At 41.3% G+C, this 57671-nt stretch carries 50 protein-coding genes (1 of these 50 running past the window's edge); 26 read left to right on the forward strand and 24 right to left on the reverse strand.

All coding sequences use genetic code 11. The annotated features are described in order from the left end of the window. Positions 1–233, forward strand: the 3' portion of a protein-coding gene (locus tag FJ709_RS17410; RefSeq protein WP_226411522.1) for a sensor histidine kinase. The gene continues 391 nt to the left of window position 1, outside the view; 233 of the gene's 624 nt are visible here — the last part of the coding sequence; the start codon falls outside the window, past its left edge; it ends in the stop codon at positions 231–233. A gap of 268 nt (positions 234–501) precedes the next feature. Here the strand turns inward: FJ709_RS17410 and FJ709_RS17415 are convergent, their stop codons facing one another. The 3 genes from FJ709_RS17415 to FJ709_RS17425 form a co-directional block, all read right to left on the reverse strand. Beyond that, a complete protein-coding gene (locus FJ709_RS17415) occupies positions 502–732 on the reverse strand; it encodes a hypothetical protein (protein ID WP_226411524.1) in 231 nt (76 codons plus the stop codon). A gap of 171 nt (positions 733–903) precedes the next feature. After that, the gene (locus tag FJ709_RS17420) at positions 904–1095 is read right to left on the reverse strand and encodes a hypothetical protein (protein WP_226411526.1); all 192 of its coding nucleotides are present in this window, start codon (positions 1093–1095) and stop codon (positions 904–906) included. A gap of 314 nt (positions 1096–1409) precedes the next feature. Next, positions 1410–2507: a lysozyme inhibitor LprI family protein gene (locus FJ709_RS17425; RefSeq protein WP_226411528.1), complete on the reverse strand. Its 1098-nt coding sequence runs from the start codon at positions 2505–2507 to the stop codon at positions 1410–1412. A gap of 506 nt (positions 2508–3013) precedes the next feature. On the opposite strand from FJ709_RS17425, the gene FJ709_RS17430 reads away from it, so the two are divergent. Next, positions 3014–4636, forward strand: a complete 1623-nt coding sequence (locus FJ709_RS17430) for an endonuclease (protein WP_404829977.1) — start codon at positions 3014–3016, stop codon at positions 4634–4636. A 413-nt stretch (positions 4637–5049) separates the two neighbouring features. Here FJ709_RS17430 and hemE read toward each other — a convergent pair whose 3' ends face one another. Beyond that, complete coding sequence (gene hemE / locus FJ709_RS17435) at positions 5050–6114, reverse strand: uroporphyrinogen decarboxylase (protein WP_226411532.1); 1065 nt, start codon at positions 6112–6114, stop codon at positions 5050–5052. A gap of 445 nt (positions 6115–6559) precedes the next feature. Here hemE and rsd point away from each other — a divergent pair, with 445 nt between their 5' ends. Next, positions 6560–7027 carry a sigma D regulator gene (rsd, locus tag FJ709_RS17440; protein WP_226411534.1) on the forward strand — a complete coding sequence of 156 codons (468 nt, stop codon included), beginning with the start codon at positions 6560–6562 and terminating at the stop codon, positions 7025–7027. Positions 7028–7177: 150 nt separating this feature from the next. Here the strand turns inward: rsd and FJ709_RS17445 are convergent, their stop codons facing one another. From FJ709_RS17445 to FJ709_RS17455, 3 genes are all read right to left on the reverse strand, one after another. Next, a complete protein-coding gene (locus FJ709_RS17445; RefSeq protein ID WP_226411536.1) occupies positions 7178–8227 on the reverse strand; it encodes an MJ1255/VC2487 family glycosyltransferase in 1050 nt (349 codons plus the stop codon). 12 nt (positions 8228–8239) lie between these two features. Next, positions 8240–8749: a phosphatase PAP2 family protein gene (locus FJ709_RS17450; RefSeq protein WP_226411538.1), complete on the reverse strand. Its 510-nt coding sequence runs from the start codon at positions 8747–8749 to the stop codon at positions 8240–8242. 349 nt (positions 8750–9098) lie between these two features. Next, the gene (locus FJ709_RS17455; RefSeq protein WP_226411540.1) at positions 9099–9353 is read right to left on the reverse strand and encodes a uroporphyrinogen decarboxylase; all 255 of its coding nucleotides are present in this window, start codon (positions 9351–9353) and stop codon (positions 9099–9101) included. Positions 9354–9750: 397 nt separating this feature from the next. Here FJ709_RS17455 and rraA point away from each other — a divergent pair, with 397 nt between their 5' ends. The 13 genes from rraA (at position 9751) to FJ709_RS17520 (ending at position 21407) form a co-directional block, all read left to right on the forward strand. After that, positions 9751–10236 (forward strand): ribonuclease E activity regulator RraA, encoded by a 486-nt coding sequence (gene rraA / locus FJ709_RS17460; protein ID WP_226411542.1) that lies wholly within the window; start codon positions 9751–9753, stop codon positions 10234–10236. A 117-nt stretch (positions 10237–10353) separates the two neighbouring features. Further along, positions 10354–11394 (forward strand): formimidoylglutamase, encoded by a 1041-nt coding sequence (locus FJ709_RS17465; RefSeq protein ID WP_226411544.1) that lies wholly within the window; start codon positions 10354–10356, stop codon positions 11392–11394. Positions 11395–11695: 301 nt separating this feature from the next. Then, positions 11696–12451 carry a bifunctional demethylmenaquinone methyltransferase/2-methoxy-6-polyprenyl-1,4-benzoquinol methylase UbiE gene (gene ubiE, locus FJ709_RS17470; protein ID WP_226411546.1) on the forward strand — a complete coding sequence of 252 codons (756 nt, stop codon included), beginning with the start codon at positions 11696–11698 and terminating at the stop codon, positions 12449–12451. Further along, positions 12451–13071 (forward strand): ubiquinone biosynthesis accessory factor UbiJ, encoded by a 621-nt coding sequence (locus FJ709_RS17475; protein WP_226411548.1) that lies wholly within the window; start codon positions 12451–12453, stop codon positions 13069–13071. The genes ubiE and FJ709_RS17475 overlap by 1 nt, the downstream gene beginning before the upstream one ends. Continuing rightward, positions 13068–14717: a ubiquinone biosynthesis regulatory protein kinase UbiB gene (ubiB, locus tag FJ709_RS17480; RefSeq protein WP_226411550.1), complete on the forward strand. Its 1650-nt coding sequence runs from the start codon at positions 13068–13070 to the stop codon at positions 14715–14717. Before FJ709_RS17475 ends, ubiB begins: the two co-directional genes overlap by 4 nt. 109 nt (positions 14718–14826) lie before the next feature. After that, positions 14827–15057 (forward strand): Sec-independent protein translocase subunit TatA, encoded by a 231-nt coding sequence (tatA, locus tag FJ709_RS17485; RefSeq protein ID WP_226411552.1) that lies wholly within the window; start codon positions 14827–14829, stop codon positions 15055–15057. A 6-nt stretch (positions 15058–15063) separates the two neighbouring features. Then, the gene (gene tatB / locus FJ709_RS17490; protein ID WP_226411554.1) at positions 15064–15507 is read left to right on the forward strand and encodes a Sec-independent protein translocase protein TatB; all 444 of its coding nucleotides are present in this window, start codon (positions 15064–15066) and stop codon (positions 15505–15507) included. A 3-nt stretch (positions 15508–15510) separates the two neighbouring features. Then, entirely contained in the window at positions 15511–16266 is a 756-nt protein-coding gene (gene tatC, locus FJ709_RS17495; protein ID WP_226411556.1) for a twin-arginine translocase subunit TatC, read from the forward strand. 46 nt (positions 16267–16312) lie between these two features. Continuing rightward, on the forward strand, positions 16313–16864 hold the full coding sequence (locus tag FJ709_RS17500; protein WP_226411558.1) for a hypothetical protein: 552 nt from the start codon (positions 16313–16315) through the stop codon (positions 16862–16864). Between the two features lie 7 nt (positions 16865–16871). Further along, positions 16872–17684: a TatD family hydrolase gene (locus tag FJ709_RS17505; RefSeq protein ID WP_226411560.1), complete on the forward strand. Its 813-nt coding sequence runs from the start codon at positions 16872–16874 to the stop codon at positions 17682–17684. Then, the gene (locus FJ709_RS17510) at positions 17684–19624 is read left to right on the forward strand and encodes a sensor domain-containing diguanylate cyclase (RefSeq protein WP_226411562.1); all 1941 of its coding nucleotides are present in this window, start codon (positions 17684–17686) and stop codon (positions 19622–19624) included. Before FJ709_RS17505 ends, FJ709_RS17510 begins: the two co-directional genes overlap by 1 nt. Before the next feature lie 13 nt (positions 19625–19637). Next, entirely contained in the window at positions 19638–20648 is a 1011-nt protein-coding gene (gene hemB / locus FJ709_RS17515) for a porphobilinogen synthase (RefSeq protein ID WP_226411564.1), read from the forward strand. Between the two features lie 207 nt (positions 20649–20855). After that, entirely contained in the window at positions 20856–21407 is a 552-nt protein-coding gene (locus FJ709_RS17520) for a thioredoxin family protein (RefSeq protein ID WP_226411566.1), read from the forward strand. A gap of 105 nt (positions 21408–21512) precedes the next feature. Here the strand turns inward: FJ709_RS17520 and FJ709_RS17525 are convergent, their stop codons facing one another. Both FJ709_RS17525 and rhlB read right to left on the reverse strand, forming a co-directional pair. Next, positions 21513–22445, reverse strand: a complete 933-nt coding sequence (locus FJ709_RS17525; RefSeq protein WP_226411568.1) for a Ppx/GppA phosphatase family protein — start codon at positions 22443–22445, stop codon at positions 21513–21515. Beyond that, entirely contained in the window at positions 22446–23750 is a 1305-nt protein-coding gene (gene rhlB, locus FJ709_RS17530; protein ID WP_226411570.1) for an ATP-dependent RNA helicase RhlB, read from the reverse strand. Between the two features lie 341 nt (positions 23751–24091). Between rhlB and trxA the strand changes: the two genes are divergently transcribed. After that, positions 24092–24418, forward strand: coding sequence for a thioredoxin TrxA (gene trxA, locus FJ709_RS17535; RefSeq protein ID WP_226411572.1), 327 nt, complete (start codon positions 24092–24094; stop codon positions 24416–24418). Positions 24419–24631: 213 nt separating this feature from the next. Continuing rightward, positions 24632–25897, forward strand: a complete 1266-nt coding sequence (gene rho / locus FJ709_RS17540) for a transcription termination factor Rho (RefSeq protein ID WP_226411573.1) — start codon at positions 24632–24634, stop codon at positions 25895–25897. Between the two features lie 95 nt (positions 25898–25992). On the opposite strand, the gene FJ709_RS17545 is transcribed toward rho, so the two are convergent. Genes FJ709_RS17545 through FJ709_RS17555 form a run of 3 tightly spaced genes read right to left on the reverse strand, consistent with a single transcriptional unit; the run spans position 25993 to position 29497 of the window. Beyond that, positions 25993–26736 (reverse strand): fumarate reductase iron-sulfur subunit, encoded by a 744-nt coding sequence (locus FJ709_RS17545; protein ID WP_226411574.1) that lies wholly within the window; start codon positions 26734–26736, stop codon positions 25993–25995. Position 26737: 1 nt separating this feature from the next. Continuing rightward, complete coding sequence (locus tag FJ709_RS17550; RefSeq protein WP_226411575.1) at positions 26738–28747, reverse strand: fumarate reductase flavoprotein subunit; 2010 nt, start codon at positions 28745–28747, stop codon at positions 26738–26740. A 12-nt stretch (positions 28748–28759) separates the two neighbouring features. Beyond that, complete coding sequence (locus FJ709_RS17555; RefSeq protein ID WP_226411576.1) at positions 28760–29497, reverse strand: fumarate reductase cytochrome b subunit; 738 nt, start codon at positions 29495–29497, stop codon at positions 28760–28762. A gap of 368 nt (positions 29498–29865) precedes the next feature. On the opposite strand from FJ709_RS17555, the gene prmA reads away from it, so the two are divergent. The 3 genes from prmA (at position 29866) to fis (ending at position 32303) form a co-directional block, all read left to right on the forward strand. Beyond that, a complete protein-coding gene (gene prmA, locus FJ709_RS17560; protein ID WP_226411577.1) occupies positions 29866–30747 on the forward strand; it encodes a 50S ribosomal protein L11 methyltransferase in 882 nt (293 codons plus the stop codon). A gap of 264 nt (positions 30748–31011) precedes the next feature. Then, a complete protein-coding gene (gene dusB / locus FJ709_RS17565; protein ID WP_226411578.1) occupies positions 31012–31974 on the forward strand; it encodes a tRNA dihydrouridine synthase DusB in 963 nt (320 codons plus the stop codon). A 23-nt stretch (positions 31975–31997) separates the two neighbouring features. Further along, complete coding sequence (gene fis / locus FJ709_RS17570; protein ID WP_011494902.1) at positions 31998–32303, forward strand: DNA-binding transcriptional regulator Fis; 306 nt, start codon at positions 31998–32000, stop codon at positions 32301–32303. A 223-nt stretch (positions 32304–32526) separates the two neighbouring features. On the opposite strand, the gene FJ709_RS17575 is transcribed toward fis, so the two are convergent. From FJ709_RS17575 to ilvC, 10 genes are all read right to left on the reverse strand, one after another. Continuing rightward, on the reverse strand, positions 32527–33270 hold the full coding sequence (locus tag FJ709_RS17575; RefSeq protein ID WP_226411579.1) for a LytR/AlgR family response regulator transcription factor: 744 nt from the start codon (positions 33268–33270) through the stop codon (positions 32527–32529). Continuing rightward, positions 33267–34289, reverse strand: coding sequence for a sensor histidine kinase (locus FJ709_RS17580; protein ID WP_226411580.1), 1023 nt, complete (start codon positions 34287–34289; stop codon positions 33267–33269). Before FJ709_RS17580 ends, FJ709_RS17575 begins: the two co-directional genes overlap by 4 nt. Before the next feature lie 30 nt (positions 34290–34319). Then, positions 34320–35072 carry a hypothetical protein gene (locus FJ709_RS17585; RefSeq protein WP_226411581.1) on the reverse strand — a complete coding sequence of 251 codons (753 nt, stop codon included), beginning with the start codon at positions 35070–35072 and terminating at the stop codon, positions 34320–34322. Between the two features lie 303 nt (positions 35073–35375). After that, positions 35376–36182, reverse strand: a complete 807-nt coding sequence (locus FJ709_RS17590; RefSeq protein WP_226411582.1) for a substrate-binding periplasmic protein — start codon at positions 36180–36182, stop codon at positions 35376–35378. A 184-nt stretch (positions 36183–36366) separates the two neighbouring features. Further along, positions 36367–37503 carry a pyridoxal-phosphate-dependent aminotransferase family protein gene (locus tag FJ709_RS17595; protein WP_226411583.1) on the reverse strand — a complete coding sequence of 379 codons (1137 nt, stop codon included), beginning with the start codon at positions 37501–37503 and terminating at the stop codon, positions 36367–36369. Between the two features lie 163 nt (positions 37504–37666). Further along, positions 37667–39247: a threonine ammonia-lyase, biosynthetic gene (gene ilvA / locus FJ709_RS17600; RefSeq protein ID WP_226411584.1), complete on the reverse strand. Its 1581-nt coding sequence runs from the start codon at positions 39245–39247 to the stop codon at positions 37667–37669. A 3-nt stretch (positions 39248–39250) separates the two neighbouring features. After that, positions 39251–41110, reverse strand: coding sequence for a dihydroxy-acid dehydratase (ilvD, locus tag FJ709_RS17605; RefSeq protein ID WP_226411585.1), 1860 nt, complete (start codon positions 41108–41110; stop codon positions 39251–39253). Between the two features lie 68 nt (positions 41111–41178). After that, entirely contained in the window at positions 41179–41439 is a 261-nt protein-coding gene (gene ilvM / locus FJ709_RS17610; protein ID WP_226416044.1) for an acetolactate synthase 2 small subunit, read from the reverse strand. Further along, entirely contained in the window at positions 41439–43124 is a 1686-nt protein-coding gene (gene ilvG, locus FJ709_RS17615) for an acetolactate synthase 2 catalytic subunit (RefSeq protein WP_226411586.1), read from the reverse strand. Before ilvG ends, ilvM begins: the two co-directional genes overlap by 1 nt. Positions 43125–43674: 550 nt before the next feature. After that, positions 43675–45156 carry a ketol-acid reductoisomerase gene (gene ilvC, locus FJ709_RS17620; protein WP_226411587.1) on the reverse strand — a complete coding sequence of 494 codons (1482 nt, stop codon included), beginning with the start codon at positions 45154–45156 and terminating at the stop codon, positions 43675–43677. Positions 45157–45355: 199 nt separating this feature from the next. On the opposite strand from ilvC, the gene ilvY reads away from it, so the two are divergent. Continuing rightward, complete coding sequence (ilvY, locus tag FJ709_RS17625) at positions 45356–46228, forward strand: HTH-type transcriptional activator IlvY (protein ID WP_226411588.1); 873 nt, start codon at positions 45356–45358, stop codon at positions 46226–46228. On the opposite strand, the gene FJ709_RS17630 is transcribed toward ilvY, so the two are convergent. Continuing rightward, complete coding sequence (locus FJ709_RS17630) at positions 46225–47517, reverse strand: hemolysin family protein (protein WP_226411589.1); 1293 nt, start codon at positions 47515–47517, stop codon at positions 46225–46227. The genes ilvY and FJ709_RS17630 overlap by 4 nt on opposite strands. Positions 47518–47812: 295 nt before the next feature. Between FJ709_RS17630 and FJ709_RS17635 the strand changes: the two genes are divergently transcribed. The 4 genes from FJ709_RS17635 (at position 47813) to FJ709_RS17650 (ending at position 56001) form a co-directional block, all read left to right on the forward strand. Next, positions 47813–49339, forward strand: coding sequence for a YifB family Mg chelatase-like AAA ATPase (locus tag FJ709_RS17635; protein WP_226416046.1), 1527 nt, complete (start codon positions 47813–47815; stop codon positions 49337–49339). Between the two features lie 71 nt (positions 49340–49410). After that, a complete protein-coding gene (locus FJ709_RS17640; RefSeq protein ID WP_226411591.1) occupies positions 49411–50346 on the forward strand; it encodes an acyltransferase in 936 nt (311 codons plus the stop codon). A 6-nt stretch (positions 50347–50352) separates the two neighbouring features. Further along, the gene (locus FJ709_RS17645; protein WP_226411593.1) at positions 50353–51285 is read left to right on the forward strand and encodes an acyltransferase; all 933 of its coding nucleotides are present in this window, start codon (positions 50353–50355) and stop codon (positions 51283–51285) included. A gap of 198 nt (positions 51286–51483) precedes the next feature. After that, positions 51484–56001 carry an EAL domain-containing protein gene (locus FJ709_RS17650; RefSeq protein WP_226411595.1) on the forward strand — a complete coding sequence of 1506 codons (4518 nt, stop codon included), beginning with the start codon at positions 51484–51486 and terminating at the stop codon, positions 55999–56001. 114 nt (positions 56002–56115) lie between these two features. Here the strand turns inward: FJ709_RS17650 and dgt are convergent, their stop codons facing one another. Then, positions 56116–57600 carry a dGTPase gene (gene dgt, locus FJ709_RS17655; protein ID WP_404829978.1) on the reverse strand — a complete coding sequence of 495 codons (1485 nt, stop codon included), beginning with the start codon at positions 57598–57600 and terminating at the stop codon, positions 56116–56118. Positions 57601–57671: the final 71 nt, after the last annotated feature.

Genomic DNA, 57671 nt, shown 5'->3' on the forward strand with positions numbered 1-57671 from the left:
GCTCAGGCATGCACCAACATGAAGTAGAAGCCCTAAGACAATTATCACTTAGCCAAAGGGATATTCCACAACACCACCAGCTAAGCTTCGATAACAACCAAGCGCTACCTCAGCTTGGCGTAGGACTGGCCATTGTGCGTCAGCTGTTGGGGTTATTGAAGTGTAAAATTGAAGTAGAAAGCCAGCCCGGCGTCGGCAGTGAATTTAAGATAGAGCTGGTAATGCAAAGCTAATGTTACTTAAGAGCCACTGAGCAAGTGTCCCTATAAGGACTGAATCAACACACTCGTGAATTGATTAAAAGACGACTATTAAATCGTATTTTCTTGTTATAACAACATTCTTTTACTGTAGCGATTTTGTACATGCTCACTAAACACTGCACACATTGTTGAAAGAATGATGCACTGATTAGATGTTCTACTTACCATCAACTTCACTTTTACTCTTTTGGTTTAAGTCCATAAAGTCTTTTATTAAGGAGTCGCACATATTGTTTTCTTAGTTGCCAAAATGCCAGACAACTAAAATGATAAAAACAAGATAAAACATAAACACAATAAGGTTTGATGATGTTGAACTGTTATTTAAAACCTCTTGTAAGAAGCCTTCATCCTCTTCTAATTGATCAAAGTCGATAGACGAAATCGTGAGGGGTTTTCCTGTATGCAACTTAACCTCAATTGCGCCAGTCCCAAGTGCAAGTTCTCTAAACGCTCTTTTTTCAATCATTGTCAGCCCTCCTTCTGTTTTCTCCATTGGATGGATGATTACTTTAGGTTGTGGCCGTAAATATTTAATATTGTTAACTTGTTGAAATGCATGTTGTAGCAATTTTTCAGCGACGTAAAAACCCGAAAACAAGACTCTAGGATGTGAAAATGGGTTAACTACTTTTTCGTTTTAATCGATTGATAAAATGGCTTTTTTACCAATCCATGAAATCAACTTTTCACCTTTATCTGATGTCCGAATGACGACTAAAGGTGAATCATCAAAGCTATCATTACTTGATACATTTATAACTTTTATTCTATCTTCCCAAATCTGAACGTATATCACAGGTGCAAAGCGGGATAGAAGCCGTCTAATCATTCGATAATCCTTTGGCAACTAACGCTCTAGTATTTGAGCCTTGCGATGTTTGTATGGCACAAACCACTTATTGGCTTGACCAGCTAACATCTCAGCCCACTGCTTTATAGCTCTATCTCAATAGCGTCATGGCCGTTGCTAGATAACGACTGATACTAAACGATTATATAATCAGATATTACATAATGACCCATGGCATTTAAGAGTATTAAAATCGTATAAATCACTGTGACCAAGACTTCCCTCGGGATAGGGAACATTCTCATTCAAAAAAAATGTGACCCGATTACCGCCAAATAAGCCCGCCGGAATCGTTATTTTTTGAGAATAACATAACCAACACCGATATATTTTGGCTTGTATCTTGATGAAATATCTATTCCAGAAACAGGAGGCAAGTCTTCATTAAGCTGATTCGACTTTAACTTAACCCACTTTTCAATATCTTTATTGTTGTAGCTTCTTATATCGCCCCTTGCCAACAATTCATCTATTCCCGCTTTTCCTGCTAGCGGTAATGACTGATCTACATGGTTGTGTAAAGTATTGGCTGCATTAGTAAAAAATTCGGTTCTTTGATTAAAAGCATCACCAAATCCAAGTTTACCGCTTTTAGCAAAAGTGACTAATGATACTTTCTTATTAAAAAGTTTCATTGAAAGAGGGTTTATTTTATCCAGAGTTTTAGCGCTGATATAAAAACTATCACGGCAATTGGGCCTTTCACGAGAACTACTCATAACAACAGGAGTATCGTTTGGTAATCCCGCAACGACTTGCTTATGGTATCCCATGGCGTAAACCGCTGTTATTTTAGTGTTTTTTGTCCACTTGATATTCCATACCGAAGGTTCATAAGCACCTAAAATTAGCGCAACTGGTACATTGGGAGAGTTTATCGCAACATCAAAAACCGTTGTCATATGACCACTTTCATCAGTCTGATAATTGGTTTTATAGCCGCTGTAAGCGCCACCAGCATAAACCGCTACATTTTCAGGAAAGGTAAGGTTTAAAAAATCGCATTTTTTTTCAACTTCAAAGCTATCAACTTTAGGCAGATGCGTGAATGTGGTATTGGTAGCCTCGATTCTCTCAGGTGTAAAACTTAACTGCTCAATTCTTGCAGAATAAACAACGACTAAACAATCTACATTCGCCTGGCAATTATGATTTCTTTTTCTTATCCATTTTTGTTGATTATTGATCAAGTCAGATTTTTCAGCATTTTGTAATACTGCTAACTGTGCTGAATAATATTGAGATAATTGCTCGTCTAATAAATTTAACGCTTTGCTTGAGCAAATTGCCTGCTCAGTTAAATTTAATTTACCAGCACAATCATAACTGGCTGCGTTAACCTCAAACGATAAAACGAGAATGGATAACAGCTTAAAATAACTCAGTTTCATATGTGCCACGTCCTTGATGTGCAAATATTGCGCCCTCATAAAAGGCAAAAATAGCTCAAAATGTACAATGCGTGATATTAACACCATGCATCTTATCACCACCAACTACCTGATAGAAGACAATATTATTCTCAGTCAAATGACTGAACACATCGGATATGGACTGGATCGGCATAGCTAATTCATAACCACATTCTAAGGATAAGATATGTTTTGAGTGGGTATGAGCAACAAACGATAAAAGGATTTTAAGATCAACCCATAGGAATGACCATGCTTAATGTCCACCGAAAGATCCCATATATCGCCATATTCTTTTTTATAAATAACAATCTGGTCACATATACGTAACTAAGTTTATGTCATACTCCAGCCGCTTTAACAAAACTCAAATGGATTTGAATGGGGTCGGACTTTCGTGGTGTTTTCTAAGGAAATCATTATTGAGAATTTCCATGAAAAACTGCTATGAAAGTCCTCAATAATAATAAATATTAAAGAGAGTTATGTTGATGATTAAATCCACTATAGCACTAAAAACAGCAGTAACACTGGCACTCGCAGGCCTAGCATTCAATGCCAGTGCCAATCTCATGATAAGCGAAGTGCTCTACGATGCACCCAATAATGATAGCCTTGAAGAATTTGTCGAGCTCTACAACGCCAGTTGCAGCAGCATCGACTTAAGCCAATATAGCATCAGCGACAATGGCGCAAGTTTAGCATTAAGCGGCACCTTGGCGTCGGGGCAATACTTTACGATAGCCAAAAACGCTGCGGGTTTTAACAGCCTGTTCTCCCGCCAAGCCGATTTAGCGCCTATGCCTTTATCTTTAGGTAACTCAGGGGATTACGTTAAGTTGCTCAAGGGTACTCAAGACGTTGATGTCGTCGCTTGGGAAGGTGGTTTAAGTGGTTGGACACTTAATGCCACTAACGTGTCTGTGGTGCGCAGCACCAGTACCAACACCAAAAGCCAAGCTGATTGGAGTGTGGGCAGCAATGCAGGCAATCCAGGTGTAGGCAGCTTAACCACTAGCTGTGGCACGCCGCCAGCACCAACGGAAAACTTACTCGAAAATGGCCAAGCCAAGACAAGCCTAAGCGCCAGCACAGGGCAAACATTGAAGTTTGTCGCCGATATTCCAGCTGGGGCAACTGGGCTTAGTTTTAAAATGAGTGGCGGTAGTGGTGATGCGGATCTTTATGTGCGCCAGGGCAGTGAGCCAACGGCAAGCGTATTTGATTGTCGCCCATACTTAACTGGTAATAATGAAGAATGCCCTATTGCTACAGCAGTAGCAGGTCGTTATTTTGTCAACATCACAGCCTATCAAGGCTTTAGCGCTACGAGCTTAGTGGCTAACTATACTTCTGCCACATCGGGCGGCGGTACAGAAAACCCTGGTGATTATGCCTTCGATACCTATTATGCCAACACGAACGGTAAAACAGGCGCCGCGTTAAAGGCGAGTCTAAACCTTATCATTCGCGATCATACCCGCTTTACCTATGATCAAGTGTGGGATGGCCTTAACTATGCAGATGAAGATCCAAGCAACACTAATAATGTGATCTTACTCTATACCAATCGCTCTGAGCCTAAAACAAACCGTGCCGGTATGAGCAGTTCTTTAGATGCGTGGAATCGTGAACATGTATGGGCTAAAAGCCATGGCTTCCCTAGCAGCGGACAACATGCCTATACCGACTTACACCATTTGCGTCCTGCCGATGTGACTGTTAATAGCAGTCGTGGTAATAAAGATTTTGCCTTAGGTGGGTCGCCATTAACTGAAGCGCCAGATAACAAAACAGATGCGGATAGTTTCGAGCCTGCAAACATGGTTAAAGGTGATGTCGCGCGCATGGTGTTTTATATGGATGTGCGTTATGAAGGCGGCGATAACAGTGGTACACCTAACCTTACTGTAGCCAAAGGGGTTACCGGTACTGGTGAGGCACTATTGGGTGATTTATGCACCTTGCTTAGCTGGCACATTCAAGATCCTGTGAGTGATTGGGAGCGTCGTCGTAATAACCGTGTGTATGAATGGCAATTGAACCGTAACCCCTTCATCGATAACCCAATGTGGGCCGAGGATCTTTATAGCAGCTCATGTAATTAATCGAACTCGTCAATAAAACAGACCCAGCCCAGGCTGGGTTTTTTATTGAATCACTTTTTTACACCTAATATTTTTATTACTTCGATTTAGCCTCATTGATGACTCCAAGAAAATATACTCATTATAAAAACAACAAATAGATGTAACAGTCATATTTTAAACAATTCGGACATCATTTACATTGAGGCCATCGAGAACATGCTGTGAGCTTGGCATAGATGTCAAGCTAGCTTTCTTTGGGATAAGGACAGCACATCGAAAGCGTTAGGGATTTTCAGCAATGGCCGTAGCAGGAAGGAATCCAATGAAGTTAATGTTGACTATCAACGGGTAAGGCAAAAAAATTATAGTCAGTTTTTAATTCAAAAAAAAGCGAACCCTGAGGTTCGCTTTGCTTATTAAATATAGCTGAATTACTTGTGGTATTTGCCCGACAACTCAGTCACTGACTTAATAAATGCACCCGCATGTTCTGGATCAACATGTTGATGAATGCCATGGCCTAAGTTAAATACATGACCACTACCTTCACCGTAAGACGCTAAGATTTGCTCAACTTCTTGACGAATACGCTCAGGTGAAGCGTAAAGTACTGATGGGTCCATATTGCCTTGTAAAGCCACTTTGTGCCCTACGCGACGACGTGCATCACCAATATCTACGGTCCAATCTAAACCTAGAGCATCACAGCCGGTTTCAGCCATTGCCTCTAACCATAAACCGCCGCCTTTAGTGAATAAAGTCACTGGTACTGTGCGGCCTTCGGCTTCGCGAGTTAACCCATCAACGATTTTTTGCATATAACTCAACGAGAACTCACGGTAAGCATGGTGAGATAACGCACCGCCCCATGAATCGAAAATCATTAACGATTGAGCACCGTTGGCCACTTGCGCGTTGAGATATAAAATAACTGAATCAGCTAGTTTATCTAACAACATGTGTAAAGTTGCAGGCTCTTCATATGCCATTTTCTTTATTTTTTCAAAGGTCTTGCTTGAACCGCCTTCGACCATATAAGTGGCTAAAGTCCAAGGTGAACCCGAAAAACCAATTAACGGTACGTCACCGTTTAATTCGCGACGAATGGTTTTTACAGCACGCATTACATAGCCTAATTCATCTTCTGGATCTGGCACAGCAAGCTTTTTGATGGCATCGATGGTATCGGTAGGACGCTGAAAACGTGGACCTTCACCGGTTTCAAAATACAAACCTAAACCCATTGCATCAGGAATGGTCAAAATGTCAGAGAACAAAATAGCGGCATCTAAATCATAGCGACGTAATGGCTGTAAGGTCACTTCACATGCTAGATCTTGGTTCTTACAAAGAGACATAAAATCACCGGCTTCAGCACGAGTGGCTTTATATTCTGGAAGATAACGACCTGCTTGACGCATCATCCATACTGGCGTTCTGTCTACAGGTTGTTTTAATAAAGCACGTAAATAACGATCATTCTTTAGTTCTGCCATGGGGGCTATTTTCCTAGATAGTTATGAATTTTGCAGGTCGGTAGTTTAGCACTTACGCGATTAATGTAACCACTTATGCGATATTTATGTGAGCTATTACTAAATCTGTATTCAAAAATCTGAAAACGCCTCAATCTTTGTTCACAAAAACAGCAACAATATTGTTAGTACCCCATAAAGTAGATTATTAGTTGCACCATTGGTGAGTGTTTGGTATAAAAAGTACGCGCTAGCAAGAACAATCAAGAAGCACGATATATCGAGCCCTTAAATGCTTATTTACCCAGTGATAGTTATCTATCACTGGGTTTTTTATTTTAAATTCTTTAGTAATTTATTAAGGCTGGTTTGTCCATTGATAAATAAAGCATAAAACAGTTGATCAACTACGTACTTGTCAAATACAGTGGTTGAAATTGATCGGTTGAACGTCAGGAATACAAGTATGCTTATAAAATTAGAACAAGCTGAGCAACGTTGGGGCGGAGCTAACAAATTAGTCGACCAATGGCTGACTCACCGTCGTAAATTGCTGGTTAAATACTTTACCCTTGTTGGACTTTCACCTAATAAACAGGCAGAAAAAGGCCTACCTAGCATCAAAGATGTGAAGGATTTTTGTGAGCAGCTTGTAGATTACGTGTCTGAAGGACATTTTGAAGTATATGACAGAGTAGTGAGCGAATGTGCTACCCATGGTCAGGACAGCAAAGCGACCGCTCAAAACTTACTGCCTAAAATCAGTGAAAGTACCGATACTGCTCTCGATTTTAATGATAAATATACCGAATCTGAAGATGAAAATGTTCTTTACCAACTGGATAAAGACTTAGCACAACTTGCCCAAGCAATGGAATCACGGTTTGAATTTGAAGACGAATTATTAGAAATTCTTCATAGCCGCCACTCTTAAACTGCATAACTACATCTGATGCTAAATTTTTATACAATTTAAGCTCGTCATTGCTAATGATTACGCTAAGTACTACATTGCCTATCGGCCAAAAAATCAACCCATGATGACTTCTCATGGGTTGATTTTTTCATGTTGTACAACTTGCCGTTACTGCCTTTTATGCCAATTTTCTGGTAGCTCTACCTGCTCCCAAAGCTGGTCACATAGCTGTTGAGGCTGTTGCCACTCTCCCGTTTTAAGCCAGTCAACCAGCTTATCCCCCACCTGCGGGTAACGAATAGCTTTAGGTGACGGCGCCTTTAACCAGCGCGTTAATTTAGACTTGTCCAGCGTTTGCATACTATCCGCTGCGGCAAGCAATTCTAGTGCTGCTACATTAGCCGACTGCTCAAATTGGCCGATTAGCGGTTTAACTAGTAGCTTTTTACCTAATGCCATCGCTTCACTGGCTAATTCAAACCCCGCATTGGCTATTACGCCACCACATTGCGATAAATGCAGTTTAAATCCGTCTCGACTAAACCCATGCCATTGAATATGCTCAGGTAAGGGTTTAATTGGCTTAGTGCTGTGATAAACATAGAACTGATAGTCATCGAATGGGGTTAAAAACTCGGCGATACTATCGGCACTTTCAAACGGTAAATAAACTAAGATTTGATGACCGTATTGAATATCTGATGGAGAAACCTCTACAAATGGCGGCAAAATTGGAAAGCCGAAGTGATGCCAATGGCACCCTAATCCAATATCAACCGGCGCAAAATGATTTAAAATGACTTCATCTAACCAACTGCCACCTTGCTTAGGCACCGAATGCTGTAATGCTGCCTGGTGGCTAATAGATATCGATTTAACCCCTTGTTGTTTTGCCGCCCAAGCGGTAACAGGCTCAAAGTCGTTTAACACTAAGTCATAGCCGCGCACATCCAATTGTTTAACTTCATTGAATATCGAACGACTTACCGTTTTTTGAGCGGTTTTTAATAAATTAATGCGTCCATTATCTGTAGCAAATGATAATCCCTTACGCACTTGATAGTCACCAAACTCCTGCATGTCGAAGTAATGTTCGGCGGGTCTACCGCTAAACAGAAAGTCGACATCGACTCCTTTATTTTTCATTGCCTTAGCCATAACACGTGCACGGCTAATATGACCATTTCCAGTCCCTTGAACTCCGTAAAGAATTTTCATGCTATTTAACCCTTATATAATGTTTTCAGCTAGCATAACTGACCCGATACCTAGCCCCATTCCTGCTACGATATCTAATGGATAGTGCACCCCAAGTGCGATACGAGAGAAGCCGACCGTTATTGCCCATAGATAAGCTAATGGCGCTAATACGGGAAAATACACATGAATAACACTTGCCAGCACAAAAGCACCGGCTGTGTGTCCTGAAGGTAAGCTGAACTTATCTGATGGCTCAAAATGGCAATTAAAACCGACTAACGCATAACAAGGTCGTTGGCGTCGTATGCCATTTTTAAGCACTAAATATAGTGGTAGCTCAATTAAAAATCCGAGCAGTAATAGGTTGAAAAATGATTGGCCTTGGCTGTGGGATAACAATATCGCGACAGACAGATAAACGTACCAATGGCCATCACCCGTTGCGGATATTTTTAACGCAGTTGGTGACAATTGTTGTTCACGAGTAAAACGAATAATCGAATAAAACAGATATTGATCAACTTTTGTAATCAGGTTCATCGCCACTCCTGTCGCGCATCATGCGCTAATGTTTAATCCACTTTTATTTAATCCACTTTTGCAGACTAATCTGCGCCAATGAATGTGGAGTGACATTTATTCGAAGCTTTTATGACAATAGAAACTAAAAGCGCAGCTAAAGAAGTTGAAATGACAGGCTTATATAATAAATAGGAGTAATAGAACAGAAAGCGAGATGTTAGATGTTAGATGTTTGATGTTTGATGTTTGATGTTTGATGTTTGATGTTTGTCACGCAACAGCGACAAGCACTGACTAGCCAGAACACTTACTATTCACCCTTGATTGTGTAAATAACAACTAAGGGTGAATGAAGTAAGATGCTTTTTTACGCTGAAGCAGCTTGAGTTTCTGGTGCTTTATTGCGATAAATTTTCACTAAGTGATAAATATTAATACCGGCAACAAACGCATTCATACCAGCAACGGGCCAAGCATCAATGGCATAACCGTAGGCAGCAAATAAACCACAACCAACGAAATTCAACCAACGTAACATAATGATATCTTTCATCATTAATGAAATCGCTACCATAACAGAAGCAACGTAACCTAATATTTCAACCATATTTGAACTATCCATAAGAACCTCTTTAAGGCTCTCTGCCATCCATAAGCGTAACGAGGGATCCATGCCCCTAAAGCAAATAAATAAAATAAACCAATGCCTAAAAACCACTGATATGTTAACAAGTTGCCAGGTAAGTTAGTAATTTATAAACGTATTTTAGTGATCATGATCTACAGTTAATTGATAAACAGTTAAATTTGAAAGTAAATTACTTACAAAACCACCTATTGTTCTCAAAATAGACCATTGTGTTTTTTATATAGTATTATCATTCTAGTTTGATTTGCAACAAGGTCGTGACGAATAACGCTTTTAATTTAAAATAAACCCCATATAATTCACTTAACTATTACCTTTAATAGCAATTAATCCAGAGCAATGAAACTATTGCAGCCACTAGGAGTTATCTATGGAATACAACACCTCAGAACTGTGCGACATGTATATCGATGTGGTCGACGTTGTCGAGCCTATGTTCAGTAATTATGGTGGTTGCAGCTCTTTCGGCGGCTCTATAAGCACCATTAAATGTTTTGAAGATAACGGTTTAATTGCTGAAGCCTTACAGGAAGATGGCGAAGGAAAAGTATTGTTAGTAGATGGTGGTGGATCATTACGCCGTGCACTACTAGATGCTAGTATTGCCGAAATTGCTGTAGCCAACAATTGGGAAGGCATTATCATTTACGGTACTGTCCGTGATGTTGATGCGCTAGAAGAGCTAGATATTGGTATTCAAGCGATTGCTTCTATTCCTGTGGGTGCCGATAGTAATGGCATTGGCGAAGTTGAAGTGCCAGTGAACTTTGGTGGTGTGACCTTCTTACCTGGCGACCATATTTATGCCGACAACACTGGGGTGATTTTATCTCCAGAACCTTTGGATATTGATTAATCATGCCAATAATAAAAAGCCAGCATTGCTGGCTTTTTTTGTTTTATACTCACCATGTTTACCCTTGCAAACTTAGCAGCTACTGTTCCGTATCATAAACTCATTAAAGGTGTATTTATGCTCACGTCATTCCATGCAACCGATCTTCAATCCTTACTGAATTGCCGCACAGGTGAAACTAAACTTGGGCAACAATTTCAGCTATTGCCGCTTGAAGGAGATCAAGATGGTGATATTTCAGTAGCACTTGCACATGCTGCTACCCAAGGGGTTAAGTTCGCCATTATTGGCATTAGTGAAGATATTGGTCCCCGGGCTAATTTAGGCCGCGCTGGCTCACATGATGCCTTTACGGCAAGTATCAGCCAGCTTGCCAACTTACAGTCAAACCGCTTTTTTAGCGGTAAACAATGCATGATCGTGGGTCAAATTACCCTAGATCAAGTTCTTAACGCTAACGCTGATACCGCCACATTACGCCAAGCAACGGCGGAACTTGATGATCAGGTTATAGCAGTATTAACCCAAGTGTTTGCCGCAGGGTTAGAGCCGATTGTGATTGGTGGTGGACATAATAATGCCTATGGCCTGTTAACTGCCGCTAAACAAACCTTTAATCAACCAATGGCCGCTGTCAACCTTGACCCACACAGTGATTTTAGGCCGCGAGAAGGTCGGCACAGTGGCAATGGATTTAGTTATGCTGCGGCTAATGGTTCACTCGACCATTACCATATTCTAGGATTACACGAACTTAAAAATAGCGAAGCAACCTTAGAGCAGCTCAGCTTATTTGGAGCCAGTTGGCACAGTTTTCAGCAAATATGGGTACGCCGCGAAATAAGCTTAGATCAAGCCCTTAAAGATATCTGCCGCGAGTTAAATAACACGGGGCTACCCGTTGGTCTTGAACTTGATGTTGACGCTATAGCCAAAATGCCTAGTAGCGCATCAACGTTTGCAGGGGTGCCCCTTTTAGACGCTTGTCATTACGTTTACCGTGTCGCCAAACAATGTGATTGCGCCTATCTACATTTAGCAGAAGCGGCGCCGCAGTGCCATGAAGCAGGAGTTACAGCGGGACACCGTGATATAGGCCAAGGAATAAGCGAGCTTATTTATAGCTACATTCAAGGTCGAATGAGCAAACTGGGTTAACATGGATGAAAGATGCTGTAAAAAAACAAGCTAGGATTAACAGCACAAACACCAGCAGAGTAGATTTTTATCGTTAAATTATGCTCTAATGCGGGGCAAATTTATGCATCACTTTACTGAAGTTAATATCTCGATTTAACCTTAGCCAAATCAAGCTAACGCCTATGATCAAGTTTGGCTAAAGCACGTATCATTTATTATCGACTTGATTGTTATCACACTCTGGCGCTTAGGTGATGTTGCAAGCTGCAACAATGGCATAAACTGGCACTTAATTATCGCACATTATAGGAATATACCCATGTCTGAGGGCGAATCAAAAAACACCCACTTTGGCTACAAAACCGTAGAGGCTGAAAAGAAAGCCGATCTTGTTGCGGATGTATTTCATTCTGTTGCGGCAAAATACGACATCATGAACGATGTGATGTCATTTGGTGTTCACCGTTTTTGGAAACGTCACACTATTGAAGTGGCCGCTGCTCGCCCTGGTATGAAAATATTAGACTTAGCCGGTGGCACAGGCGATTTAACCGCTAAATTTTCTCATCTTGTTGGTGACACGGGTCAAGTCGTTTTAGCCGATATTAATGATTCTATGCTTAAGGTTGGCCGCACTAAGCTACGTGATAAGGGTATTGTTAATAACGTCAAATACGTACAAGCTAATGCAGAAGCCTTACCGTTTCCTGATAACTATTTTGACATTATCACCATCGCATTCGGTTTACGTAACGTAACCGACAAAGATTCGGCGCTGCGCTCTATGCAACGAGTTTTAAAACCAGGCGGCAAGTTGCTGGTGTTAGAATTTTCAAAACCACAACATGAAATTATGCGTAAGGTTTATGATCTTTACAGCTTTAAAGTACTGCCTAAAATGGGCGCATTAATCACTAAAGACGCAGATAGCTATGAATACTTAGCCGAATCAATTCGTATGCATCCCGACCAAGAAACCTTAAAGCAAATGATGATTGATGCGGGTTTAGAACAAGTGGATTACACCAACATGACTGACGGTGTTGTCGCATTGCATAGAGGGTATAAGTTTTAATGAGCGTCAACCACTTAGCCTTGTTAACGTGCGCAGCGATTGAGTCAGGCTTTGCCAAGCTGCCTGCTCAAGCGCAACAAGATTATGCCCGTTTAAAACCCTTACATGGTAAAGTGTTTTGTATACAATTATCACAATTATCCTGGCCGATTTACATTATTTTTGCCAAGCAAATTCAAGTGATGAGCCATTTTGAAGGCGAGGTAGCTGTCACCGTAAAAGCGGATGCATCGACCTTGTACCAACTGCGTGAAGGTGCCAACCTCACCGAGTTAATTAAACAAGATAAGCTCAGTATTGAAGGTGACATCCAGCTATTGCAAACTTTCAGTCACTATATGCAGCATATCGAGTTTGACTTTGCCGAACCACTATCACGATACATTGGTGACGCACCGGCGCATAAATTACTCACCACCACCCAGAAAATAGGCAAAGATATCAAGTCCGTGCTGGTAAAAACTCGTGCTCATCTAGGGCAATTAACCACCGAAGAATACCGCCTTGCACCGCATAAAATCGAATTTCTGCACTTTCGTGATAATCTGGAACAACTTGTCACGCAAACTGAACATATCGATACACGTATCGCCCAACTAAGAGACAAAATAACCTCATGACAATTGCTAGTATCAGGCGCGGTTATCAAGTCATTAAAACCGTGCTTCACTTCGGCCTTGATGATTTATTACCTAAACATAAAAAGCCATGGTACTTCAAATTACTACGCGCTTGTTTCTTCTGGCTAGGTAACCGTCATAAAAATAAACAACCCGCTGAGCGCTTAAAGCTGGCGATGCAAGAGCTGGGGCCTGTTTATATAAAACTAGGTCAAATGCTATCCACACGTCGAGACTTATTAGACGATGAGTGGGCTTATCAGTTGGCAATGCTGCAAGATCGCGTCCCGCCATTTGACTCTGCTTTAGCGCGTATTTCGATTGAAGCGGCCTTAGGTGAACCGATTGAAAACCTGTTTGATAATTTTGAAGACACGCCACTAGCCAGCGCATCGATTTCTCAAGTCCACACCGCCACCTTAAAATCAAATGGTAAAGAAGTCGTACTGAAAGTATTACGTCCCAATGTTGAAGCTAATATCAATGCCGATATTCAGCTAATGATTCTAGCGGCAAATACATTAGATCGCATTTTAGGGGAAGGAAATCGTCTGCGCCCTGCTGAAGTGATAGAAGATTATCGCACCACAATTCTGGGCGAATTAAACCTCAAACTTGAAGCGTTGAATGCCACCAAACTCAGAAACAATTTTTTAGACTCAGACTCGCTTTATGTCCCTTATGTATATGAAGAACATTGCTATCAAAGACTCATGGTAATGGAACGTGTTTACGGCATTCCAGTTTCTGATACCGAGGCTTTACGTGCCCAGGGGACTAATTTTAAGTTGCTGGCTGAGCGTGGCGTAGAGTTGTTTTTTACTCAGGTGTTTAGGGATAACTTTTTCCATGCGGACATGCATCCCGGCAATATTTTCATCAGTACTGAACACCCTGAAAACCCCTATTATATAGGCTTAGACTGCGGCATTATAGGCACATTAACCGAAGTAGATAAGCGCTATCTTGCGGAAAACTTTTTAGCCTTTTTTAATCGTGATTATCATCGCATTGCCCAGCTTTACATTGAATCTGGTTGGGTGTCTGAAAACACTGACGTATTAGCGTTTGAGCAAGCGGTAAAAGTAGTCTGCGAGCCTATGTTTAATAAACCACTGGATGAGATCTCATTTGGTCATGTGTTATTAGCGCTGTTCCGTACCGCACGTCACTTTGATATTGTGGTACAACCTCAGTTAGTGCTGCTTGAAAAAACCTTGCTGTACATCGAAGGTTTAGGCCGTCAGCTTTATCCTCAATTGGACTTATGGCAAACAGCTAAGCCATTTTTAGAAAACTGGATGGCAGAACAAGTCGGCCCTAAAGCCATGTTTAACAAAGTGAAAACTAACGCACCTTATTGGGCAGAGATGCTGCCTGAGTTGCCTGAGCTGATATATGACAACCTAAAAGTAGGTCGAAAGTTATTAGGCACACAACAGCAAATGCTTGATAAGTACTTACGTTATCAGCAGAAATCTCATAAAAGTAATTACCTGCTTATCACCTCTGCCGTTTTGTTGATCTGTGGCACAATATTATTCACCCAAAGCGCTACACTATGGTCAGCTTATACTTGTATAGGTATTGGCAGTGCTTTATGGATAGCAGGATGGCGATCTAGGCCAAAGAACCGTAAATTTTAGCTAGCACTAATTTATTAGAAGTTCATAATACTTACATAATTTGACCTTATAATGGTTTTTTAAGTTTTGTGAAACAAGACACCATTTTATATTTTAAAGAGGAAATTCCATGGGCGGCATCAGTATTTGGCAGCTTTTAATCGTCGCACTTATCGTAGTGTTATTATTTGGAACGAAGAAACTTCGTTCATTAGGTGGTGATTTAGGCGGTGCCGTAAAAGGCTTTAAAAACGCCATGTCATCTGAAGATGAGAAAAAGTCATTAGAAGACGCCACAGCACAAACCTCTCAACAGGCTGATGAAAAAAAGCCTGAGTCTAAGAGCAAAGAACAGGCGTAATTTATTATGTTTGACGGTATCGGCTTTATGGAGCTGCTGCTGATTGGTATTTTGGGGCTGGTTGTTCTCGGCCCCGAACGTTTACCAGTTGCAGTACGTTCAATCACTGGCTGGATCCGTGCGATTAAACGCATGGCCAATTCAGTTAAAGATGAACTTGAGCAAGAGCTTAAAATCGAGCAGTTGCATGCCGATTTAAAAAAAGCAGAAAGCAAAGGTTTAACCAATTTGTCACCTGAGCTACAGCAATCAATTGATGAATTAAAACAGGCTGCCCAATCGGTAAATCGTCCTTATCAGGTCGAAGATATTAATCCGACAAAATCACCAGCATCAACACCGATAGCTAATGACTCAGCAGTCAGTCAGCCTAGCGAAGACAAACTAGGTGATGAAACTGTTAAATCGACATCAGACACTAGCCACTCTAGCCCTAAATCAAACGGATAATTCATGTCGCAACAGCTACCGCTTATTAGCCATTTGTTAGAATTACGCACAAAATTACTTAAAGCCATTGGCAGTGTGCTACTGGTTTTTATTATTAGCGTTTATTGGGCTAATGACATTTACCATTATGTTGCCTTGCCATTAATGAAATCATTACCAGAAACTGGCAGTATGATTGCAACCGATGTTGCGGCGCCGTTTTTTGCACCTTTCAAATTAACCTTAGTGTTGTCATTCTTTGTCGCAATACCCTATGTGTTGTATCAAATTTGGTCTTTTGTGGCTCCGGGATTATATAAACATGAAAAGCGTTTGGTTATGCCGCTACTTGCTAGCAGTACATTATTGTTTTATCTAGGCATCGCTTTTGCTTATTATGTTGTTTTCCCTGTCGTATTTGGATTTTTTACGAGTGTTGTGCCTGAAGGCGTGCAAGTTGCTACCGATATCAGTAGTTATTTAAGTTTTATTTTAAAGCTATTTTTTGCTTTCGGTTTAGCATTTGAAATCCCGGTAGCAGTGGTATTACTGTGCTGGGCAGGTGTAACAACACCTGATGAATTAAGAGAGAAACGTCCTTATATCGTTGTAGGGGCATTTGTTATTGGCATGATCCTTACCCCTCCTGATATCATCTCGCAAACTATGTTAGCAATTCCTATGCTACTGTTATTTGAAGGCGGTTTATTAGCTGCTAAGATGTATACTCCAAAAGACGACGAAGAAGATGTGCCAACAAATGAGCACTCTGATGGCTAATCCTTAATCCAACCAGTGATTAGTTAATAATAACAAGGAATAAATCATGCGCTTAACTTGGATTGCAGCAGCCATTATTGTGGCCTCTAACTCTGCACAAGCAAATACCGAATTAGAACAACAATTATCAATTTGTGCAATTAAAGCCGATAAACTTGAACGTCTCATTTGTTACGATGATGTCGCTGCAACAGTACAATTAACGAATCAAAATGACGCGACAGTAGCTACTGCTGTCACCAAGTCTGTAACTACCACTAATGCTCCAATTGTAAAACCAAGTCAAGCTGCTGCCTCGATTGCCGTATCCGTACCTGTTGCTACAACCCAGGTTCCAGACGAGTCTTTTGGATTGCAAAAGAAAGTCGCTGAAGATGAAATTGAAAAACTCTATTTTAAAGTCGCTGATGTGGACAAAGATCCTTATGGTGCACTTATTATTACGTTAGCCAATGGCCAAATATGGAAACAAAGTCAAAGTGATCGTTACAAAGTGAATAAAGGCCAAAAAATATACATCAAAAAAGGCGCGTTAAGCTCATTTCTATTAGGTAGTGATGATCGCAACTCAACCACTCGAGTAAAGCGAATCAAGTAATCTATTAATGATCCAGCATATCGATATTGCAGTTAATTTATTGAGTTCAAGCTTAATAGAAAACAGCAGTGACATAATAGAACAAGCGGCGAAACATCATGTTTCGCCTTTAATCGTTATTGGTTCTGACCTTGACGAAAGTGGCCAAGCCATTACCCTATGTCAGCAACATCCCCTACACGTATTTTGTACAGCAGGTGTGCACCCTCACCATGCCAGTACCTGGACGAATACGAGTGCCAATGAGTTAAAACGATTAGCCCTAGATGAAACTGTGGTTGCTATTGGTGAGTGCGGTTTAGATTATAACCGTGATTTTTCTCCGCGTGATAAACAACGACAAGCATTTGCAGCTCAACTTGAGATAGCCGCTGAACTCAACATGCCGGTTTATATGCATTGTCGCGATGCCCATGATGACTTTATTGCCATATTTAATCAGTATAGAGCCCACTTACCTAAGGCGGTATTGCATTGTTTTACCGGCAACAAATCAGAGCTCGACGCATGTTTAGCTGCTAATTTATATATTGGTATTACAGGTTGGATTTGTGATGAACGTCGCGGACAAGATTTAGCTGAGTTAGTGAAGTATATTCCCAACAACCGTTTAATGGCAGAAACTGATGCGCCTTATCTACTGCCAAGAAGTATGCGCCCTAAGCCTAAATCAAGTAAAAACTTACCCCAATACTTACCTTATATTGTCGAATCAATAGCTAAACTACGCAATCAAGATTATGCTGTAGTTGCGCAACATTGTTATCAAAATAGCAGTAATTTTTTTAACTTACCTGCCAATATTACCGGTACAAAGTAATGAATAATCAGCCAATTTCAGCATTAATGCCTAGCAAACTATTTGGTTTGCTTTTTTTGGTGTTGTGCTCATTACTACTCACTAAGCAAAGTTTTGCTAACAATGAGAATCATAGTCATCAACCACCTGTTCGTCTCACACAAAGTTCTATCACCAAAATTAATTTACATGACTGGATGTTTATTCAAACACAGAAAAACATCAGTAACTTAGCAGAACTAGAACAACAAGCACCAGCCTCTTGGCGCAAAATAACCCGAGAAGATACTGAGCTGGTTGGTGTTAAAGATCTGTGGATTAGCTTCAGTATTTTTTCGCCAATTGACTATCAAACTCGTATTATTGCCCTTGATAACCCGTTAATTGACAATATAACTCTTTATCACAAAGTGAATGGAGAATTAGTCAGCACAGCCTATATGGGGGATGCATTAACGTTTAATAACCGACCATTACAAAGTAATACTTTTCTATTCCCCTTTGATTTACAACCAGGTGAAACTCACCAGTTTTTACTCAAAATCGACACCTTAGGCAGTACCAATTTACCGTTAATTTTATGGTCACCAAATGATTTAACCCAAGAAATTGAAACCAAAAATCTCAGTTATGGCTTACAAATCGGTTTATTGGTTGCTATTGGTACTTTTAGTCTTTTTATCGCATTAACTTCTGGCTCATTTAGCTTTAGTTATTACAGTGGCTATGTATTAAGTTTAGCGTTATTAGTTGCCACCATTCATGGTGTTTCGTTCCGATATTTATGGTCAGAATGGCCCCAAGTGCAAAACATCATAGTTCCTTTTCTTATTCCCATTATTCTGGGATTTAACTTAATGTTCACTGAAAAGGTGCTACTGCTCAAATATCACAACTTACAGATGCTAAAAGTTTGCCGTTTATTAGCCGCTATTGCGTTTTTGTTGGCAATAATACTGCCCGTTATTGACTACAGTATCGCGATATATGTTTTATTATTTTTCGTCGCTTTGGTATGCATTATTTTAAGCTTTATTACCATTGCCCAGGCCTGGGCAGGACAGCGTAATGCGCGTTTATATGGATTAGGGCGCGTTATACTACTGGGCAGTTGTATTATCTCTTGCTTGATGTATTTAGGTCTGTTTGACATAGGCATGGCGGTGCAAACGCCCCTAATGATAGGGATAAGTATTGAAGTTATCACTATGGCTGCGGTATTAACCATTCGCTATAACGATGAGCGTAAATCTAAATTAGATATCCAACAGCAAGCATTAGAACAGGCTGAGCGCTTAAGGCAAAACCGCGAAGAGTTTTTTAAAGCTGAAACAGAAGCCAATGAACTGTTAGAGCAAATGGTCCAGGAGCGCACCTTAGAGTTAGAAGTGACTTTACGTGAACTGAATGAAGTTAATCAAAAACTTACCGAGCAGAACACTATCGATAGTCTAACGGGTGTCAAAAATCGTAGCGTATTTGATCGCAGACTGATTGCAGAAGGGCGTATCAGCCGCCGCCAACAAACGCCAATGGCGCTGTTAATGCTTGATATTGACAAGTTTAAGAGTATTAATGATCGCTATGGTCATTTAGCTGGCGATCATACCTTACAAATTATTGCTCATACCTTATCTGAACATGTAAAGCGCCCAACCGATCTCGTATCACGTTTTGGTGGTGAAGAGTTTGCTATTATATTGCCTAATACTGATGGGGATGGTGCAATGTTAGTGGCTGAGACAATACGCAATGCCATTGAAGTGTTAGCGATAAAATGGGATAGCCATGATATTCCGCTGACCATTAGTATCGGTATTTCTGTGGCGATTATTGATAGTGATGATCACCCAACCGTTTTATTAGACCAAGCAGACAAAGCATTGTATCAAGCCAAGCGTGGTGGAAGAAATCGAGTCCGTCTTTACTCAGTAGCATCAGAAGAATCAGAAGTATCTTAACCTGGAGTAGAATGTGAATATTATTACTAGTGCTTTTCCTCAGCGCAGAATGCGCCGCATGCGTAAACATGAATTTAGTCGTCGCTTAATGGCTGAGAACCAGCTGACCGTAAATGATTTAATTTATCCGATGTTTATTCTAGAGGGAACGCAGCGCAGCGAAAAAGTGGCTTCAATGCCAGGTGTTGAACGCTTCTCTATCGATTTATTATTAAAAGAAGCCGCTGAGTTAGTTGAGCTAGGCATTCCGTTAATTGCTCTATTTCCGGTAACGCCTGCTGATAAAAAGTCATTAATGGCAGAGGAAGCTTACAATGATGATGGACTTATGCAGCGCGCCGTTCGCGAGTTAAAAAAAGCTTTCCCGCAACTGGGTGTGATGACAGACATTGCATTAGATCCGTTCACCACCCATGGTCAAGACGGCATCATTGATGACACAGGTTATATTTTAAATGACATCACAACTGAAATTTTAGTCAAGCAAGCGTTATCTCACGCTGCAGCAGGTGCTGATATTGTCGCGCCGTCTGACATGATGGACGGTCGTATTGGTGAGATCCGTAAAGCGTTAGAAGCGGCTGGTCATGTTAATACCCAAATAATGGCTTACTCTGCAAAATATTCTTCTAATTATTATGGTCCTTTCCGTGACGCGGTTGGCTCTGCTGGTAATCTAAAGGGTGGCAATAAGCATAGCTACCAAATGGATCCGGCAAATAGTGATGAAGCATTGCACGAAGTTGCTTTAGATATTCAAGAAGGTGCTGACATGGTGATGGTGAAGCCTGGCATGCCCTACCTTGATATCGTCTATCGTGTTAAAACAGAGTTAGCGGTACCCACTTTCGCCTACCAAGTCAGTGGTGAATATGCCATGCATATGGCTGCGATTCAAAATGGCTGGCTAGCGGAAAAAGCCATCGTAATGGAGTCATTACTTTGCTTTAAACGTGCTGGTGCTGATGGGATATTAACTTACTTTGCAAAACGCGCGGCTCAGTGGTTAAAAAACGACAAATAGATTTTTATCAGCTTTGTTAAGCCCAGATATTCTGGGCTTTTTATTATATATTCACTGCTATGCGAATATGCTTTACGTCTCATTTTGAGCATTTAACCCATCCTTTTAGTGACTAAGTTAACATCCAGCATGGTTATTACTTAACAGCTAAATTAACTCATGTTTGAATACCTCTCGCACTATTTCCTTCTGCACAGAGGCTTTATCATGCACAATAGCATTAAGACATTATTCGCCACCAGCGCACTTATTTTCAGCAGCCAAGCATTAGTGGCTCCCGTTTTCGCCAACAGTGGTTGTGGATTTGAAAAAGAGTCGCAAGGGTTTAACGCAACTTGCAGTGAGGAGAAAGAAGAAGTGATCATTACCGGTATTGTTACAACTGAAACACTTGCAAAAGATTTACCCGGCTATGCTGCAGAGTACCAAGACTACGTGGTTAATGAGGCGCAAATTGCAGCATTAAAGCAAGTATCAGAAGTAACTGACATAGTCGTTATTATTGGTACCTGGTGCCCTGATTGCCATCGAGAAACGCCACGCTTTATGCGTTTAATTGAAGCGGCTGCCAACCCAAACCTTAAAGTGACCTACATAGGAGTTGACCGCAGCAAGCTTGACCCTGAAGGGCTAGCAGCTAAATATGATTTCACGCGTATTCCGACCTTTATTATTGAGCAAAAAGGTCATGAAATCGGCCGTATTGTAGAACGCCCTGAAGTGTCACTTGAAGCTGATTTGGTAAACCTTTTAAAATAATGAGTTCTCGCTGAAATGACAAAAAAATAGGTCACATTATGTGACCTATTTTTATTGTTCTATCAATTGAGATTAGCACTGACGGCCTCGTAACAACTCATATATTTAGCGTGTACGTTGCTTATCCGACAATACTTGCAATACGCCTTCACGTAATGCGCCGCCCGCTAGATGTAATTGTTTAATCGACAGTAACTCAAACAATGCCAACAAGATGGCCACACCAGATGCAAAAGTGGGTGCTTGTTCTGCCGTTAATCCATCAATATTGGATAGATGCAAATCTGACTGAGCTAAAATATCATCACGTAATGATTGCAGCACAGTTAAGGTAATCACTTCAGACACTTGCCTATGTTGCAATACTGACACAACAGATTGTACAACTCCTGATGCACCCACAGCTTTGTCCCAGCCTAAATTGGTCAGAGCCTGCATGTGTTCTAATAAGATATTTTTAACGGCATCTTGTGCTTGGGAAAAATCAAGCATTTGAAAAGGCGTAGCATTGAAAAACTGTTGATTAAAAACCACTCCGCCCATGGGTACGCTGGTTTTAAATAACACTTTACGGCCCTTACCGACAATAAACTCGGTACTGGCACCGCCAATATCAATCACGAGACGTTTTTCTATGCCTGTAGTGGTTGCCACCATACCTTGATAAATTAATTCAGCTTCACGTAAACCTGAAATAACCTCTATCGGATGTCCTAATATAGGTAAAGCCTGCTGCTTAAACTCATCTGCATTAGCAATAACACGCAATGTGGCGGTAGCGATTACTGCAACATCATGCTGATTAACGCGATGTTTTTTTATCATCTCGGCAAACAGGGCTAAACAATCTAACCCCCGTTGCATCACCTCATGCGACAAATAGCCATCGTCACCAATACCCTCTGCCAAACGCACTTTGCGCTTATACTTGGCTATAATCTGTGGCTTACCAGCCACAGTCACTGCAACCAACATATTAAAGCTATTAGAGCCTAATGTGATGGCCGCGTATGCAGGTAAGGATGATAATTGAGCCATTTACGTCGGTCTGCGTGTCCGATGACGCGATGGTGTGTTACTACTACCACTTCGATGAGCACCTTTACTTGCACCATCACGGGTACGGGTAGTAGGGTGTTTACGATGAATACGCACTGGCGGAGGAATATCATCCAGTAATGCATCACGGTCATAATCAGATACAGGAATAGCGTGGGTAATATAGGTTTCAATACCTGGTAAATTTAATGCATATTCTTCACAGGCAAAACTAATTGAAATACCTTTAGCACCCGCTCGACCAGTACGACCTATACGGTGAACATAATCTTCACAATCATCAGGTAAGTCATAGTTATAAACATGCGATACATCAGAGATATGTAAACCACGGGCTGCTACATCTGTGGCGACTAAAATATCTAAATCACCGCAGGTAAACTGTTCAAGAATACGAATACGTTTCTTTTGTGGTACATCGCCTGTCAGTAACCCAACACGATGTCCATCACCTTCAAGGTATGACCATAGTTTTTCACAGCTGTGTTTAGTGTTAGAGAACACAATAGCTTTTTCTGGCCAGTCTTCCTCAATCAAAGTAAGCAATAAGCGCATTTTATCTTCCATTGAAGGATAAAAAATTTCTTCTTTGATGTTTTTAGAGGTTTTTTCAAGTGGTTCGATTTCCACTTTCTCAGGGTCATTCATATGATCATAGGCTAATTCCTGCACTTTCATTGAAAGTGTGGCAGAAAATAACATGTTCAAACGCGCTTTAGCGTCTGGCATACGACGAAATAAGAAACGAATATCTTTAATAAAGCCTAAATCGAACATACGATCGGCTTCATCTAATACCACAGCTTGAATGTGATTCAGGCTAATGACACCTTGGCGAACATAATCAATAATTCGACCTGTGGTACCAATTAAAATATCAACGCCTTTATCTAATACCTCACGCTGTGTTTCATAGCTTTCACCGCCATAAACAATCCCAACTTTTAAGCCAGTATGTTTAGCCAGTAAATTGGCATCTTTAGCAATTTGAATCGCTAATTCGCGAGTTGGAGCCATGATAATGGCACGCGGTTCAGTATTTTTGCGCCCTTCTGGGGCAGCAGATGTGAGTAAGTGATTAAAAGTTGCTACTAAGAACGCCATGGTTTTGCCTGTGCCCGTTTGGGCTTGGCCGGCGATATCTTTAGTGTTTAGTAAAATAGGTAATGATAAGGCTTGGATTGGGGTACAAAATTCAAAGCCGTTCTCGTTTAAGGCTGATAAAACTGCATCTTGCAGCGGAAAGTCAGCGAACTTTTTGGTAGATAAATGTGTTTGGCTCATGGCACCAGCATACTAGTTGGGGTTGCAAAAAAAGATACGATAGTTTGAAATAGCTACATTGTTTATCCGTTCATATTATATATGCAGAGTTCAAAGCACCTCACTGCACAGGCTTCTTTATTGATAAATAATTAATTATCAAATGGTTATAAAAAAGACTGGGCACTGAGAAGCTTAAAAAAAATCACCTTAACTATTTAACAGCGGATGATGCTCTGCGTATAATGGCAAATATAAAAATTGCGGATATTTACACGGTCACTTGAAAAGCTTTTCAACTAACCCAATATACATGGTAAGCCATTAATAAACTAGCAATGGAACCAAATCTGGAGAACAACATGAGCGACAAAATAGTATACCTAAGCGACGACAGCTTCGAAAACGACGTATTAAAGTCTGACACTCCTGTGTTAGTCGATTTCTGGGCTGAGTGGTGTGGACCTTGTAAAATGATCGCGCCAATCTTAGATGACGTAGCAGAAGAGTATGCAGGTAGAGTTACTGTTGCCAAAATGAACGTTGACCAAAACAGCATTACCCCTGCTAAGTTTGGCGTTCGTGGCATTCCAACCTTGCTTATGTTTAAAGGTGGCGAGTTAGCTGCAACCAAAGTTGGTGCGCTGTCTAAAACGCAATTAAAAGAGTTTATTGACGCTCAAATCTAATCTCATTTAGAGTCTAATTGCGAAATGGCACAAGTTTTATACAATTTGTGCCATTTTTGTACCTAAAATTCTGGACGTCAGCCTAATATGGTGATAAATTTACCTCAGATTTTTTCAATTTAACCTTTTCTCGCTTTTCAGTCATAAACTCTGTTCAATACCCCTACTGATTGATTGCGGTAAGCTTTGTCGCGTAACACAAGACTCCCATACATGAATTTAACAGAATTAAAAGACACGCCGATTTCAGATCTTGTTTCACTTGCTGAAAGCATGAAACTAGAAAATATGGCTCGCGCCCGTAAGCAAGATATTATCTTCTCGATTTTAAAATCACATGCCAAAAGCGGAGAAGATATCTTCGGTGGCGGTGTATTAGAAATCCTCCAAGACGGTTTTGGATTTTTAAGAAGTTCAGATGGTTCATACTTAGCCGGCCCTGACGATATCTATGTTTCACCTAGCCAAATTCGCCGCTTCAATATGCGTACTGGTGACTCCATTTTTGGTAAGATACGTCCGCCTAAAGAAGGTGAAAGATATTTTGCCCTGCTAAAAGTATCTGAAGTTAACTTCGATAAGCCAGAAAGCTCACGTAACAAAATTTTGTTTGAAAACTTAACCCCACTTCATGCTGAAGAACGTCTTCGTATGGAACGCGGTAATGGTTCAACAGAAGATATTACCTCACGCATTCTTGATCTATGTTCTCCTATCGGTAAAGGTCAACGTGGTTTGATTGTTGCGCCGCCAAAAGCGGGTAAAACATTATTACTTCAAAACATCGCCCAAAGTATTACTTATAACAACCCTGATGTGGTGTTAATGGTATTACTGATTGACGAACGCCCAGAAGAAGTGACCGAAATGCAGCGTATGGTCAAAGGCGAAGTTATTGCTTCTACCTTTGATGAGCCAGCAAGCCGTCACGTGCAAGTTGCCGAAATGGTACTTGAAAAAGCCAAGCGTTTAGTTGAACACAAAAAAGACGTAGTGATTTTACTAGATTCTATCACTCGTTTAGCCCGTGCATACAACACAGTTATTCCATCATCAGGTAAAGTGCTTACCGGTGGTGTTGATGCTAACGCACTACACCGTCCAAAGCGTTTCTTCGGTGCAGCACGTAACATCGAACACGGCGGCAGCTTAACCATTATTGCTACCGCACTTGTTGATACTGGTTCGAAAATGGATGAAGTGATTTACGAAGAATTTAAAGGTACCGGTAACCAAGAGTTACACCTTTCTCGTAAAGCAGCTGAAAAACGTGTGTTCCCGGCGATTGATTTCAACCGCAGCGGTACTCGTCGCGAAGAGAAACTGACTACAGTTGAAGAACTTCAGAAGATGTGGATCTTACGTAAAATACTTCACCCAATGGATGAAGTATCAGCAATGGAATTCTTAATCGATAAGCTTGCAATGACTAAGACAAATGAAGAATTCTTCACCGCGATGAAACGCGCTAAGTCTTAAGACATACATTCTATATCTGATAAAAATGCCGCTCCACCTAATAAAGGTTAGCGGCATTTTTGTATCACTCAGTTTATCGCTAATCAATACATCAACTACAAAATCCTATTCGGGCTTGCTATCGCCATCTTACGGCGTAAGTAAGCAATCTGTTGCATATGAGGCAAATCTTTCGGGCAGGCATCTTGGCAGCCTAATAAAGTCACACAGCCAAATACCCCATCTTGATTACCGATAACATGATAGAAATCATCCGCAGTACGGGTATCGCGGCTATCTAATTCAAAGCGGGCAATTTTCATCATACCCACCGCGCCAACAAAGGTTTCACGCATTTGTTTGGTGGCGCAGGCTGACACACATACACCACACTCTACACAACGGTCGAGTTCGTATAACTTGGCTGCTTCGTCTGGGTCCATGGGTGTTTCGATACGATGAATATCACTCTCAAAATTATTTGGCTGTAACCACAACTGTAAACGCTCGGCCAATTCGCGCATAAACTTACCGGTGTTAACTGACAAATCGCCGATTAATTCAAACCCAGGTAATGGCATCAATATAATGTCACCTTTAGGGTAATTAGCCGTTAAAGTGCGGCAAGCCAATGTGGGCTTGCCGTTAATCACCATGGCGCAGCTGCCGCAAATGCCTGCGCGGCAGACAAAGTCAAATTGCAGTGAAGGATCCTGTTGCTCACGAAGCATATTCAGCGCAATAAACACCGTCATGCCGGGCGCTTCAGTCACTTCATAGTTAACCATTTTCGGTTTGTCGTTAGGGTCTTGTGGATCAAATCTAAAAATTGAAAAACGAATTGTTCTAGCTTGACTCATGTTATTTATCTCCCACCATTGTTGCACTGACCACAGCACAATTTAATGTGTCTGATAAGCGCTGATTTAGCGGCATTAGCTCGTCAGGTAAGGTGAATGGCATGATTGCTGCCTGCTTGGCATATCGGTCAGCATCAATACCTAAGTTGGCAAGAATGGCGTCTATTTGCTGCTGACGCTTCTCGGTATCGGGATGCGCAATCGCATTGTTTACACCATAGCCACGATAGCCCGGTGGCAGTTCCATTTGCATCACATCAAGCGCTTCATAACTCAGCACTGGCGCTAAAGCATCGGCATCTGGCCAGGTTGATAATGTCCGGTTTAGCCAGTCTTTATCGTTACGTTGTGGAAAGTCTTCACGGGAGTGAGCACCACGACTTTCGGTGCGCGCATTCGCACCGCAAGCGACAGTTAGCGCCACTTTTAGCATTCGCCTTAGGCGTAATGCTTCTACTAGTTCAGGGTTGGCATGGCGTTTTTTACACCTTAGTCCGATATTGCGTGAACGTTTAAGCAACTGACTTAACTCATCTACGGCTTGTTGTAACTCATCGCCATTTCTGAAAATACCAACGTAATCCATCATAATTTTTTGCATCGCCAGCTTAAGTTCAAAGGTATTTTCGGTGCCTTCACCATCCACTAAACCATTAATCTCATCAATTAACTCACCACCGAAACGATTAATGAGGTCAGTATCAATAACCAGATTGTTTTTCTCGCCAAAGTCAGCAACATATTTACCAATAATCATCCCGCCAACCACGGTTTCTGCTAGAGAATTCCCGCCTAAACGATTAAAGCCATGCATATCCCAACACGCCGCCTCTCCCACACTAAATAAACCTGATAACTGCGGGCTTTCACCTGTAGGCGTTGTGCGTATGCCGCCCATAGAATAATGCTGAGTTGGCCTAACTGGGATCCAATCTTTAGTGGGGTCTATACCGAGAAAGTTTTCACAAATTTCTTTCACTTCGCGCAAGTTGGTTTCAATGTGTTTGCGGCCTAACAAGGTAATATCCAACCATAAATGTGGGCCATATGGGCTATCGACACCTTTGCCTTTACGCATATGCTCAGTCATGCGCCGTGACACTACATCACGTGATGCTAATTCTTTCTTTTCAGGCTCGTAATCTGGCATAAAACGATAGCCGTCTTTATCGCGCAATAACCCGCCATCACCGCGACAGCCTTCTGTGGTTAAAATACCTACGGGCACAATGGCAGTAGGATGAAACTGTACCGCTTCCATATTACCTAATGTCGCCACGCCAGTTTCTAATGCCAATGCTTGGCCTATCCCATCACAAATAATGGCGTTGGTAGACACTTCATATATACGACCATAACCCCCAGTAGCTATCGTGGTTGATTTGGCAATATACGCCCTAACCTCGCCAGTAATTAAACAGCGAGCAATCACGCCTTGGCAGCGCTTGCCATCATGAATAATCTTTAGCGCTTCCATGCGTTCGTGTACAGGAATACCTAACGAAATCGCTTTATTATCGACCGCATACAGCAATGAATGCCCAGTCCCGTCTGCGGTATAGCAAGTACGCCATTTCTTGGTGCCGCCAAAGTCACGGGCATTAATTAACCCATGCGCCTCTTCGGCTTCATTAATAGTGACCTTCTGTGCATTAACTATCACCTGGCGTTCACCTTTAGTGATGCGTGTCCAGGGTACGCCCCAATTGGCTAACTCACGTACTGCTTTAGGTGCACAATGGGCAAACATACGGGCAACGGCTTGATCGCAGCCCCAGTCAGAGCCTTTTACTGTGTCTTCAAAATGCACATCTTCATCATCGCCCATGCCTTTTATTGTGTTACCCAAACTAGCTTGCATCCCTCCCTGGGCTGCTGCTGAATGAGAGCGTTTAGCTTGAATGAGTGACAGCACTAATGTATCAAGACCGCGCTCTTTAGACGCAATAGCAACCCTTAAACCGGCTAAACCTGCACCAACCACTAATGTATCGGTATAAATTATTTGCATGTTTATTCCTTATTAAGTTGGCGCAAAAGGGATAACAGGCAACTCAAGGGTTCGCCCTATCACAATGTAAGCGACTAAACTGGCAATACCAATAATCATCAAATATACCAGCAGCACCTTGGCAAACTTAAGCAAGGCAAAACGTTGCTGTACTAATCCCCACTTCACGCAAACACGATATAAACCAAACACGGCGTGCACTAAAACGGCGGGTAAAAGTAAGATGTACAGAATCCAGACATTATCGTAATAAACTCGCTCGGCAGATAAATGCGGGCCAATTTCAGGATTCATGATCATGGTAAATAGATGCACCGGCACTAAGAAAAACAATAAAAAACCTGTCACCATTTGCCAGAACCATATTTTGGTATCTTCGTGGGGTAAAAAATGCATTTGTTGCCGTAATGCTCGCCATTGACCAATTTGAGTCGGAAAGCGGCGCAAGGCAAAAATGGCATGGATCATCACCACAACTAACATAAACGCTGAAAATATCTGGGTTAATAATGGATAACCATGACCCGTTTCACTGAAAATCCCCCCTTCAAGAAATTGAGCAACCTGGTAAAAAGCTTCTTTTCCCAGCAAAATGCTGGATTCAAAATGCAAATGCGCAATAATAAATAGCCCAAGTAATGCCCCGGATAGACTTTGTAAACTGTCTGCTCTTGCAGCCCAAATTGGATGAGAAAAACCCTTAGCAGCACTCACATTATTATTTTTTGCAGGCAAGGATTGAGATTCCATAAATTGTTACATCCGGTACTGGCACAATAAGGTAACTTGACCATATCAAGTCTTTTCAAACAACATCATTGGCGATAAAACAAACCGTGACCTTGCTCACTTATTATCATGTCGGACTTAGAGGCTGATCACACTGTGTTTAAGATTGAAATTTCAAACAAACCCAATGACTTGACCAACTAACAAAACGAATTTGCGTAATTCAAACAATAACAATGATCATGTCGCGATAATTAACCGTCATCACGTTCATAATGTCACTCCAAAATCTTAACAAGATAAAATCCATACTAAGGTGCGCATCTGTAAATGGTTTGGGTATAATAGCCGCCATTAACACCACTTTTATCAAAGATTAGGAACACCCCATGGCTTGGATCCAATTGCGCATTCACACTCATCGCGACAATGCAGATATGTTAGGCGACTTATTAATGGATCAAGGTTCTGTTTCCATTACCTATGAAGATGGCCAAGACGAACCCATTTTTGAACCTAAATTAGGTGAAACTCCACTTTGGCAAGATACGGTAGTTGTTGCGTTATTTGATGCAGGCACCGATTTAGCACCCACGATTGAATTTTTAGAATCTATGCCATTTTTAGGCGCTGGTTTTAACCATAAAATTGAACAGGTAGAAGACAAAGACTGGGTACGTGAATGGATGGACAGTTTCCACCCTATTCAATTTGGTCAACGTTTATGGATTTGCCCAAGCTGGCGCCCTATTCCTGACCCAGAAGCGGTTAACGTTATTTTAGATCCTGGCTTAGCATTTGGCACAGGTACACACCCTACAACTGCATTATGTCTTGAGTGGTTGGACAGCTTAGATTTAGCTGATAAAGAAGTTATCGATTTTGGTTGTGGCTCAGGTATTTTAGCGATTGCCGCTATCAAACTAGGGGCCAAAAAAGTCACCGGTGTGGATATTGATTATCAAGCCATAGACGCCTCTACCGCAAATGCTGAACGTAACGATGTGGCGGATAAACTATCACTTTATTTACCTGAAGATCAGCCAGAGAATTTACAAGCTGATGTGCTTGTCGCCAATATTCTAGCGGGGCCGCTCAAAGAATTAGCCCCATTAATTGCTGAAAAAGTAAAAACCGGTGGTCAACTAGCCCTGTCAGGTTTATTACGCGAACAGGCTCAAGATGTATCTGACTTCTATAGCCAATGGTTTGATATGGACCCAGCGTGCCATAAAGAAGATTGGACTCGCTTAAACGGAACAAAAAAATAGTTTACTATTTAAGCAAACAGACGCGCGTATAACAAGGGTTACAATTGTTTTACACGCGTCTAGCTTATCTACTGCTTAGCTGCAACCCCCATCAGTGCTCAAAAACAAAAATATATCCCCCTAAACCGCAGATATTAAGTCAATTAATTGTCTGAGATCAAAAGTCAAGTAAAAAAGTTTTATTTAGGTCATTTATTGACCTTTTCAAGCTGGTCAAAAAGGGCTACTATAGCGCCCCTTTGAAGAGCAAGGTGAAATCAGCAAATGCGAATTGGCCCCTATCAACTGTCTAACCAGCTGATCGTGGCACCAATGGCAGGTGTCACCGATCAAGCCTTCCGCAACCTTTGTTTACGTTATGGCGCAGCCTTAGCAGTATCTGAAATGTTGTCGTCCAATCCTGATGTTTGGGACTCGGATAAAAGCCGCATGCGCATGGCGCATTCAGGCGAAGAAGGAATACGCTCCGTACAAATTGCAGGTGCAGACCCTGATTTAATGGCTAATGCCGCTCAGTTCAACGTTGAACAAGGCGCGCATATCATTGATATCAATATGGGTTGCCCAGCAAAAAAAGTGAATAAAAAGTTAGCTGGTTCTGCATTGATGCAAAACCCCTGCTTAGTAAAAGAGATTTTACAAGCCGTGGTTAGCGCAGTGGATGTTCCGGTAACTTTAAAAATTCGCACAGGGTGGGACCCAGATAATCGTAACGGGATCCAAATAGCCCAAATTGCCCAAGATTGTGGCATTGCTTCGTTAGCGGTTCATGGCCGTACAAAGCAATGTATGTATAAAGGCTTTGCCGAATACGACACAATTAAAGCAATAAAACAGAATATCTCGATTCCGGTTGTTGCCAATGGCGATATTAACAGCCCCGAAAAAGCCAAATTTGTGCTTGATTATACGGGTGCTGATGCGGTGATGATAGGAAGAGGTGCACAAGGAAGGCCCTGGATTTTTAAAGAGATTCAGCACTACTTGGAAACAGGTACAAAGTTAGCGCCTATCGGGGCAGAAGAGCAACGCACTGTGATGCTTGAACACCTTGATAAACTTTATAATCTGTATGGCGAGTACAAAGGTGTCCGTTTTGCCAGAAAGCATATCGGATGGTACCTAAACCAGGAAGAACAACGTCAATGGCGTGCTGACTTCAACAGGCTTGAAACCGCTGTCCAACAGCATTCCTTTGTGGAATGTTATTTTGAAGAATTAGTGTAAAATTAATTAAAGAGCAGAATAGAATGTTTGATCAGACAACTAACACAGAAGTTCACCAGCTTACCGTAGGCAAAATCGAAACAGCAAACGGCACTATCAAGCCGCAGTTATTACGCGACGCAGTTAAACGCGCCGTAACCAACTTCTTCTCTCAGTTAGACGGTCAGGAAGCTTCAGAAGTGTATGAAATGGTACTTAGTGAAGTTGAAGCACCTTTACTAGACATTATCATGCAACACACTCGTGGCAACCAAACTCGCGCAGCGAACATGTTAGGTATCAACCGTGGTACTTTACGTAAGAAGCTAAAAAAATATGGCATGAACTAAGACTCAACGTCTAAGTGATTGTAAGAAAACGGGCTTATCAGCAATGATAAGCCCGTTTTTGCGTATATGTATCCGCATATGTACCTTCTTTTTTGTTGTCCCTTATTCTTTTAGTCTTTTCACCCATAAAATATCTCATAACAACATTTGTTTTATATAGCCTTTGTATTGGGCGATGTCACTAATATGACCAACTAAAACCGCTATGACTAACCTATTATGCTCAACCATCTAACCATTTTTTAAATTGTGCTGTGCGAGTTTTGCTGGTGATAAGTGGCTCTTTTAATATTGTCGTTGTTACCGCGACGGTATCTTTGCCGTAATTCTCGAATGCTTGAATATAATTCAAATTAATTAAATCGCTGCGGTTGAGCCTGAAAAACTGCTTAGGGTCGAGTTGTTGTTCAAGTTCAGTAATCGAGTTGCCTGTTAGCATATGATGCTGGCCGAGTTTATCGTAAGCAGAAATAACCCCTGCCGCTGCCCGCAAACACACTATGTCATCGGTTTTAAGTATTTCGACCACTTGTGATTTACGCAATAAAAAGCGGCTTTTATAGATTGGCTGTTCAACGCTGGGCTGACCTATCTGAACCTGAGTTAAGTTATGCTTTAATTGTTCATAGCTCAACATAGCCGCAGAGAAACGCTTATATGAAAAAGGTTTGAGCAGATATTCAATCCCCTGATTTTGAAAAGCATCACCCCAATGTTGATTATAAGATGTTGTGTATATAACAGGGCAAGGTAAATCAAGCGCATTAAGAGCGTTAAAGACCTGGCCATCTAACAATTCAATGTCAGAGAAAATAAGGTCTAACAATGGCTGATTATCAAAGAATGTAATGACATCGGCTACTTTATCAATTTGTGCAACAATTTCAGCCTCGGGATAGTAACGATGAATAAAACCTATCAGTTTTTGGGCAGCCAACGGCTCATCTTCAATCACTAACACTCTCATGCAAACTCCCTGTGAACAGATAAAGGTAAAGTGAGCCTGAAATAATGTTCAGTATGCTCAACCGCTAAAGGCTGGTTACAAATAGCCACACAACGTGTGCGCAAGTTTTGCAGACCTAATTGAGTAGACTCAGGTTTAAAGCTTTTCTGATTAATCTGATTACCAATACTGACTTTATCAGCATCAATTGTTATTTCAATCTTGGTAGGGGCAAGTTTATTGCCTTGATTATGCTTAATCACATTTTCAATAGCGAGTTGCAAAGCACAGGGTAAAATATGACTGCGTAAATTATCCCCAGGCTTTTGAATAATCTCAAGCACATAAGCCCCTTCAAACCGTGTTGATATTAATGACATGTAATTTTTTGCAAAAATCAGTTCATGTTCAAGCGGTACTAAAGAGTGATCTTTATGCTGTAAAATATAACGGTAAATATCGCTAAAGGTATTAAGGTATTCATCCGCTTCATCAGGGTCTTGTTGTATCAATGCCGACAACACATTGAGGTTATTGAATAAAAAATGTGGATCAATATGCTGCTGTAATGTTTTTACTTGGCTTTGCAACAACGCTTTTTCGCTTTGTTCTAGCGCGCTATGTTGTTGTTTTATATCTTCAAACACTTTGAATGCTAAGGTAAAACCACCCACTATGGTATGCAAAATAAACTGCATACTCAAAAGCGATATGATATGAGCCACATTAATTGCTTGAATACCTATCGCAAACTCAAGCGCGACAATTAACCCTGTAACGGCAAAGGTAAAACTGACATTACTGAGTAAAAATACTCGTATATAGCATTGTGTATTGCTTAGTATGTGTTTGCTATTTTGATAGAAGCGAAACCAACGTAAAGTGAGCCATTGTGCAATAAAGCATTGAACAGCCATCCACACTGGGGCATCAAAATGCCATTGAATTGCCTCACCGGGTTTGGCCTGTAAAAGTGCAGAGTACAACACCATAAATATCGAAAAAAGGCTGATAATAATAATATTAATAAGTTTATTCATGATGTTGACTCTATTTAAATTCATTTGAGTTTAGTTATTTTCTGGCAACCGCATAATCACTTGGCCTTTGTCGTTTAAAAACTCTAGTTTTGCTTCACCCGATTCAGTCACTACCAGTTGAATTCGCTTATTACCCTGAGCATCATTTAAGCGTAATTGTGAGCTACCATTTAAGGTACCGTAAAAAGCACGATGCACTGCACCTTTATTGTCTTCTATATATTGTTGCTCGAGGATAGCTAATTTAGCAGTATCTCCTTCTGACTGCGCTTTAATAAATGCCTTGGTCAATTCAAAGTCCATATCGGTATCGGGTCTATCCATAACGGTTAAGCCGGTGATCATAAAATCTTTTTGCTCAATATGCTGCATCATCATAGTCTGGTCTTGGTTATAGCGATCAAAAGACATATGTAACCCATGATTAACCTCACCATTGTCTTTTTTACCACGAAAAATAAAACCGCCATTTTCTGTGCCCTCATCATTATAAAAAATCATACCGGGTCTGGGCTCATTAGAGCGAAATACTTCTTTACCAAACTTATTAACCCCAGGCGCTTTATCAGCGTTTGAGAGTACCATTCGGTTTAAGCCGTTTTTCTCTACAATATTAATACGTTCAACAGAAATTTCCTCAAACGTCATCTTACTAGGGTTACTATCTAATTGATCGAGAAATACATAACTGCCTAACGATAAGAGACTAATGCCTAAAACATAATTGATTAGTTTTTGAGTTTTAAATTGTTGTACTAAAGCAACGTTTTGATGAGTAGTCATGGTGCGCCCTCTTTAAGCTATTGATTATTTTTTACAACGGCAGGAACCGCTGGTTGTGTGATTAAAGTAGCGTGCTGACAATTAAGACAAAATACATAATCTATAAGCAGGGGGAAAATCTTATTAAAGGGCTGAAAATGACGATTACACCAAATGATTAATCTACTGGTTTAGGTTTGCTATGGGGGAATTAGCTAAAAATGACTGGTAGGCTATTAGGTTATCAAGGTACTAGCGCATTGGATTGGATTAAATTGAAGTAAAATGAATGAAGTGAGTTACCCCACGTATAATCTGTATATGCTACTTTGTTTCTACATCGACAAAATATTGTTGTTCAAGTTGTTTGTAAACACCACTGGCTCGAATTGTTTTTAAACCACGATTAAACTTATTTTTTAATGCCTCATCATGGAAGCTGATATAATAATCCGGTCCTGAAAATATCATGTGATAATGCAAGCTTGCTGTTACATCGATATCTTTGGCGATCATACGGTTTAAATCTTGGAACACGTACCGGTCGGCTATCACGATATCGACTCGTTCTTTATAAAGCATTTTATTTTGTTTTTCTTGTGGTGACACTTCCAAATAGGCGAGGTTATTTTGGGTCATTTTGTTAAAAGTGTTGCCCATAACGTGTTGGGCATTCAAAAAAGCCACCACGCTGTAATGTTTTAAATCATCAATGCTAGTAATACGTAAGTCATTTTTGGCTAAACTAATCGCTACATTGTGGTATGAAATATAATTATCTGAAGCAAACCCTCCAACACCTGTATGCTGATTTACCGTCATAATGGCATCCGCTTTTTTCTGTTGAAAATGCAATAATTGGCGATTACGGGAAGAAAACTGAAACTCGACTTTTATGCCTTCACTGGCAAATGCCTGACGGATGATATCCAGTTCAATACCCGACTGTTCATCTTGCAATATATAAGGCGGGCGAGCTGTAGGGGACGCGATAATGATTTTTTTATCTACCCTCAACTCTGTAGCAGACAATGGTTGTGATACGACTAGTTGAAGCATAGATGCTAGACACGTCAGTAATACGCTAGAGGTCAAAGCGAGTGAGAAATAATGCCTTTGAGAACCTAGCATAGGGTAAGTGTTACCTTTTATTATTTTTTGTGCCAGTTATAGTGCAAGCATAGCGTGAATAATCAATGTTGATCAAGCTCAACCATTCAACAAATATAGCCCCATAAATATAAATGTGAAGTATGTAAAGTCGCCATAAAAAAACAGGCACCAATTGGCACCTGTGTTTAATCAGCATAAAAAATTAACTCATGACATCTTCTAATGCTTTAAGGCATAAGGCCACATTTTCAGCTCTAGCACCAAAACCCATCAAACCGATGCGCCAGGCTTTCCCTCCTAACGCGCCTAATCCTGCGCCTATTTCTAGGTTATATTGCTCTAGCAGTTGTTTACGCACCGCGCCGTCATCAATACCTTCTGGAATATAAACGGTATTAAGCTGAGGTAGTCGGTATGCCTCTTCAACAACGAACTTAAGTCCTAGCTTAGTGAGTCCGTCGCGCAAAATTACATGCATATTGTGGTGACGTGCCCAGGCATTTTCTAGCCCTTCGTTTGCTAATACACGTAATGACTCATGTAAGGCATATAATGCATTAACGGGGGCGGTGTGATGATAACTGCGTTTGCCACCATTGCCATTACCCCAATACCCCATGACTAATGTTTGGTCTAAAAACCAACTTTGTACTAGCGTTTTACGGTTTTTAAGCTTTTCAACGGCTTTGTCTGAAAACGATACCGGCGATAAACCCGGCACGCATGATAAACACTTCTGACTGCCAGAATAAATAGCATCAATACCCCATTCATCAACACGTAGCTCTACCCCCCCTAATGATGTCACCGCATCAACTATGGTTAAACAGCCATGGAGCTGCGCAAGTGTACACAGGGTTTGCGCATCAGATAACGCACCAGTCGATGTTTCAGCATGTACAAAGGCTAAAAATTTTGCATCAGGGTTGGCCACTAATGCCTGTTCAACCGCTTCTGGACAAACAGGCTCACCCCAAGCATTATCAACTACCACGGCGACGCCACCGACACGCTCAACATTTTGGCGCATACGTTCGCCAAACACACCATTACGACAGACGATGACCTTTTCACCTGGCTCAACTAAGTTGACAAAACAGGTTTCCATGCCAGCACTGCCTGGTGCAGATACCGCTAGGGTCATTTCATTCTTAGTTTGAAAGGCATACTGGATCAGTTGTTTTAGCTCATCCATCATATTAACGAACAGCGGGTCTAGATGACCGATAGTCGGCTTGGCTTGTGCAGCCAATACTTCAGGATAAACGTCGGACGGCCCTGGGCCCATCAAAATACGACGTGGGGGGTTAAAAGCAGAAATTTGCGGTACGGGCAACATCAATGTCTCCTTAACTAGGTCTAGCTATTTTATTAAATAGCATTAGTTGAAAAATTTACCCTACATAGAAAAAATAGTATTCAGCCAACGAGTATATTCTCGTTTCGGCATTGACGTTAACTTAGCATACTGGCGCCAAAAGTAACGCTAGTATGCTATATAACTATTTAGCCTTAGCGCCTAAAAATAATTGATAGGCTGGGCTATTGGTTTCTTCTTGGTAGACAAAGCCCAGCTCCGTTAAAAAACGGGCAAATGGGATATCATCACTTTTAGGCACTTCAAAACCCGCTAACACGCGGCCAAAGGCTGCACCATGATTACGATAATGAAATAAACTGATATTCCACTGGCTTTGTAATGTGGTTAAAAACTTCAGCAATGCGCCTGGATACTCAGGAAACTCAAAGCTAAATAATCGCTCTTCTAATGATTCTAATGGATGACCGCCAACCATATAACGCACGTGTAACTTTGCGGTTTCGTCTTGGGATAAGTCTTGAACTTCAAAGTGTTCCGATTCTAACTTAGCAATAATACTTTTCAGTTCGGTTTGACCACCACTTAAGCGAATCCCGGCAAACACTACGGCCATATCACGGCTACTAAAACGGTAATTAAACTCAGTCATCACGCGCTTATCAAGTAACTCACAAAAACGCAGAAAACTGCCAGGCTGTTCAGGAATTTTAACGGCTAGCACGGCCTCTTTTTGCTCGCCTAATTCACAACGTTCAGACACATAACGTAAGCTATGAAAGTTGACATTTGCACCGCTTAAAATAGCCGCTACCTTTAATGGTTTGTCTGCATCGTTTTCAAATGCCAGCATGTATTTTTTCAAACCGGCAATAGATAACGCACCAGCGGGCTCCGCAATTGCGCGGGTATCTTCAAAAATGTCTTTTACTGCGGCACAGATTTCATCAGAGGTCACAGTAATCACATGATCAACATATTCTCGAGCAACCCGAAAAGGCTCATCACCAATACGCTTAACCGCAACACCATCGGCAAACAAACCTACCTGGCTTAAGGTAACAGGCTCATCGGCTTCTAATGCCGCTTTTAAACACGCGGCATCTTCAGGTTCAACACCAATAATTTTGACTTGTGGCATAACGGCTTTGTAATACGCCGCAATACCCGCAATTAACCCGCCGCCACCAACAGGTACAAATACTACGTCAAGTCCGCGTTGTTGTTGCACCATTTCCTGAGCAATAGTGCCCTGTCCTGCTATTACAGCCTGATCATCAAATGGGGCAATATAAACTCGACCTTCTGATTCAGACAATGCTTTAGCATAATCATTAGCTTGATCAAATGCTTGACCGTGCAATACGACTGTGCCGCCCAAACGCTTTACCGCATCGATTTTAATTTCAGGCGTTGTGCTTGGCATCACAATGACCGCATTAATGCCACGACTTGCTGCCGACATTGCCACACCTTGGGCATGATTACCGGCTGACGCACAAACAACACCACAAGCGCATTGTTCTGGGGTTAATTCGGCAATGCGGTTATAAGCACCACGAAGCTTGAACGAGTGTACCGGCTGCATATCTTCGCGCTTTAAAAAAACATCACAACCTAAACGAGCTGACATTTTTTTCATAGCAGATAACGGCGTGACCTCGGCAATATCATAAACGGATGATAGCAAAATCTTTTGCAAATATTGCTGAGCTAAGGACATGGGCGCTAGCTCCAATTGAGTTGGTGATGCCAAGGACTGCATAATCTATCCCTCTAGTTTACTGCGATCGCGCACAGCACCTTGATCGGCACTGGTGGCTAATAGCGCATACGCTTTCAACGCCAATGAAACATATCGTTCACGACCAATGGGTTTCCAACCTAACACACCTTTGGCGTCCATTGCTTGGCGACGCGCTGCTAAAGCTTGGTCACTGACGTTCAGTTTGATGCTACGATTAGGGATATCAATGGCAATTTGATCGCCATTTTCAATTAAAGCAATGGTGCCACCTGAAGCCGCTTCTGGTGATATATGGCCAATCGATAAACCTGAAGTGCCACCAGAAAAACGTCCATCGGTAATTAACGCACACTTGGTGCCTAAGCCACGTGATTTAAGGTATGTGGTTGGGTACAGCATTTCCTGCATACCTGGGCCACCTTTAGGGCCTTCATAGCGAATAACCACCACATCTCCGGCAACCACTTCGCCACCTAAAATACCGGCGACAGCGTCATCTTGGCTTTCATAAATACGGGCGCTGCCCACAAAGGTTAAATTAGAATCATCAACCCCTGCGGTTTTCACAATACAGCCTTTTTCAGCGATATTGCCCGACAATACCGCTAAGCCGCCTTCTTGGCTGAAAGCGAATTCACGCGTACGGATACAGCCGTTTTCACGGTCATCATCAACAGTGTCCCAGCGACAATCTTGGCTAAAGGCCTTTTGGGTTGGAATACCAGCAGGTCCTGCACTAAAGAAGCGTATAACGGCAGGGTCATTGGTTTGTTTAATATCGTATTTGGCTAAAACAGACTTTAAATCACCACCGTTATCTGCCGCCACATGTGGCACGTCATTATGTAATAGGCCTGCTCTGTCTAACTCACCTAAAATACCCATGACTCCACCCGCACGGTGAACATCTTCCATATGATATTTAGGGGTAGATGGCGCTACTTTACAAAGGTGTGGCACTAAACGTGAAATACGGTCGATATCGGCCATAGTGAAATCAACTTCCGCTTCATGCGCAGCCGCTAATAAATGCAATACAGTGTTCGATGAACCACCCATGGCGATATCTAAAGTTGTTGCGTTTTCAAACGCTTTAAATGAGGCGATATTACGTGGTAAAGCACTCTCATCGTCATGCTTGTAATAACGCTCGGCGAGCTTCATTACTCGGCGACCCGCTTCTAAAAACAGTTCACGGCGATCTGCATGGGTAGCCAACATTGAGCCATTACCCGGTAACGATAACCCTAGCGCTTCAGTTAGGCAGTTCATTGAGTTTGCGGTAAACATACCCGAACACGAGCCACAAGTAGGACAGGCACTGCGTTCAATTTGTTTGCTGTCTTCATCGCTAACATTGGTGTCAGCGCCAGCAACCATGGCATCGACTAAGTCAAGCTTAATGATTCTGTCTGATAACTTAGTTTTGCCGGCTTCCATTGGGCCACCAGAGACAAAAACCACTGGAATATTCAGTCTTAGTGCGGCCATCAACATGCCTGGGGTGATTTTGTCGCAGTTTGAAATACACACTAACGCATCGGCACAATGGGCATTGACCATATATTCAACGCTGTCGGCAATTAACTCTCGTGATGGCAAGCTATAAAGCATGCCGCCATGGCCCATGGCAATACCATCATCCACTGCAATGGTATTAAATTCTTTGGCGATACCGCCCGCTTCTTCAATGGCACTAGCTACAAGCGAGCCCATATCTTTTAAATGTACATGACCCGGCACAAATTGGGTAAACGAGTTAGAGATGGCAATAATTGGCTTACCAAAATCCGTTTCTTTAACGCCTGTTGCGCGCCAAAGTGCGCGAGCTCCAGCCATGTTACGACCTTCGGTACTGGTTGCTGAACGTAGTTTTGGCATTGCTTTAATCCTTGGTTAATTTTTTACTGCGTAAACTCGATTAATCTTTACTGATGAGAGCTAAAATATTAAGCGTTTACTGTTTTATCTAATTGGGCGGCAACGGGTAACACTTTACACTGTGTCACATCAATCAGCTTGTCTAATTGGTTGCTTAATAATTCAATTGCACGCTCGGCTTCAACCCATAGATTAATCGCTAGGTTGTTATCATCCTTAGTGTGCATTTTCATTTCAGTCACTTTAAAGCCACGATGACGTGTAACACGAAGCACACGCTCTAACACTTCTGGACACTGCTTTACGGTTATCTCAAGATTATGTTGCATCATGTTTGCTTCTCCATTTGATCCATCATTTCGCTGTTACTGGCCCCTGGAGGCACTAATGGCCAAACGTTGAAAGCGTCATCAATCGACACATGCAACATAAATGGACCTGGGGTATTAATCATTTCATCTAGGGCTTCTTCGACCTGATCTGCGCGGGTAATGGTACGCCCTGGGATATCAAATGCCGATGCCATTAACACAAAGTTAGGGTTGTCTGATAAATCCGTTTCGCTGTAGCGTTCTTCAAAAAATAGCTGCTGCCATTGCTTCACCATGCCTAATTTTTGGTTATCAACCAGTAAAATTTTAACCGGTAACTTACGGCGCTTGATGGTGGTTAACTCTTGCACATTCATCATAAACGAACCGTCACCCGATACTGTGACCACAGTAGCATTGGGTCTGGCCACTTGCGCGCCAATGGCTGCAGGTAACCCAAAGCCCATAGTGCCTAGACCTGCGCTAGACAAATGATCTTCTGGGCGTCTAAACCACATATGCTGAGCCACCCACATTTGATGCTGACCCACATCACAACTTACTACGCTATCTTCAGGCAACTTATTGGCTAAACGACGTAACATAGAAGGCGCAAAAATCAGTTCACCAGGGTGGTTATAATCCCATTTATACTGACGCGCCATATCGGTGATATCTTGAAGCCACGGTTGAATATGCACCGCATCAACGACAGCTTCTGCCAAAGCAGGCAATACAAGACGAAGCTCAGCTGCGATAGCCACATCTGCTTGACGTAGCTTACCCAGTTCGGCGGCATCGATATCTAAATGAAGCACTTTGGCATTACTGGCAAAACTGGCTAAACGGCCAGTTACACGGTCATCAAAGCGTGCCCCGACTACGATTAATAAATCACATTCTTGTACCGCTAAATTAGCCGCTTTGCCGCCGTGCATCCCTAACATACCAAGATAACCCGGTGCATCATGGGCAATACTGCCAAGCCCTTTTAAAGTGGCTACAGAAGGTATTTTTGTTTGAGCAATAAACTGACGTAAGTGTCCAACAGCACCAGCCATACCCACGCCACCACCGACGTATAACATGGGTTTTTTGGCGGCTTTGATTAATTCAGCACCGGCGTCCAAATCAGCCTGTTCGGCTTGCAATTCAACTTCAACCGATTGAAGTGGTGTTTTGTATTCAAGCTCGGCTATTTGGATATCTTTAGGGATATCGACCAACACAGGTCCAGGTCGTCCAGAGGCGGCAATTTCAAAGGCGCGATATAAAGTAGGAATTAATTCATTGATGTCTGTGACCATAAAACTGTGCTTGGTACAAGACAGTGACATGCCCAGCACATCGATTTCTTGGAAGGCGTCAGTACCAATTACACTAGTCGACACCTGGCCTGTAATGGCAACTAACGGCACGGAATCAAGTAATGCATCAGCAAGCGAGGTAATTAAATTTGTCGCCCCCGGTCCTGATGTGGCAAAACATACACCGGTTTTGCCACTGGCTCTGGCGTACCCGACTGCGGCAAAAGCTGCACCTTGTTCATGGCGACTTAATAGATGCTCAACTGGGCTACCATAAAGGGCATCATAAATCGGCATAATAGCCCCACCTGGGTAACCAAACACTGTGGTTACACCATGTGCGGCTAGTACTTTGATTACGGCGTCTGCGCCTCTCATTTTTTGCCCTACTTCCATAATGTACTCTCTACTTATTAACGCGATTTGGTTTACGCTACTTGATGACAATGTGTATGTTCAGTGAATGTTCAAACGCCTTAAAACAAAAAACCCCCGGTCCTTTCGGAGCGGGGGTTTTTGGAATTTTGTGACCTCTAGGTCAGTCTTTTTGCCAAATGCAGCCCCCGCTGTGATTTAATAATCACTACGGTAATAATCGAAATAATGAGTAGGGCTACTTGGTTAAACATATAAAAGACTGAGTTCCTAATTTGAGTGTTGGATATCAACTGAGTTATAAGTGATACCATACAAACTTCGTCCAACACAAGTAAAAATCGGCTTTGTAAAAAAAATTCAGCTTCCCTGCCGAGACAATGCAAACAACAAACTAAAAATCTGACAGTAACCTAATTGAAATTACTCAAATAAAAATTTGCTAGAGTGAGAAACTTGGGGAACTCACTCTAATGATGCCTGTCCGACAACTTATGATTAATTAAATAACCTAAACTGAACAGGTACTTCATCAGTACTTTTTTACAAACATAAATCAGACGCTAAATAACTAGCTGGCTTCAATAATACTTTTCATATCAGTCATATAGCCGCGAAGCTCTGCACCCACAAACTCAACGTCGGTATTGCGAATGGCTTCATTGACTTCAATTAAGCGAAGGTTATCAACACCTGTTGAAGCTGATTTCAAACCGCTACCTAAAAACTCTGGTGACATGGCATTAACGTAATCACGTAATAACGGCACTGCTGCATGGTTAAATAAGTAACAACCATATTCAGCGGTATCTGAAATAACAATGTTCATTTCATACAAGCGCTTGCGTGCAATAGTGTTAGCAATTAACGGCGTTTCATGTAGCGACTCATAATAAGCTGACTCTTCGACAATACCTGAAGCAACCATAGTATCGAATGCTAGCTCAACACCCGCTTTGATCATCGCGACCAAAAAGATGCCCTTATCAAAGTACGTTTGCTCGTCGATGTGCTCACTTGAAACCGGTGAATTTTCGAATGCGGTTTCGTTAGTTTCTGCACGCCATTTAAGCAAGTTGGCATCATCATTAGCCCAATCAGCCATCATGGTGCGAGAAAACTCACCACTAATAATATCGTCCATATGCTTGGCAAATAATGGCGCTAAAATTTCTTTTAATTCTTCAGCCATATCAAAGGCTTTAATTTTAGCCGGGTTAGATAAACGGTCCATCATGTTAGTGATGCCGCCATGCTTAAGCGCTTCAGTAACGGTTTCCCAACCCTGTTGAATGAGTTTACCGGCATAACCTGGCTCAACACCGTCGGCAACCATTTTCTCGTAACCTAAAATGGCACCGGTTTGTAACATGCCACACAAAATCGTTTGCTCGCCCATTAAGTCAGACTTAACTTCGGCAATAAACGATGACAGTAATACACCGGCACGATCGCCACCAGTAGCACTTGCATAGGCTTTAGCAATGTCTAAGCCATCACCATTAGGGTCGTTTTCTGGGTGAACCGCAATCAATGTTGGTACACCAAAGCCGCGCTTATATTCTTCGCGTACTTCAGTACCTGGACATTTTGGTGCCACCATCACAACAGTGATGTCTGACCGCACTTGCATGCCTTCTTCAACGATATTAAAACCGTGAGAATAAGATAATGTTGCACCTTGCTTCATTAACGGCATAACAGTATTAACAACATCAGTGTGTTGTTTGTCAGGTGTCAGGTTTAATACCAAATCTGCAGCAGGAATAAGCTCTTCAAAGGTACCAACAGTAAAACCGTTATCGGTAGCTTTTTGCCAAGAGGCGCGCTTTTCAGCAATGGCTTGAGGACGCAAGGCAAATGAAATATTCAAGCCAGAGTCACGCATGTTTAAGCCCTGGTTAAGCCCTTGAGCGCCACAACCTAAAATAACAATGTTCCAATCTTTAATATAATTGCAGCCGTCTAAGAATTCGCTGCGGTCCATAAAACGACATTGTGCTAGTTGAGATAATTGTTGACGTAAATTCAGAGAGTTAAAATAGTTAGCCATCTGATACCACCTATAAAATTCAGAAATTTGAGACGCAACATTCAGATAATTTAAATCATCGGAAGTTGTGATTAAGCTTACTATAGCGCAAGCATGTTATTGCTTAAAATGATATATTCGGTATTTGTAATTGCATTTAATGAAATTATATAGTTTTCTATATCAAACAGCGCACACTTAACCTGAACTCTGAGGTGTTATGGATATTCGTTCACTCAAGCTTTACCTACATTTATGCGACAGTTTGCATTTTGCTAAAACCGCAGAGCAAACCCATGTTAGTCCATCAACATTAAGCCGTGCGATGCAAAGGCTTGAAGAAGAAGTGGGTTGTAAATTGCTTGAGCGAGATAATCGCAGTGTCAGCCTAACCCACGCAGGTATTGAGTTTAAGCATTTTGCTGAACAAACGTTATCTGAATGGACACAGTTGAAACAGCGCATTGATCCACAACAAAATGTGTTACGTGGTCGGTTAAATATTTTCTGCTCGGTTACCGCAGCTTACAGCCACTTGCCATCACTATTAGACAGATTTAGACGTGAGCATCCCCATGTGGAAATCAACTTAACCACTGGAGATCCTGCTAATGCCATTAACGAGGTGCAACAAAATAGAGCAGACATTGCCATTCTTGCGCTGCCAGATGCCCTTGCCCCAAGTATTCATTTCAGCAAAATTGATTATGTACCTTTATCTATTATCGCGCCCACTATGCCCTGCCAGGTTCAGCAGATGGTGTCACAAGCTAATATTGAGTGGGATAAATTACCCTTTATTGTGCCTGATCATGGCCCTGGACGCCGTCGTGTGGATAACTGGTTTAAGCAAATGGGTTTCAAGCCGAACATTTATGCCCAAGTTGCAGGACAAGAAGCAATTGCCTCAATGGTAGCGTTAGGATGCGGGGTTGGCATTAGCCCTGATGTAGTGATTCAAAATAGCCCAGTGCGAGGGCGCATTCAAATGGTGGCTTCACCGGTTGAAATTCCAGGGTTTGAGCTAGGCTGTTGTTGCAAAGACAAGCGCACTGACGATCCAATCATCAATGCATTTTTACAGGTCATTTAAGGCTGGTCTATTTTCGTCACTAATAACTGGTCGACTTTGTATGAATCAATGTCGACCACTTCAAATTTATAGCCGCCATAATTAACGAAGTCGGTTCGTTTGGGTATTTTACGTAGCATATACATAATAAAACCCGCGATGGTTTCATAGTTTTGGCTATGGGGAAATGACTCAATATTAAATGCCCGCATCACATCAGTTATCGGTGTCACGCCATCCACTAACCATGAGCTGTCATCACGGCTAACTATTTGCTCTTCACTTTCATGTAACGACCAAGCGCCCATTACTGCACTTTGTAAATCATTGGTGGTCACGATACCGACAACTAAAGCGTATTCATTCATCACCACCGCAAATCCGGTGCGATTATTTTTAAAATACTCCATCGACTCAGACAAGGTCAGTGTATCGGGAATAATCAGACAGCTATGTACCAAGGAGCTGTCTTTTAAATTAATGCTTTGACCATTAATTACCCTAAGTAAAATTTCTTTAGCATCGACGTAACCCAAAATAGTGTCTAGTTGGCCATTACACACCAAAAACTTGCTGTGGGGTTGATCTGCAATTTTACGTTTTATGGTGTCTTCGGAATCTTGCTGTAAAAAAAACACTAAACTTTCACGCGCTGTCATTGCTGAGGTAACAGGGACGGACTGCATTTCAAATACATTCTCCATCATTTGCTGCTCACCTTTATCTAACACTCCCGCTTCAGTGCCTGCACTCATTATCGCGTAAATATCATCATGGGTAATTTGGTCATTCCGTATCATAGGAATTTGTAATAACTTAAATAAGCCATTCGCCAAACCATTAAAAAGCCAAACAAAAGGTTTTAACAGCGTAATGCATAGCAGCATGGGCGCGACTAAGGTTACCGCCACCTTTTCAGGCATCACCATGGCAATACGTTTTGGCATTAAGTCCGCAAATAAGATAAACAGTGAAGTCACACAAATAAATGACAATACAAAACTGCTTTGACTGACCCAAGCAGGGTCAACCCATGACGATAATAGACCTTCAAAATAGGGCCTAAATGCGCCTTCACCCACAATACCGCCCATAATGGCAACGGCATTAAGCCCTATTTGTACCACAGTGAAAAAACTGCCTGGATGCGCTTGCAAGCTAAGCACTTTAAACGCGCGAATATCACCTTCTTCAGCAAGGGCTTGCAAGCGAATTTTACGGGCAGCGGCTAAGGCGATTTCTGACAGAGAAAAGAAACAGCTAATCGCAATTAACCCCATCATAATTAAAAAATTGTCAACAAAACTCATTACTACCTCTGCCTAATTTTTGTTTATAGGCTGGTTAAATCAATAAGAGCACGATACACATCATGACCATTATAAGGGGGGCAAATAGCAACAACTTTGGCAGTTACGGCTAAATTAGAAACGGCATTAATCTACTTTAGTGGAACCAAGCATCTTTATGCTGCTAAAAATCGCCGTATGGTACTCGAAGTATTATTTATAAAATAGTCTACACTTACTGAATATCAATCGAACTGCCTATATTTTTATTGATTAATCCATGGAATCAGGATTAACCACTGCAAAGGATCTGTTTATGGCAATTGCCTGTATTAACACTCGCGCCAGTTGTGGCGTTGATGCCCCCATAGTTACCGTTGAAGTCCATTTAAGTAATGGTCTGCCGGCCTTTAATTTAGTCGGCTTGCCAGAAACCTCAGTAAAAGAAGCAAAAGAGCGAGTCCGCAGTGCCTTGATTAATGCAGGCTTTGAAGTGCCACAACGCAGAATTACCGTTAACCTTGCCCCTGCAGACTTACCTAAACAGGGTGGTCGCTACGATTTACCTATCGCTATTGGTATTTTAGCTGCATCAGGGCAAATCCCAATTAAGAATATCGCCCAATATGAATTTATTGGTGAGCTTGCACTATCGGGGCATGTTAGATCCTGTAGTGGTATTTTGCCCGCCATTATCGCTGCAAAAAATCAATATCATCATTTATTTATGCCACTAGAAAATCGTTATGAAGCTGAACTTGTAGGCTATGAACACTGCTTTTTTGTCGCCCATTTACAGCATTTAGCGGCTTTTCTTCACGGGCAATCACAATTGCCTAAGTTAGATAACTTACCCCAATGGATAGATGACGCCCCCACTGATGAAAGCCATTTATGTATGAGCGAAGTGATTGGCCAGCACCAAGCAAAACAAGCATTAGAAATTGCCGCTGCTGGCGGGCATAACATGCTAATGCTGGGGCCACCAGGCACTGGCAAGTCGATGTTGGCCAATCGAATTATTCCGTTGATGCCGAAACTGACTTATGAAGAAGCAATAGAAGTCGCGGCGATTCATTCAGTGGCGGCGCTCAGTATTAAACCGGCTAACTTCTTGAACCGTCCCTTTCGCGCACCACATCATACTTGTTCCTCGATTTCATTGGTCGGCGGCGGAAGTCACCCAAAACCCGGGGAGATTTCATTAGCCCATCGCGGCATTCTATTTTTAGATGAAATAGCCGAGTTTCCCCGTAAAGTATTAGATTGCCTAAGGGAGCCGATGGAAAGTGGCGAGGTAGTGATCTCACGCGCCGCAGCCAAGCTGACCTTTTCAAGCCGATTTCAGCTAATTGCTGCAATGAATCCTAGTCCATGCGGTGATACCGAACATGCGCGGGCGACACCAGATCAAATTCAGCGTTATTTATCACGTTTATCAGGGCCTTTTTTAGACAGATTTGATTTAACTATAGATGTACCTAAATTACCGTCTGGTACGTTAACTCAGACCAATACCACTTCAGAAACCAGCGCTAGCATTGCACTGCGTGTCAAACGTGCTCGAGATTTACAACTGAGTCGCAACGGGGTGTTAAATAGTGAATTAAGCCCTAAACTACTTAATCAGCACAGCGGTATTTGCCATCAAGATCTGGTTTTTTTAGAACAAAGTGTAGTTAAACTCGGGTTATCAGTGCGTAGCTTTCACAGAATTCAGCGCGTAGCTCGTACTATTGCTGACCTACAAAATAGTCAAAATACAGACCGCAGCCACATTGCTCAAGCCTTAGGTTACCGCGCAATGGACCGCCTGTTAGCCAGTTTAAGTAGACAATATTAAAATAAAATCGCTACTGATTGAGCTAAACCTATACAACGAGTAATATAGACCTCCATTTACAGGAGAGTTAGATGTCGTTGTTTTCAAAAATTAAAGGATCGTTAGCATTTATATGCTACTGCATAAATACACTATTTTGGGCTATCCCCATTTTGGTTTTTGGCTTAATCAAACTAATCCCTTTAAAAATAATCGACAAAATTTGCAGCTATGTAGCCGATCATTGTGCTTCAGCATGGATTTACTGCAACACTCTGACTGAAAGTATCCTTCACCCAGTAACTTTTGAAGTCACTGGCGACACTGATTTTGATCAAAAACAATGGTATATGGTAATTGCAAACCATCAGTCCTGGGTCGATATCTTAGTACTGCAACGTATATTAAATGGCAAAATTCCTTTTCTTAAGTTTTTTCTCAAACAAGAGCTACTTTATGTACCAGTATTGGGGTTAGTGTGGTGGGCATTAGACTTTCCTTTTATGCGCCGTTTTAGTCATGCACAACTCAAGAAAAACCCTAAGCTTAAAGGTAAAGACATCGAAATTACCCGCAAAGCCTGTGAAAAATTTAAAACTAAGCCTGTCAGTGTAATGAATTTTGTAGAAGGTACTCGCTTTAATCACGTAAAACATCAACTACAGGCATCGTCTTTTCAACACCTATTAAAACCTAAAGCAGGTGGAATGGCCTTTGCACTTTCAGCTATGGGTGAGCACATTAATAAGTTAGTCAATGTAACTATTTATTATCCTGAACAGGTGCCTTCATTTTGGGGCTATATCTGTGGGCAAACCAAGCACATTAAAGTCAATATTGAAATTAGCGATATTCCACAGACTATGCGCGGTGATTATATTAACGACCGCCAATTTAAAATTGATTTTCAAGAGCAGCTAAACCAGTTTTGGTCTGAGAAGGATCGAAAATTACAACAGTATCACCAGCACTGCACAGCCCCAAGTAATAGCGCGGCAATTAGCAACAAGTGCACGAAAAAGGCATAAATATCAATGTTATCGTTTTTACCTGGCCCAATTTTATACGCAATCAGTCTGACTTTATTGATCATCAATACTATTGTTTGGAGCTCATTACTCAGCATTGGTGGCATTGTTAAATTACTACTGCCAGTCAAAACGATTCGCTTAGGTTTGTCTCACTTAATGAACCGCTTTATGTGGTGCTGGGCAGTCTGCAATGGCGGCATTTTAGCGCTGATTTCTAATATTGAATGGGACGTTGAAGGGCTTGAGAATCTTGATAAAAATAACTGGTATTTACTGATAAGTAATCACTTAAGCGGTTTTGATATTGCTGCGCAAACTTATTTACTACGTAACCATATTCCAATGCTAAAGTTTTTTCTCAAACAAGAATTGATGTATGTACCCATTATGGGATTGGGCTGTTGGGCGCTGGATATGCCATTTATGCATAGAACTAGCCCTGCAAAGTTACGTAAAAACCCTAAGTTAAAAGGTAAAGACTTAGCAACGACTCGCAAGGCTTGCGCTCGATTTAAACATTTGCCTACCTCTATTATTAACTACGTTGAAGGTAGTCGCTTCACGGTAGAAAAACATCAACGCCAACAATCACCTTACCAACATTTACTGCGTGCAAAAGCGGGTGGTATTGCTTTTACACTTTCGGCAATGGGTGAACAATTTACTAGCCTTCTTAATATTACTTTAGTTTATCCAGATGCAAAGGCTGATGAAGATATACTTTATGGCGTGATGAATGGTCGCGTTAAAAAAGTTGTTATGAGAGTAGAAATACTCCCTGTTCCTAAGGTTGACCCTGAACTTTATTTCTCTCAGGCGGAATATAGAGCTGAATTTCAGCGTTGGTTGAATGATTTATGGTTAGAGAAAGATAATCAAATCGATGGCATCCTTAAGCAATATGCTGAGAAATCTATTACAATCAACAAACAATAACGATCAAGCATCATCTGTAAAACTAGCTATAATCAACATCAAATCGTTAACGAAAAAATATATCTATTAATAATTGATTAACAATTGAATTTCCCACCTTAAAAGGTAGTATTGATTTAAGCTGTCATTTCATAATAATAAAACACAGAAATTAAGCTGTCATTTCATAAAAATAAAACACAGAAACTAAGGTGTCGTTTGATTTTACGCATATTTTCATTTTTGATTACAGCCATTCTATTTGCAGCTTTATTGTATGCAACACCAGCTATTGCGTTACATAAAGGCAAGTATAGTCATATTTCCGAGATCAAATTTGAGCATTTTGATAGCCAACAAGGGCTAAACCAAAACAGTATTACCAAGTTGTTTATGGACAGTGCTGGTATGTTATGGATTGGTACTCAAGATGGCTTGCACAGTTATAATGGTGTCGATTTTCAGATATACCTCAAGCGTTCTGGTGATCCTGAAACAATTTCAGATAATTTTATTACTGATATTATACAAACCCCCGATGGTGCACTTTGGGTCGCAACTTTGAATAGCGGCTTAAATAGGCTTGACCTTAAAACGGGTAAGTTTATCCGATTTAATCAGGTAGATGGCTTAACTGATAGCCAAGTGTCTCATCTTGCCGTTATTGGTGATACCCTTTGGATAGGCACACGTTCGGGCCTGTTTATGATGTCCCTCAAGACTTATAAAATCACTTCTATTGGTCTTGGTAATAGCTTAGAACCGCAAATAACCAGCTTATCTAATATCGATAATAAGTTTGTCATCGTTGGCACTGACAGAGTTGGAACTTATGCAATTGATACTAATACAATTAATCGTTTAGATATTCCAAATGAAATGCAAGTTAACCGAATTCAGGCCAGCTCAATTTTTGCCGTTTGGTTAGCTATTGATAATCAAATCTGGCGTTATAATTTAGATACCCACCAAAAAGATTTTATCTGGCAACGATCTGATGCTACTGGAAAAAAGAATGACATCAAAGACTTTATAGTTGTTGATGCCAACCAAATATGGGCAATCGGCAATGGCTCAGGTCTTATTCAGTTAGATTTTGACGGCAAAGAATGGCAAAGCCAATATCATAAAAATGAAGCCTATAAAATAAATAGCCTGAGTGAAGATAATTTATTCACCATGATGCTCGATCCTAATGGCACCTTGTGGCTAGGGACTACCTTTTCTGGTATCGATAAGATTAACCTTAGCAATCAATATTTTACTCATTTATTCGATAGCAGCACCAGTAATCCACGCAAGGCCAATATGATCAGGGCAATTTATCGCGATCATAAACAACGCTTATGGATTGGAACGGATGGAAAAGGCCTTAAATATTTAACTGAGGATGGCAAGTACACCTATCTTAATGATCAATTTTCTGTCTTATTGAATATTCCCGCCTCTGAACTCGATATACAAGTTAACGATATTATTGAAGATAGTGAACAAACAGTATGGTTTGCGACTAGCATAGGTGTATTTACCTTAGACAAACAAGATACGCTATCGCAAGTTAAGCCTCACAATCCAGCACTGCAGGCAGATATAAATTTTCGCAGCTTAGCCGTTGATGATAAAAATAGAGTCTGGTTGGCCAGCATGCTAGGGCTGTATTTTATCTCTAAAGATAATCAGCAAATGCTGCCCTATAACTTTGGTTTTCAGAAGGAGTATTCCCCCTATAAGCACCAAATGCTAACGCTACATTTCAGTGATGGATATTTATGGATAGGCACCATAGGCGGCCTTGTCAGACTTAATCCAGAAGAAAAAGAATTAGTTTTTGTTAGCAACGAACCTGGTAATCCCTATAGTTTAAGCGATAACCGCGTACGAGACTTTCTTCGCGCCTCAAATGGCGATCTCTGGGTAGCAACCCATGGCGGTATAGACAAATTAACAACGGACTACGGTATTTTTAAATTTGAACGCTTGGATGTGAATAACGACTTAGCTATAAATACAGCATACAGTTTGCTGGAAGATAATGACCAAAACCTATGGCTAGGTACCAACTCAGGCATTGCCCGTTATAACCCCGCAACGAAAAAATTTACTTCGTTTAATATTCATGAAGGGCTACAGGCTTTAGAGTTTAATGGCGCGGCTCGTTTTAAAGACAGTAATGGTGACATGTGGTTTGGCGGCATAAATGGGCTAAATTACTTTACGCCGAGCGATATTCCACAGCAACGTCCACCAATCAAACTAGCACTTACTAGCTATACTATTGGCGATACACGTTATCCGGTTTTGGATCTTAGTCATACACCTAAGATTAATATGCCCTATGAAAAACAACTCATTAGCTTTGAAGTTGGCGCGCTCAACTTTAGTTATAGTAATTTAAGTCAATACAGTTACTTTTTAACTGGCTTTGATTCTGTATGGCATAAACTGCCCACTGGCAGCAAAATAACCTACACCAACATCCCACCAGGGGATTATCAACTCATAGTGCGTCATGCTTTAGGTCAAAATGCTTTTGATGAGAAATCATTAGTCATACCTATTTCGGTGATCCCGCCTTTTTATATGAGTAAATTTGCTTATATGTTTTATGGCATATTCAGCTTTAGCCTGTTGTCATATTTTATGTATTCAAGGCACTATAAACATGAGAAACAACGAGAATTTGAGCAAAGTATTCGTGCATCTGAAGAACGTTTGAAGCTCGCTTTATGGGCTTCTGGTGATGGTATGTGGGACTGGAATATCGCACAGAACAAAGTCTACCGCACTAACATGGTGCCTCAAATGAACTTTGATCATTCTGATAAGTTACTTATAGATAGCATTCACCTTGAAGACCGCGCAAGAGTAGAAAGTCTACTGCAAGAGCATCTTGATGGTAATAGTGAATTTTTCGAGGCCGAATACCGAGTTGAAATAGGCAATGGTAAGTGGACCTGGTTGCTTGATCGTGGACAAGTGGTTGAACGTGATAGCAAAGATAGACCACTTCGCATGGCGGGAACCCATAAAGATATCACCAGCCGTAAAGAAATTGAAAATGAATTAAAACTGTCTTCACAAGTGCTATTCAGTATGAATGAAGCCGTTGTCGTCGGAGAATTAGATTATAAAGTTCGCTCAGTTAACCCGGCATTTAGTCGAATTACCGGCTTTAAAGCGCGAGAAGTCGCTGGCAAACACTTCTTATTTTTGGCTATGGGCAAACAATCAAGGGAGTTTTATATTACCGTTGAAGCCCAATTGTTACGTCATAAGCACTGGGCCGGAGAAATTAAAATTCGTACCCGTAATCGTAAAGGTATTTTGGCCTGGCTAGAAATAAATCAGGTCATCGATAATAAAGGTGAAACTAGCCACTTTGTTGCGGTATTTACCGATATCACTGCCCGTAAAAAAGCAGAAGAAGATTTGCGCGTTCTGGCTAACTTTGATCCATTGACTGGCTTACCTAATCGAACCTTATTCCAAGACAGACTCAATCATGCCATCACCAAAGCGCATCGTTCGCAGCAAATTGTCGCGTTATTGTTCCTTGATTTAGATCGCTTCAAACATATTAATGATTCTATGGGGCATCATATTGGTGATTTATTACTAAAAGCGGTATCAGTGCGTCTTCAAAATGCAATTAGAGAAGGAGATACTGTTGCCCGATTAGGCGGCGATGAATTTACCCTCATTTTAGAAGGCGTTAAAAAAATCGAATCAGCGACGCGAATTGCAGAGAAAGTGCTGCAATCATTCGAAATGCCATTTTTATTAGACGATAAAGTGTTAACGATTTCATCATCGATTGGTATCAGCTTATATCCTAGCGATGCAGATGATACCACTTCGTTGATTAAATATGCGGATACGGCTATGTATCATGCTAAGTCCTTAGGGCGTAATAATTTCCAGTTCTATACCGCTGAGCTTAACCAATATGCTACCCGCCATGTGCAGCTAGAAGCAGGTCTTAAACAAGCCATTACTTTAAATGAGCTGTCTTTGGTATATCAGCCTAAATTTGATGTTAAAACAGAAAAAATTATCGGATTAGAAGCACTATTACGCTGGAATAGCGCAGAGCTTGGATTTATTTCTCCAGCCGAATTTATCCCGCTAGCTGAAGAAACTGGCATGATTAATGAGATAGGTCATTGGGCGCTTAACCAAGCCTGTGGTCAGCTTTCACAATGGCATCAACAGGGATTTGAGCATATATCTATCGCGGTAAACCTTTCTGCCAGACAGTTAAAGGCCGATATAATATCGACTATTGAAGTTGCTTTGGCGGTATCTGGCCTACCTGCAAGCGCGCTTGAATTAGAATTAACTGAATCAATGATTATGGGTAACCCTGCTGATTCTGTAGAAATTCTCACCCAGCTAAAAGCCATTGGTTTAACGATATCTATTGATGATTTTGGTACTGGGTATTCAAGCTTAAGTTACCTTAAGCGCTTCCCTATCGATACCTTAAAAATTGATCGTGAGTTCGTACGTGATATTAGTGAAGATCCTGATGATGCAGCCATCACCAGCGCAATTATTACCCTGGCACACAGCTTAGACTTAAATGTTGTGGCTGAAGGGGTTGAAACCTATGAGCAGCTAGAGTTTTTACGACAAGGTGGTTGTGACCAAGTACAGGGCTTTTTGCTCAGTAAGCCTTTGTCTGTGGTTGATTGTCTGGCACGTTTACAGTTAGACAAAAGCTCGCTGTCATCTTAGTCATTACTCGTACACATAAATACAAACAAAAGGCCTGAAATTATTCAGGCCTTTTGGTTTTTATAACACAAATAAATTGGCTGAAATTAAAATCAGCAACAAGCGGCCGAATCATTAAAAATCATCTATCACATGAAAAGCACGATATTCATCATAGGCAAATTGATCTGTCATACCACTGATATAATCAATAATAAGCCGCATACGGAAGTAAAACTCACGGCAATCTTCATCGGCAATTTGAGTCGTTAGTGCGCCATCTGCCATGGCTGTTTGGTATGCGGCAATATGCTTAGAAGACAGTTTTTTGTATAAACGCGCCGGATATATCGGAATTGACAGCAACTTATCCTCAGCCGTTTGAACGCCATACATTAATACATTAAATTGCTCACGCCTCAGGGTTAGCAATGGCTTATAGCATTCCATTAAGCCACTGATTACCCTATAGCCCTGCAATTCTCGCGCTTCCACCTCTGGGTGACAAAAAGCTTGTTCTAACGCGACCCGTTTAAACGTTTCAACAATCATATGATTAGCGCTATTGTCTTCAATCAAGGCATGATTAAAGCTGCCATTGAACACGGCTTCAATATTATCAATAAAGCGTTTCTGGGCATGCTGAGGTAAACGACCATTTACTCCTACTCGTAAGAACACAAAAAACATGCTGTCACTGCCCTTGGCACTTTTACTGGCTTTATCTAGCATCACTTGCATTACAGCTTGGTCTACATCGCTAAGATGTGATGATATTTGGGCAAACTTGTCTATTAATGCTAACTTCATTTGCGTGACGGTTAGCACACCTTTTTCAACCGCATCTTCTAAATCAGCTATACCGTAAGAAATATCATCCGCGGCCTCCATAATATACGCAAAAGGTGAGCGGCAATGAGGAGCGATATCTAAGGTTTTTTGTAACTCAGTGATATAGTCAGTTTCGCTCAAATAATAACCGACCTTTTTCTTTAAATAACTGTGGGGGTCATTACCATTTTTAGCAGGTTTGGGCTCAGTACCACAGCGGGTGTACTTCATGATCCCAGAGGCTTGTGAATAAGTCAGATTCAGTTTTAGCAAGGAGTGAATTAATCGTATTCCCTGAGCATTACCTTCAAAACTAATTAAGTCTCTGGCAATGTCATCGGGTAAGATTTTATTGTGTAATTGCTGATATATGCCCGCAAGACTGTTTTGCAGCCAATCAATCATTGCCGCTTCACCAAAATGACCAAATGGTGGGTTACCAACATCGTGCATTAAACACGACATTTCTACGATAGTTTCCAGCTCACGTGCTAAGGTTTTTAAACCATAGTTTTGTATGTCGGAATCGTACTTTGACAAGCCATCACAAATCAACTGACTGATATATCGGCCGACTTGCTGCACTTCCATTGAGTGAGTTAATCGGCTACGCACTGCGGCATTTCGCTCTAGCGGAAATACTTGAGTTTTTTGCTGTAATCGCCTAATAGCTGCTGAATTAATGATACGGCCACGGTCACTTTCAAACTGCCTTAATATTGGGCCTGAGGACGCTTTATATTGAAAAGGACGTTCAGCTTTAATTTTAGTATTAAAATGCATATACATTACCCAGCAAAAAAGTATTTAATAGGATAAATTTACAGCATTACTCTTTTATATTCAATGAATTAAACAAC

The sequence above is a fragment of the Shewanella glacialimarina genome (assembly GCF_020511155.1).
Taxonomy (GTDB): Bacteria; Pseudomonadota; Gammaproteobacteria; order Enterobacterales; family Shewanellaceae; genus Shewanella; species Shewanella glacialimarina.

Excerpts from the sequence above, each read along its gene's own strand:
- FJ709_RS17450 (WP_226411538.1), bottom strand. The coding sequence starts at position 8,749 with ATGAACCTGATTACAAAAGTTGATCAATATCTGTTTTATTCGATTATT.
- fis (WP_011494902.1), top strand. The coding sequence starts at position 31,998 with ATGTTTGATCAGACAACTAACACAGAAGTTCACCAGCTTACCGTAGGC.
- FJ709_RS17645 (WP_226411593.1), top strand. The coding sequence starts at position 50,353 with ATGTTATCGTTTTTACCTGGCCCAATTTTATACGCAATCAGTCTGACT.
- FJ709_RS17555 (WP_226411576.1), bottom strand. The coding sequence starts at position 29,497 with ATGGAATCTCAATCCTTGCCTGCAAAAAATAATAATGTGAGTGCTGCT.
- FJ709_RS17545 (WP_226411574.1), bottom strand. The coding sequence starts at position 26,736 with ATGAGTCAAGCTAGAACAATTCGTTTTTCAATTTTTAGATTTGATCCA.
- FJ709_RS17500 (WP_226411558.1), top strand. The coding sequence starts at position 16,313 with ATGCGCTTAACTTGGATTGCAGCAGCCATTATTGTGGCCTCTAACTCT.
- FJ709_RS17420 (WP_226411526.1), bottom strand. The coding sequence starts at position 1,095 with ATGATTAGACGGCTTCTATCCCGCTTTGCACCTGTGATATACGTTCAG.
- FJ709_RS17415 (WP_226411524.1), bottom strand. The coding sequence starts at position 732 with ATGATTGAAAAAAGAGCGTTTAGAGAACTTGCACTTGGGACTGGCGCA.
- FJ709_RS17520 (WP_226411566.1), top strand. The coding sequence starts at position 20,856 with ATGCACAATAGCATTAAGACATTATTCGCCACCAGCGCACTTATTTTC.
- dusB (WP_226411578.1), top strand. The coding sequence starts at position 31,012 with ATGCGAATTGGCCCCTATCAACTGTCTAACCAGCTGATCGTGGCACCA.
- ilvC (WP_226411587.1), bottom strand. The coding sequence starts at position 45,156 with ATGGCTAACTATTTTAACTCTCTGAATTTACGTCAACAATTATCTCAA.
- FJ709_RS17630 (WP_226411589.1), bottom strand. The coding sequence starts at position 47,517 with ATGAGTTTTGTTGACAATTTTTTAATTATGATGGGGTTAATTGCGATT.
- rhlB (WP_226411570.1), bottom strand. The coding sequence starts at position 23,750 with ATGAGCCAAACACATTTATCTACCAAAAAGTTCGCTGACTTTCCGCTG.
- FJ709_RS17585 (WP_226411581.1), bottom strand. The coding sequence starts at position 35,072 with ATGACTACTCATCAAAACGTTGCTTTAGTACAACAATTTAAAACTCAA.
- ubiE (WP_226411546.1), top strand. The coding sequence starts at position 11,696 with ATGTCTGAGGGCGAATCAAAAAACACCCACTTTGGCTACAAAACCGTA.
- rho (WP_226411573.1), top strand. The coding sequence starts at position 24,632 with ATGAATTTAACAGAATTAAAAGACACGCCGATTTCAGATCTTGTTTCA.
- ubiB (WP_226411550.1), top strand. The coding sequence starts at position 13,068 with ATGACAATTGCTAGTATCAGGCGCGGTTATCAAGTCATTAAAACCGTG.
- tatA (WP_226411552.1), top strand. The coding sequence starts at position 14,827 with ATGGGCGGCATCAGTATTTGGCAGCTTTTAATCGTCGCACTTATCGTA.
- trxA (WP_226411572.1), top strand. The coding sequence starts at position 24,092 with ATGAGCGACAAAATAGTATACCTAAGCGACGACAGCTTCGAAAACGAC.
- FJ709_RS17430 (WP_404829977.1), top strand. The coding sequence starts at position 3,014 with ATGTTGATGATTAAATCCACTATAGCACTAAAAACAGCAGTAACACTG.
- hemE (WP_226411532.1), bottom strand. The coding sequence starts at position 6,114 with ATGGCAGAACTAAAGAATGATCGTTATTTACGTGCTTTATTAAAACAA.
- FJ709_RS17590 (WP_226411582.1), bottom strand. The coding sequence starts at position 36,182 with ATGCTAGGTTCTCAAAGGCATTATTTCTCACTCGCTTTGACCTCTAGC.
- rraA (WP_226411542.1), top strand. The coding sequence starts at position 9,751 with ATGGAATACAACACCTCAGAACTGTGCGACATGTATATCGATGTGGTC.
- FJ709_RS17505 (WP_226411560.1), top strand. The coding sequence starts at position 16,872 with ATGATCCAGCATATCGATATTGCAGTTAATTTATTGAGTTCAAGCTTA.
- FJ709_RS17455 (WP_226411540.1), bottom strand. The coding sequence starts at position 9,353 with ATGGATAGTTCAAATATGGTTGAAATATTAGGTTACGTTGCTTCTGTT.
- FJ709_RS17640 (WP_226411591.1), top strand. The coding sequence starts at position 49,411 with ATGTCGTTGTTTTCAAAAATTAAAGGATCGTTAGCATTTATATGCTAC.
- dgt (WP_404829978.1), bottom strand. The coding sequence starts at position 57,600 with ATGTATATGCATTTTAATACTAAAATTAAAGCTGAACGTCCTTTTCAA.
- FJ709_RS17525 (WP_226411568.1), bottom strand. The coding sequence starts at position 22,445 with ATGGCTCAATTATCATCCTTACCTGCATACGCGGCCATCACATTAGGC.
- FJ709_RS17425 (WP_226411528.1), bottom strand. The coding sequence starts at position 2,507 with ATGAAACTGAGTTATTTTAAGCTGTTATCCATTCTCGTTTTATCGTTT.
- tatB (WP_226411554.1), top strand. The coding sequence starts at position 15,064 with ATGTTTGACGGTATCGGCTTTATGGAGCTGCTGCTGATTGGTATTTTG.
- prmA (WP_226411577.1), top strand. The coding sequence starts at position 29,866 with ATGGCTTGGATCCAATTGCGCATTCACACTCATCGCGACAATGCAGAT.
- ilvM (WP_226416044.1), bottom strand. The coding sequence starts at position 41,439 with ATGCAACATAATCTTGAGATAACCGTAAAGCAGTGTCCAGAAGTGTTA.
- FJ709_RS17475 (WP_226411548.1), top strand. The coding sequence starts at position 12,451 with ATGAGCGTCAACCACTTAGCCTTGTTAACGTGCGCAGCGATTGAGTCA.
- ilvG (WP_226411586.1), bottom strand. The coding sequence starts at position 43,124 with ATGGAAGTAGGGCAAAAAATGAGAGGCGCAGACGCCGTAATCAAAGTA.
- ilvD (WP_226411585.1), bottom strand. The coding sequence starts at position 41,110 with ATGCCAAAACTACGTTCAGCAACCAGTACCGAAGGTCGTAACATGGCT.
- tatC (WP_226411556.1), top strand. The coding sequence starts at position 15,511 with ATGTCGCAACAGCTACCGCTTATTAGCCATTTGTTAGAATTACGCACA.
- ilvY (WP_226411588.1), top strand. The coding sequence starts at position 45,356 with ATGGATATTCGTTCACTCAAGCTTTACCTACATTTATGCGACAGTTTG.
- FJ709_RS17580 (WP_226411580.1), bottom strand. The coding sequence starts at position 34,289 with ATGAATAAACTTATTAATATTATTATTATCAGCCTTTTTTCGATATTT.
- FJ709_RS17575 (WP_226411579.1), bottom strand. The coding sequence starts at position 33,270 with ATGAGAGTGTTAGTGATTGAAGATGAGCCGTTGGCTGCCCAAAAACTG.
- FJ709_RS17550 (WP_226411575.1), bottom strand. The coding sequence starts at position 28,747 with ATGCAAATAATTTATACCGATACATTAGTGGTTGGTGCAGGTTTAGCC.
- FJ709_RS17595 (WP_226411583.1), bottom strand. The coding sequence starts at position 37,503 with ATGTTGCCCGTACCGCAAATTTCTGCTTTTAACCCCCCACGTCGTATT.
- FJ709_RS17465 (WP_226411544.1), top strand. The coding sequence starts at position 10,354 with ATGCTCACGTCATTCCATGCAACCGATCTTCAATCCTTACTGAATTGC.
- FJ709_RS17635 (WP_226416046.1), top strand. The coding sequence starts at position 47,813 with ATGGCAATTGCCTGTATTAACACTCGCGCCAGTTGTGGCGTTGATGCC.
- ilvA (WP_226411584.1), bottom strand. The coding sequence starts at position 39,247 with ATGCAGTCCTTGGCATCACCAACTCAATTGGAGCTAGCGCCCATGTCC.
- FJ709_RS17510 (WP_226411562.1), top strand. The coding sequence starts at position 17,684 with ATGAATAATCAGCCAATTTCAGCATTAATGCCTAGCAAACTATTTGGT.
- rsd (WP_226411534.1), top strand. The coding sequence starts at position 6,560 with ATGCTTATAAAATTAGAACAAGCTGAGCAACGTTGGGGCGGAGCTAAC.
- FJ709_RS17445 (WP_226411536.1), bottom strand. The coding sequence starts at position 8,227 with ATGAAAATTCTTTACGGAGTTCAAGGGACTGGAAATGGTCATATTAGC.